The organism is Paraburkholderia sp. RL17-373-BIF-A, from assembly GCF_046030175.1.
Classification (GTDB): Bacteria; Pseudomonadota; Gammaproteobacteria; order Burkholderiales; family Burkholderiaceae; genus Paraburkholderia.
This window is the reverse complement of the sequence record NZ_JARESO010000051.1, coordinates 1-56,591: the sequence shown is the minus strand read 5'-3', so window position 1 is coordinate 56,591 and position 56,591 is coordinate 1. Positions and strand designations below refer to the sequence as shown.

Sequence of the window (56,591 nt, the reverse complement as noted above, 5' to 3'; positions counted from 1 at the left end):
GCGCCCGCCGCTTCGTACACCGCGGTGCCCTGCTTGTATGCGTGCTCGCGCATCGCTTCGTCGTTCGGATGATCGTCGAAGTGCACGTTGGCAACCGGTTGGCCGTATTGATCCTTCACGTCCGTATTCAAGGTCACGCGATTGCTCTCGCGCGGCATATCCTCACCGACGATCCACATGCCGGCCGTGTACGCGTATTGATCCATCGCCTGGGCAAATGTCGGACCCCACGCGCCCGGATTGAGAAAGGCCGCGTAAAACGGCAGGCCGAGCGAAACGGTCTCCATGTGGTAACCGCCCGCGAAGCCGCGCTGCGGATTGAACACCGCTTCGTCCTCGATGATGCCGGCCATCGTGGTGCCCTTGAACATATCCACCTTGTCGTTGAACACCGCATACACCGAGCCCGTGGTGTGACGCATGTAGTTGCGGCCCACCTGCCCCGAGCCGTTCGCTAGCCCCTGCGGGAATTTGCTCGAATGTGAGTTCAACAGAAGCCGCGGGGTCTCGATCGAATTGCCGGCCACCGCGACGATACGCGCCTTCTGTCGCTGCAATTTGCCCTTATCATCGTAGTAGAGCACCTCCTTCGCCTTGCCACGCGCATCGGTTTCGATGCGCACCACGTGGGCCTGCGTGCGCAACTCCAGATGCCCAGTCGCCTGCCCGCGCGGCAACTCGGTATAGAGCGTCGACCACTTCGCGCCCGTGCGGCAGCCCTGAAAACAGAAGCCACGCTGGAAGCAATGCGCGCGGTCGTCGCGCACCACGCTATTGATCGCCATGTGGCCGGTATTGCATTCCTTGTAGCCGACCTTCATCGCGCCGGCCGACATCACCTTGAAGTTGTTGTTGCCCGGCAGGCCCGGCAGACCGTTGGTACGCGTCACGCCCATTTTCTGCGACGCGCGGTCGTAGTACGGATCGAGTTCTTCGCGCGTGAGCGGCCAGTCGAGCAGGTTGGCGTCCTTGATATTGCCGTAGGTCGTCTTCACCTTGAACTCGTACGGCTGGATGCGCAGGCTCGCGCCGGCCCAGTGCGCGGTGGTGCCGCCCACAGTCTTGCAGATCCACGCGGGCAGATTCGGAAAGTCCTTGGCGATGCGCCAGGAGCCCGACGTGGTGCGTTTGTCGAGCCATGACAGCATCTGGAACGCGCCCCATTCGTCAGTCGTGAAATCGGCCTGCGTATGCAGCTTGCCCGCTTCCAACACCACGACGTTGATGCCCTTCAGTGCCAGTTCGTTGGCGAGCGTGCCGCCGCCCGCGCCCGAACCGATGATCACGACGACCTTGTCGTCGTTGTGCGAAAAACGCACCTTGTTGTTGTCCTGATTCATGTCTTGTCTCCGCTGTCGACCAGAGTTGGCGCTTTAGCGCCTTACTCTGGTCCCATGCACAATGTTTGCCGTCGTGGCGATTAGCTATCCGTCGGGATCGGGCCGCTGGCGGCGGCCGGCGGATTGGGCAGCCACGAGAGACTGTTGAATCCTTTGTTCAGATAGCCGCCGTCGCCTTCCGATGCGCCGTAGCCGAAGTGCGCATACGCCATGGTGTTGGCATACAGCGAGACCACCGCGGTGCTGCGTATCGTGTTGAAGAAGGGTGTGCCCGCGAGCGACGCGACGTCTTTCGCCTGGTCGGAAGGCGTGCGCTTGAGCCAGTCCGAGCCGGCTTGCGCGTCGAGCTGTTTGACGCCGTCCGCGAGTTGCTGGCGCACCGCCGGATCGGCTTTCGCTTTCGCGTCGAGGTCCTTGACCACGAGCGCATAGACCGCGTTGTCGAGCGTGGGGTGCGGATAGAGCTGCCGCGTGAAGGCCAGAATCACTTCGCCCTGGTGCGTGTCCAGCCCTTGCAGCTCGAGCGCCCAGGTGCGGCTCGGTGCGAGCGTCGACAACACCGACGAGAACGCCAGCGTGCCCATCAGCACACCCGTGCCTCTCAATAGCTCGCGCCGCGTGAGCGGAATCCGCAACGCGGCCGCGGCCGCCTTCGCCGCGCGATGTTCGTCGCCGGTTTCATGGGAAGGTTCATGGGGATGCGCATGCTCATGACCAAACGCATGACGTGCGTGATCGGACGTGACGATCGGGATGATCGTTGTCTTCATGTCTGTCTCCTTTGTCGACCCGAGTTGGCGCTTTAGTGCCTACTCGGGTCCCATGCAAGGTTGCTTGTGGGGTATTGCAACTATGCGCGGCGGCCGCCTAGATTGCTTTTACTATTGATAGTGGCCGTAGCGTTCCAGCACTTCGATCTTGTAACCGTCCGGGTCCTGAATGAAAAAGTAACGCGCCAGCAACTCGCCGTTGTCGTTGTGAAACTCGCGCAGATCGTTGGGCGCCATGCCGAGATCGAGCAGACGCTGCCGTTCGCTTTTCGCATCGTCCACGCAAAACGCGACGTGACCGTAGCCGTCGCCATGCGAATACGGTTCCTCGCGGCCTTTGTTCCAGGTGAGTTCTATTTCGGCGTCCGCTTCCGCGTTGCGCAAATAGACGAGCGCGAAGTCCGGAAAGTCGAGCCGGTGCGATACGTCGAAATTGAAAGCCTTTTGATAGAACTGCAGCGAGCGCGGCAGATCGTGTACACGGATCATCGTGTGAATGAGTTTGGCCATCGGTGTCTCCTCCTGTTTGAATCAAGTTTAGGAGGCCGCCCACGCGAGTGGTAATGCACGGCTAAATCGCGCCAGGGACTTGCCCTATGTTGCGGGAGCGTCGTTTGCGGGGTTTTCGTTCGCGCGTCGACGGCGCAAACAGCGATGGACAGGGCGCCGCGTCAGGTTGCATTGCAGCACACCTAGCGGTTCAAGCGAGCATGCGCCGAATGGCATTAGGCAAAACCCGACCTCGACGTTTTGCTGACGCGTATCCGGTGAAGCCCATTCGTTTTTGCCTCGTGGCCATGCACACGCGCCTCGAGTTTCCCTAAGATTCGGTTGGTGTCTTCTTGATTGCCGTGGAGCGTAGTGCGTTATGGAATTCGATACGAAAGTCGCGATCATCGTGCTGGACGATCTCGCTGTCTGGCAAAAGCTCAATGTGACCGCGTTTCTCGCGACGGGGATCGCCGGCGCCGCACCGGAGGCGATGGGCGAGCCGTACGAGGACGCAGCGGGCCGCCGGCACGCGCGTCTGCTCGGCCAGCCGATGATGGTGTATCAGGCGGATAACGCGGGTTTGCTGCGCGCGTTTCGCCAGGGCATCGAATGCGAATTGACGCGCGCCGTGTATGTGCGCGCGATGTTTGCGACCGGCCACGATCAGGCGAACCGCGAGGTGTTCCGTGCCGAAGCCGCCGATGCGCCCGACCTCGTCGGCATTGCCGTGCGCGGGCCGAAGAAGGCGGTCGACAAAGCCGTAAAAGGTCTCTCACTGCATGCGTGACACGCCGTGCCGCTGTCGCGTTCAGAGTTCAGGACTCGGGCCGCGCTCCAGATAGGTGGTCAGCGCGATGTAGCTGCGCGTGCCGGTAAAGCCTTCGATCGCATGAATGCGCGCGAGCAGTTGTTCGAGCGATTGCGTATCGCGCGTGCGGACTTTGAGCAGCATGGCGCTCTCGCCTGTCACGGTGTGAATCTCCTCGACGTCCGATAGCTCCTGCAGTGCCAGCAGTTGCCGCGTCACCGCCCAGCTCGTGGTATCGACATGCACGAACGCGAGCAATGGACGGTTGAGCCTCGCGGCGTCGAGCGCGGCGACGGTGGCCTTGATCACGCCATCCTTCTTCAACCGCCGGGCGCGTTCGTGGACCGCGGGCGCCGACAGAAACAGCAGCTTGCCCAGTTCGGCGTAAGTCCGCGTGGCGTCTTCGGCGAGCAGCGCGAGCAGCTTGCGGTCGGTGTCGTCGAGCGAGGCCGGGCCCGGTTGGGTGCCCGGCGTCCGGAGCGCCTTGCCGCTGCGAGTCGAGGGTGGACGTGGGCCGGTGCTCATCGTTTTGCGGTGGGATTGTCCCCGTCTTCTCCGAGTCCCTCGCGCAACGCTTTGCGGATCACCTTGCCGGTCGCCGTCAACGGCAAGCTGTCGACAAAGCGGATCTCGCGCGGATATTCATGCGCGGCGAGACGCGTTTTGACATGCTGCTGGATCTCGCGCACGAGCGCCTCGTCGCCGACAAAGCCGGCGTTCAGCACCACGAACGCCATCACGATCTCCGTGCGTTCGCGATCCGGCGCGCCGATCACGGCCGCCATCGAAACAGCCGGATGACGCAGCAACGAGTCTTCGATCGAAGCCGGCCCGATTCGATAACCGGCGCTCGTGATCACGTCGTCGCCACGACCGACGAAGCGGATGAAGCCGTCCGCGTCGCGTGTGCCGAGGTCGCCGGTCACCAGAAACTTGCCACGGAATTTCTCGCGCGTCGCCGCCTCGTTGCCCCAGTAGCCGAGGAACATGACCGGATCGGGCGCGGCCACCGCGATATCGCCGATTGCGCCTGGCGGCAGTTCGTTGCCGTCCATATCGACGATCGCGACATGATGCCCCGGCACCGCGCGGCCAATCGCGCCGAAGCACGGCTCGAACAGCGCCGCGCACGACGACAGCACGACGTTGCATTCCGTCTGCCCATAGAACTCGTTGATCGTCACGCCCAGCGCCGTGCGGCCCCAGCCGATCAACTCTTCGCCGAGCGATTCGCCGCCGCTTGCCACCGAGCGCAACGCGAGGTTCCAGCGTTCGGGATGTTCGACTCCGCGCATCATCTTCAGCGCGGTCGGCGGCAAGAACGTGTGCGAGACCGCATGCCGCGCCATCAGATCGAACGCGGACTGACCGTCGAATTTCGCAAAGCGGCGCGCCAACACCGCGACGCCGTGATGCCATGAAGGCAGCAGCACGTCGAACAGGCCGCCGATCCACGCCCAGTCTGCCGGCGTCCACATCAGCGTGGCGTGCGCGGGAAAGCCCTGCTGCGACATCTCGACACCCGGCAGATGACCCAGCAACACGCGATGCCCGTGCAGCGCGCCCTTCGGTTTGCCGGTCGTACCCGATGTATAGATGATGACCGCCGGATCGTCGGCGCCGGTGTCGGCGGGCGTGAAGCTGGCCGTTGCGCTGTTCAGCGCCTGCCAGAATGAACGCACGGCCACTTGCGGATCGCCGCTGTCCTGATCGATATCCACGCTGAAGACACTGCGCAATGCCGGCAACGCCGCGCGGATTTCATCGACCTTCTGCACGCCGCCCCGATCCGTAATCAACGCGACCGCACCGCTATCGCCTAGCCGGTGTTCGATCGCGTCGACGCCGAATAGCGCGAAGAGTGGCACGGCCACCATGCCGGCCTTGTAGGCGGCGAGATGCGCGATCGCCGTTTCGATCGATTGCGAGAGGAAGATGCCGACGCGGTCGCCGCGTTGCGCGCCCGCTGCGAGCAACGCATTAGCGAAGCGGTCGGACAGCGCCTTCAACTGGTCGAACGTATAGCGTGTGGCGTTGCCCTCGGCGTCTTCGTAGATCAGCGCGAGGCGGCCCGAACCGTCGGCCCATTTGTCGCATACGTCGACGCCGATGTTGTAGCGCGCCGGGATGTGCCACGCGAAGTTTGCCGCGAGCGTTTCGTAGGTCTGGCCGTCGAGATTCATCGTGTCTGCTCCTGCAAGCCCGTCGGCGGTTGATAGCGGGGGAAGCCGTTATATTCGATCGTACGCTGCGCTTCAGCGAGCGGCCACGAATGGCGCGCGTTCGGCACACCGCCGTCGACACGGATCACCGTGCCGTTGATGAACGCGGACGCCTCAGATAACAGAAAGACCGCCGCGCTGGCGAGTTCGGATTCGGTGCCGAAGCGCTGCAGCGGAACCTTGTGTTTCAGCGTGCGCAGCAACGCCTGATACTCGTCGTTGTAGCTGTCCATGCCCGCGGACGCGATCCAGCCGGGTGCGACCGCGTTGACTCTGACGCCCGCGTGGCCCCATTCGCATGCGGCCGTTTCCGTGAAGTTCCATACGCCGGCGCGCGCCGCGCCTGAATGCCCCATGCCGGGCATGCCGCCCCAGATGTCGGCCAGCATGTTGACGATCGCGCCGCCGTGGTTTTGCATCCATTGGGTATAGCACTCGCGGGACATCAAAAACGTGCCGTGCAGATTGTTGCGCACGACCGCGTCCCAGCCGTTCAAGGAGATCTTTTCGAGCTTGGCGGGGAATTGGCCGCCCGCGCAATTGAAGAGTCCGTCCACGCGGCTTAAATCCGTGATGATCGAAGCGATCGTTTCACGGACCTGTTGCTCGTTGCGGATGTCGCAGGAGTAAAGCTTGTGGCCGTTGGCGAAGGACGGATGATCCTCGGCCAGTTCGGCTTGCACTGTTTTCAGCTTGTCTTCGCTTCGGCCGACCAGCGCCAGGGTCGCCCCTAAGGACGCGAGTTCGTGAGCCGTGCATCGGCCGAGTCCGCTGCCCGCGCCGGTGACGATGATCACCTTGCCGGCGAAAAGACCTTCGCGGAAAACTGAACGGTAGCCGTTTGACGGCGGTGAGGTACTCGACGAAGCTGCGGGCATTCGGGTGTCTCCTCCATGTGCTGCGCTTTCGATGTTTTCTGAGTTTAGCTCAAGTTTTATCCGCGTGTTGCGCACGCTTGCAATTTTTGTTTACTCTACCACGCCATTAGCATTGAAATAATCTTTGAGCCAGACTCAATTCGCACTCAATGGCCCGCCGATCCCTTTCGATGAACGTCTCCTCCGTCTCCCGTCGCGTGCCCGTGGAGGCGCACTCCGAACAACGACTCAAGGCGATTCTGGAGGCGGCCTGGCTCGTGTTTTCCGAAGTCGGCTTTGCATCGGCCACATGACGGAGATTGCCGGGCACGTCGGCGTGTCGCAGGCGACGATCTTCACGTACTTCGCCAGCAAGCGCGATCTCTGCGTTCGCGTGCTCGGCAATTGATACGACGAGATCATCAGTCAGGTTGAAAAACGAATTGCCGCTGATCGCGGGCACGCGCAACAGGTTCGCGCATTTGGTGCGACGCACCTCTACCGGCTGACTGTCGACGGCACCGGTTTATGCGCGCTCATTCTTTGCGAAGGGCGCGAGAAGCGCAGGAGGGCGCGAGAAGCGCAGGAGGCCGCGTTGCGGCAGTTGCGCAACGAGGTCATCGGGGCGGTGAAGCGGTTTGAGGCGGCGGGTTGGAAGTGAGCGGCCGGCGCTTACGAGTCGGCATGATGACTGCTCGAGCGGCTAGGACTGCAGAAACGGAAGGACGCGTTCGAGCAGCAACTCGGGCGCTTCCTCGGGAATGTAGTGACCGCACGGCAGCGCTGCGCCGCTCACATGGTCCGCCCATTGCCGCCATTCGGCGAGCGGCTCGAAGCATTGCTCGATCACGCCTTGCGCGCCCCACAACGCCAGGAATTCGCATTCTATCTTCCGCCCTTCAGCGAGCGACGCGCGGTCATGATCGAGGTCGATTGTGATGCTCGCGCGGTAGTCCTCGCAGATGCCATGCGCGGTGCCGGGGTCGCTCAGACAGCGCAGATACTCGGCGTAGGCCGCGTCGGTGAACGGCGCGAGGCCGGCGCTGCGCGCGCCGATGGTCTGCTTCAGATAGAGATCGGGGTCCGCGCGAATCAGGGTCTCGGGAAACGGCGCGGGACGCACGAGAAAGAACCAGTGCCAGTAAGCGCGCGCGAAGTCGAACGAGGTTTGTTCGTACATTGCGAGTGTCGGCGCGACGTCGAGCGTCACGAGTCGCGTTACCGTCTGCGGATGATCGAGCGCCATGCGAGCGGCCACGCGCCCTCCGCGATCGTGCCCGATCACGGCGAAACGGTCGAAACCTTGCGCGCGCATCAGCGCGACCTGATCGGCGGCCATGCGGCGCTTCGAATAGTTGCCGTGATCGTGCGTGCCCTGCGGTTTGCCGCTGTCGCCGTAGCCGCGCAAATCCGCGGCGATCACCGTGAAGGCCTGCGCCAGCGTCTGCGCGACCTTGTGCCAGATCGCGTGGGTCTGCGGATGGCCGTGTAACAGCAGCAAAGCCGGCCCGTTGCCGCCGCGAATCGCGTTGATGTGGATGCCGTCGACCTCCGCCGACGCGTCTGTGAAATCTGTAAACATCGTTGCCTCCCATGTTTGGATGAAGTCTAATTGATGCCTGCAGCGATATGGTTTCGCCTAAGGCAATCCGGAATTAACTTTTTGGAACGAATCGATGGACGGCTTTTCCGACCTGAATCTGTTCGCGCTGGTGGCTCGCCACCGCAACCTCGCCGCGGCCGCGCGCGAACTCGGCGTCACGCCGCCGTCCATCAGCAAGCGGCTCGCGCAGATCGAACAACGCCTCGGCGTGCGGCTCGTGAACCGCACCACGCGGCGCGTGAGTCTGACGGCGGAGGGTGAGATTTATCTGACGAATGGCTCGCGCATCCTCGACGACCTTGCCGAACTCGAACAACTGGTCACGCAAAGCCGCGCCGAACCGGCCGGTCTGTTGCGCGTGAATGCGTCGTTCGGCTTCGGACGCGCGCATATCGCCCCGGCGATTTCGCGTTTCAGCGAGCGTTTCCCGTCGATGAAGGTTCAATTGCATCTGACGGACCGGCCGATCAGTTTGCAGGAAGAAGGCTTCGATCTCGGGATTCGTTTCGGCGAAGTGCCGGATGCGCGCATCAACGCGCGCTTGCTGCTGAAGAATCAGCGTGTCGTGTGCGCGTCGCCGGTTTATGTGAAACGGCACGGCGCACCGCTGATGCCGCACGATCTCACGCGCCATGCCTGCCTCGTCTTACGCGAAAACGAATCGGCGTACGGCACGTGGCATCTTTCGCGCGGCAAGAAATCGGAGACGGTGAAGGTGGATGGTCCGTTGAGCAGCAACGACGGCAGCGCGGTGCTGAAGTGGGCGCTCGACGGCCGCGGCGTCGCCGTGCGTTCGGCGTGGGAAATCGCCGGACATCTACGGCGCGGCGAACTGGTACCGCTCTTGACCGAGTGGACGCTGCCGAACGCGGATATTCACGCCGTCTATCTGGAGCGGCACCGTCTGTCGGCCAAACTGAGAACGTTTATCGACTTTCTCGGTGACGAGTTGCGCGAGAGTGTTCAGGCCATGTAGCGTGACGTGGCTTGAAATGACACGTTCGACTCACCCTGCCCGTTTGCTCCGCTGTTGCGCCCGGCTGGCCCGCCAGCGCAAGAGAACGCTGATGAGTGCGGCAAAGGCGGCAGTCGCCGCGTAACCGGCGAGGCGAATCATGTCTTCACTCGGCAAGCGGGAGATCAACAGAACGACTACGGCGAGTGCCAGCACGGCTAGAAGTCCGATGATCCATTTCATCTCTTGTCTCCGCGACCACGGTTGTGAAGTGAAGCGCCGCTGTTTTGCGTAGCATACCTGCGCGAAACACAAGATGAACGTCGTCGTTTACGTGGGCAAACCTCTGCCCGTGCCGTGCGCCTGCTGCAAAATGAAATCGATGAATGTCGATGCTGCGCGCGTGTGATGCCGGTTCGGCATATACAGCATGTACATATGCGTGCCGAAGATGCTCAAGCGCCATTCATCGAGCGCGGTCACCACGTCGCCACGGCGCAGATCGTCCTGCACCACATAGTCCGGCACGAGGCCCACGCCGAGGCCGGCGAGCACCGCCTGGCGCAAGAACAGAAAGTTCTCGGAGATGAGGCTCGGCTCCAGCAGCACTTCATGCCGTTCGTCGCGCAAATAAGCGGCCACGCGTAGCTGCCTGCCGACCACCGCCGCTGTGATCAGCGGCGCCGTGCCGAGGTCGTCGAGGCGCTGCGGCATGCCGTGCCTTTGCGCAAAGTCCGGTGACGCGCACGCCACATACCGCACCGGACCCATGTCTCGCGCGACCAGGTTTTGCGGCGGCTCGGACATCACGCGCACGGCGATATCGACTTCATCGCGCATCAGGTCTTCGACGCGGTTCTCGAACATCACATCCAGCACGATGCCCGGATACAGCCGTTTGAACGCGATCAACCAGTCCGACATGACGAGTTGCCCGTAACCGCTCGGCACGCTCAGCCGCACGCGCCCTTGCAGGCTTTGCCCGAGCGTGGTGACGGACTCGCGCGCGGCAAGCAGCGCATTCTGGATCGTGCGGCCATGTTCGTAGAGCTGCAGGCCGATCTCGGTCGGTTCGACGCGGCGCGTGGTGCGCCTCACCAGTTGCAGCCCGATGGAGCGCTCCAGCTGGTTCAGGTGGTAGCTCACGTTCGCGCGGCTCATTTTCAGCCGGCGCGCGGCTTCGCTGAGATTGCCCGCGTCGAGAATGTCCACCAGCAAGGTCAGGGAATTGACGTCCATGGCGGCACCTTTGTCAAAGAAATTTTGACAGTCTGTCAACCGTCCATGTAATTGTCAATAAACCTTGACCGACCCACAATCGGGACATTCGCCAGACCCGGCATGCTTTGCCACGCAGCCGATCACAATCAGGAGACAACACATGACCCCCAACCCTTCGGCCGATGTTGTGACGCGCGAATTGCGCGGCAGGGTGCTGCTCGTAACGATCGACCACGCGCCGGTGAACGCGCTTTCAGCCGACGTGCGGCGCGGCCTGCTCGCCGCCGTCGAGGCCGCGGACGCCGACAAGGCCGTGGAAGCCGTGCTGATCGTCGGCGCGGGACGCAATTTCATCGCCGGCGCGGACATTCGCGAGTTCGGCAAGCCGCCGGTGCCACCCTCACTGCCGGACGTGTGCAATCGCATTGAAGCGTGCACGAAGCCGGTGGTCGCCGCGATTCACGGCGCGGCGCTCGGCGGCGGCCTAGAAGTGGCGCTCGCGGCGCATTACCGGATTGCCGTCGACGGCGCGAAGCTCGGCTTGCCCGAAGTGCAACTCGGCCTGTTGCCGGGCGCGGGCGGCACGCAGCGCACGCCGCGTTTGATCGGCGCGCAGGCCGCGCTCGATCTGATCCTGAGCGGCCGTCACGCTGGCGCGAAGGAAGCGCTGTCGCTCGGTCTGATCGACCGCGTCGGCAGCAGCGACGACATCCTCGCCGAAGGTCTCGCCTACGTGCACGAGTTGCTGGCCGCCCACGCGCCGGCGCGCCGCACACGCGATGCCGCGGCACTCGGCGATCACGCCGCGAGCCTCGCCGCCGTCGCCACGGCGCGTGCGGAAACCGCGAAGAAATCGCGCGGCCTATTCTCGCCGCTGAAAATCGTCAACGCTGTCGAGGCCGCCATCGAACAGCCTTTCGACGAGGGTCTGCGGCTTGAACGCAAGCTGTTCCTCGAATGCATCGACAGCCCGCAGCGCGCCGGTCTGATTCACGCGTTTTTTGCCGAGCGCGAAGTGCTCAAGGCGCCGGAAACGCGCGACGCCAAACCGCGCGCGCTGAACACGATCGGCGTGGTGGGCGGCGGCACGATGGGCGCGGGCATCGCCGTCGCGGCGCTCGACGCCGGCCTGCCGGTGACGATGATCGAACGCGACGACGTGTCGCTCGCGCGTGGCCGCGCGCACATCGAGAAAGTCTATGACGGGCTGATCGCCAAAGGCCGCATGAGCGCGGAGAAGAAGGCCGCGCTCATGGCGCGCTGGAGCGGCAGCACGTCGTACGATGCGCTCGCCGACGCCGACCTCGTAATCGAAGCCGTGTTCGAAGACCTCGGGGTCAAACAGGCTGTGTTCGCTGAACTCGATCGCGTCTCCAAAGCGGGCGCGGTGCTCGCGACCAACACGTCGTATCTCGACATCGACGCGATTGCGGCGAGCATTTCGCGTCCCGCCGACGTGATCGGCCTGCACTTCTTCTCGCCCGCCAACATCATGAAGCTGCTGGAAGTGGTGGTGCCGAAACAGGTCAGCGCCGACGTGGTCGCCACTGCGTTCGAGCTGGCCAAGAAGCTGCGCAAGACGCCGGTGCGCGCGGGCGTGTGCGACGGCTTCATCGGCAACCGTGTGCTGGCCGTGTATCGCAGCGCCGCGGACGCCATGATGGAAGACGGCGCCTCGCCCTATCAGATCGACGCGGCCGTGCGCGCCTTCGGCTTTCCGATGGGCCCGTTCCAGGTGGTGGATCTGGCAGGCGGCGACATCGGCTGGGCGGCACGCAAACGGCGCGCGGCCACGCGCAATCCCGCGGCACGTTATGTGCAAATCTCCGATCGTTTGTGCGAGCGCGGCTGGTTCGGCCAGAAGACCGGGCGCGGGTTCTATCTGTATCCCGAAGGATCGCGCAGCGGCACGCCCGATCCGGAAGTCGAGTCGATCATCGACGCCGAGCGCGCACGCGCCGGAATCACGCCGCGCAGCTTCACCGATGAAGAGATCATGCGCCGCTACATGGCCGCGATGATCAACGAGGGCGCCAACGTCGTGCATGAGCGCATCGCGCTGCGGCCGTTGGACGTCGACGTGACGTTCCTGTACGGCTACGGCTTTCCGCGCTATCGCGGCGGTCCGATGAAGTACGCGGACATGGTCGGCCTGCCGAAAATCCTCGCCGACATCCGTGAGTTCGCCAAGGAAGATCCGCTCTTCTGGCAGCCTTCGCCGCTGCTCGTCGAACTGGTGGAACGCGGCGCCGATTTCGCGAGCCTGAACCAGAGCGTCTGAAACGGCGCATCATCGTCGACGTGCGTCATGATGACCGGCCGCGCCCCGCGCGCCGGTCGCTCAACCCTATCCGGAAGAACCGCCATGGATCTGAACTTCACTCCTGAGGAAGAAGCCTTCCGCGCCGACGTGCAGGCCTTTCTGCGCGACAAACTCCCGCAGCGTCTCGCCGACAAGGTGCACGGCGGGCGCCGTCTCACGCGCGACGACATGGCCGAGTGGCACGCGATTCTCAACGCGCAAGGCTGGCTCGCCAATCACTGGCCAAAAGAGTACGGCGGCCCGGGTTGGAACTCGGTGCAGAAATTCATCTTCGAAAACGAATGCGCGCTGGCCGGCGCGCCGCGCGTGGTGCCGTTCGGCGTCAACATGCTCGGCCCGGTGCTGATCAAATACGGCAGCGAAGCGCAAAAGCGCCATTGGCTGCCGCGTATTCTCGATGGCTCGGACTGGTGGTGCCAGGGCTATTCGGAACCGGGCGCCGGCTCGGATCTCGCCTCGGTCAAAACCACCGCCATGCGCGGCATGGATGCGCAAGGCGAGCACTACATCGTCAATGGACAGAAGACCTGGACCACGCTCGGCCACTTCGCGAACATGATCTTCTGCCTCGTGCGCAGCGCCACGGACGTGCGCAAGCAGGAAGGCATCAGCTTCCTGCTGATCGACATGAAGACGCCGGGTGTCGAAGTGCGCCCGATCATCACGCTCGACGGCGAGCACGAAGTCAACGAAGTGTTCCTCACCGACGTGCGCGTGCCGGTCGAAAACCTGGTCGGTGAAGAGAACAAGGGCTGGACCTACGCCAAGTATCTGCTCACGTACGAGCGCACCAATATCGCGGGCGTCGGCTTCTCGGTGGCCGCGTTCAACCGCCTGCGCAAGATCGCCGCGAAACAGCGGCGCAACGGCCGGCCGCTCGCGGAAGATCCCGCGTTCGCGGCGCGCATGGCGCGTGTCGAGATCGATCTGGAGAACATGAAGACCACCAACCTGCGCGTGATCGCGGCGGTGGCGGGCGGCGGCGTGCCCGGCGCCGAGAGTTCGATGCTGAAGATTCGCGGCACCGAGATCCGTCAGGAAATCTCGTCGCTCACGCGTCGCGCGATGGGTCCGTACGCGCAGCCGTTCGTCGAGGAAGCCTTGCACGACGGCTTCGAAGGCACGCAGGTCGGCCCCGACGAAGCGGCGAGCGCCGCCTCGCTGTACTTCAACAATCGCAAGCTGTCGATCTTCGGTGGTTCGAACGAAATCCAGAAGAACATCATTTCCAAAATGATCCTTGGACTGTAAGAGGCGCACGTCATGAATTTCCAGCACACCGAAGACCGCCGCATGCTGGCGGATACGCTCAACCGTTTTGTCAGCGAGCAATACGGCTTCGCGACGCGCGACCGGATCGCGCAGTCGGCGGAAGGTTTCAGCCGCGAGTTGTGGAGCCGCTTTGCGGAGCTCGGCACTATCGGCGCACTGTTCGATGAAGCGGACGGCGGTTACGGTGGCGGCGGCTTCGATATCGCCGTGGTGTTCGAGAGCCTCGGACGCGGGCTCGTGGTCGAACCGTTTCTGGATACGCTGATTGTCGGCCGCGCCGTTGCGCGGAGCGGCAGCGAGGCGCAAAAGGCCGCGCTTGGGGAATTGATCGACGGCTCGCGCATCGTCGCACTCGCGCACGGCGAGCCGGACAGTCACTATGAACTGTCCCGCGTGACGACGCGCGCGCAGCGCAGCGGCGATACGTGGCAACTGAATGGCGCGAAAGCGGTGGTTCAGCACGGCGAACACGCTTCGCTCTTTCTGGTCTCGGCGCGCACGCGCGGTGACGACGATAGCGAAGCAGGCGTGACGCTCTTTCTCGTGCCGCGCGAGGCGGCCGGTGTCAGCGTGCGCGGCTATCGCAAGATCGACGGCGGACGCGCGGCCGAAGTGACATTCGACAACGTCACGCTCGGCGACGACGCGTTGCTCGGCACGGCAGACGCGGGCTTCGCGACGCTCGAATACGCGATTGGCTGCGGCGTATTGGCTCTGTGTTCCGAAGCCGTCGGCGCGATGGATGTCGCCAAGGACTACACGCTCGACTATCTGCGCACGCGCAAGCAGTTCGGCGTGCCGATCGGCAGCTTCCAGGCGTTGCAGCATCGCATGGCCGACTTGCTGCTGGAGATCGAGCAGGCCCGCTCGGCGGTGATCAACGCGGCGGCGGCGCTCGGCGCCGAACGCAAGGTGCGGGAGCGCGCCGTGTCGGCGGCCAAGTACAGCATCGGGCGGATCGGCGCGCTAGTGGCGGAGGAATGCATTCAGCTGCATGGCGGGATCGGCATGACGTGGGAACTGCCGCTCGCCCATTACGCGAAGCGCCTCGTGATGATCGATCATCAACTCGGCGACGAGGACCATCATCTCGAGCGGTTCGTCGCGCTGGGCCGCGAATGAGCGGGAGGCGCGAGGTAGTGAAACGCCATCAATGAATCGGGTAGATGTTTGCTGGAGTATGGCGATCGCGTCGGCCTGTTTCGGTGCAACCAGGCCTGCGATCGTCCGTGATCATCACGAGTACAGGGCGCGCACGCTCTGTTGCGCGTCGAGTAGGACGGCAGACATCGAACAACCCCTTTTGTATCGAACGTCTTACATACCAAACATTCGCATCTAAAACTCGATCGGCTTCTTCCCGCCACGAAATAAGGCGCATAGAGTGTCTACGGCGTTGACGGCGGCCCGAGAAGGCCGCGTTTGATGATTCTCAGGCGATCGCGGAAGTGGAAGTAACAACACGCAAACCTGGCCGATGCCGCCGGGCGCCCAATAATGGGCGCCTCACGCTCGGGCCAGCGCGCCGGCGTTCAGGTCATCCGTAGGCCGCTTGCTAAAGCGACCTCACTCCGGCGAATCCATTCCTGACTGCAGATAGTTCTGGATGCCGACCTTGTCGATCAACTCCAGATTGGTCTCGAGCCAATCGATATGTTCTTCGGTGTCGTCGAGGATATGGGTCAGTATCTCGCGCGAGATGAAGTCGCGAACCGATTCGCAATAAACGATAGCCTCCTTGCAGGTGGCCTGCGACATCTGTTCCAGCTTCAGATCGCACTCCATGATCTCTTTGGTTTCCTCGCCGATCAGCAGTTTGTGGAGGTCTTGCAGATTAGGCAGGCCGTTCAGCATGAAAATGCGCTCGATCAGCAGATCGGCGTGCTTCATCTCGCCGATGGATTCGTCATATTCATGCTTGCCGAGCTTGTCGAGCCCCCAGTGGCCGTACATGCGCGCGTGCAGGAAATACTGATTGATCGCGGTGAGTTCGTTTTTCAGTTGCGAGTTCAGGTATTCCAGGACCTTTGGGTCGCCTTGCATATTACCTCCCTGTTTCGTGTGCGAAGACCCCGGTGCCGGCGAAGGACGATTGGTCGGGCAGGTCCTTCGGTGGCGTTGCACCAACACGGAACCGGCCTCACGTCTTATGTTTGCTGCCGTCTATCCCAGCATAGCGCATCGAAACGGCAAGGCAAAAAATGAGAATCGTTATCAACGACTTAGGGTAAAGGTTACGTCAGCGCTGAGAACGCGCCGCCGGCTTGCTTCCGCAAGCGGCATGCCACCTGGGGCGCTGGCTTTAACAACAGCGACAGCAGTTGAGATTCGCGCACTGCGGAACCGACGCGCCGGCATCGTTCTACTTAGTACCGACGAGCCCAAATGAAAAGGCGGCACGACACTAGATAGCGTGCTTGGCTCCATTCGACAAATGACTAGTATGGTCTGGTGACCAATCGCCTCCGACGCTGTGGCGCACAACATGGATTGCGACTTACCTGTTGCTTAGGCGGCGGATGAAACGATGCCTGTCTGACGAAGGAGCGACAAAATGAACGCGAGTCTTCAGGCGATGCGACCGCGCTCTCCAGACACGGTCGTGATTGCTCGCACGAAAGAACTCAAAGACAGTCGCGTCAAGGCGGTGAACATCGACGGAATCGATTTGATCGTACTCAGGCACGCCAACGCCATTTCGATTTTTCAGGGTCGCTGTCCGCATGAAGGCACCCTCCTTTCCGAAGGAACGATAAAAGACGGCCTTTTAACTTGCCGGGCGCACGATTGGCAGTTCAATTGCTCGTCAGGCTGCAAACAAGGACTGGGTGTATCGGATCTGAAGAGATTCGACGCGATCATCGAAGACGGCGACGTGAAAGTCGATCGCAACGAAGTGCAGGCATGGAATGCAAAGCGCTCTGCCCCGGACCATAAGACGCCGCACCGCGCCTCTCCCGTAAGATCGCTTTCCCAGCTTCCTGGCCCAAAGCGAATTCCGTTTCGTGGCACTACATTGCATCTACAACCCGAGAGGCTGCATCTCGTACTCGAACAGTGGTCCCGCGAATTCGGCCCTGTGTACACGTTCAGGTTGATCGGCCGCCCCTTCGTCGCGATCGCCGATCCGATTCTCATCCATCAGGTCTTGCGCGATCGACCCGGCGCTTATCGCCGCTGGAACACGATCGAAACGGTCGCGCGGGAACTGGGTATCAACGGCGTCTTCTCCACGGAAGGCGACACCTGGCGAAGGCAGCGCCAACTCGTCGCAAAAGCACTGGATCCGCTGCATCTGCGGGCTCTCTTCCCGTCGCTGTGCGAGATGACAAGGCGATTGCTGCAGCGATGGGAGAGCGCGACTCTCGCTCAGCAAGCCATCGATATTCAGAACGACTTGATGCGTTATACGCTGGACGTCACGACGAATCTTGCCCTTGGATATGACATGGGCACCATCGACGGCCAAGGCAAGGGCGACGTGATCCAGCGGCATCTCGAAGTCATGTTCCCGGCGATCAACCGGCGAATCAGTGCGCCCTTCTCCGTTTGGCGTGACACCAGGCGACCGGCCGACAAAGCGCTGGATCGCGCCTTGATCGCCGTTCAGGCGCTCACGAAGGAACTCATCGCCGCCAACCGTGCGCGGCTCGCGCAACGCTCGGCGGCGAACGCGATTCCCGCGAACCTGCTCGAGGCACTGCTCATGGCGCAACAGGAGGGAGAGGCGCCGCTGACAGACGACGAAGTGCTGTCCAACGTGTTCACCATCCTGTTAGCCGGGCAGGACACAACGGCGAGCACCATCGCCTGGGTTGCGTATTTCATGGCCTCTCACCCAGAGGTTCAGCGCAAAATGCAGGAAGAAGTCGACGCGGTTATCGCGCCTGCGGCCATGCTCGAAGATTTCGACGCGGGCGACGCCCTCCCCTATCTGAACGCCGTAATCAACGAAGCCATGCGGCTCAAATCCGTTACGCCAGTTCTCGCAGTCGAGCCGAATTACGACGTCCAGGTCGGCGACATCGCGATTCCAAAGGGGGCAATACTGTCGTTATTGACGCGCGAGGCAGGACTGCAGCAAGGCGGCAACTCGGCGGTCGACGTATTCGATCCGGACCGCTGGCTCACTGGCGCGAGCGCCGCCAGTCATCATCGAGCGGGCTTCATGCCGTTCGGCTCAGGACCGCGCCTGTGCCCGGGACGCAGCCTCGCTTTGATGGAAGTGAGATCCGCAGTGGCCATGCTGTGCCGCAACTTCGACCTGTTGCAGGTCAAAGACGCGCCCGAGGTAGAGGAAGTGTTCGCGTTTTCGATGGTACCGCGGAACCTGCGCGTCGAACTGCGCCGACGCGGCTAGTCGATCCATCAACACAAGACGGGCTCCCTTCTGTGCGCGCCAATCGTGCCGACGCGAAGCTGAACGGCGCGCTCACGAAAGCGCGTCGAGCAACGCATACCATGCCACTCCCGCGCTGATATAAAACCGCTGCAACGCATGCAACGGTATCGGTTCGATCGAAGTCGGCGGAAACGGCAAGCCTCTCGTCGTCCCGGCGATAAATGCGGCCAGATGCTTTCCCAACGTAGTCGCCATTGCGATGCCACGTCCGTTGTAGCCGAGCGCGATCGTCACGCCTTCCGCCGGCACATGCACGTGCGGCAAGAAGTTGCGCGTAATGGCGATGCGGCCCGCCCAGCGGAATTCGTACTCGGTGCCCTTCAGCTGTGGAAACATCAACTGCGCGGCACGCTCGAGATGCGCCCAATCCCCTGCGTTGCGAGGTTCGCGAAATGGTCCTCGACCGCCCATCAGCAAGCGTCCATCCGCGTCCTTGCGAAAGTACAGCAGCAGGCGCCGCGAATCGGAAGCCACTTCGCCACCCGGCAGAATCGTTGCGCCGACGTCGCCCCGCAGCGGCTTCGTCGCGACAATGAAGCTGTTTGCCGCGATTACCGATTGCGCAAGACGTGGCCAAAGCCCGTCGGTATAGCCGTTGGTGGCGAGCAGCACCTGTTTCGCCTCGATGACCGGACCATGCGCCGTGCGAATCCGCCATCCGTTCACGCCGCGCTCGACACTCGCGGCTCGGGTTCCGCCGTGAATCGCCGCGCCCGCCGCTTGCGCCGCGCGCGCAAGGCCGCGCGCGTAGCTCAGCGGTTGCACGCTGCCCGCGCGCCGATCGACCCAGCCGCCGACGAACGCATCCGTGCCGAGCCGCTCCGATACTTGCGCGCGGTCGAGCAGTTCGACCGGCGCGCCGCGCGATTCCCATTGCCGCGCCCGCGCGTGCAGCGTGCCCAGCAGCTTGTGCGAATGGGTCGGCTGAATCCAGCCCGCGCGTGTGGCATTGCAGCGAATACCGTGGCGCGCGATCAGATCGAAGACCGTATCCGCGGCGCCGCCCGCCATTTGCACGAGCGCGTCGCCGTCGCGCGGACCGTAGCGCCGGATGAGCTCATTGGGATCGTATTTCAGGCCGGGAATGACCTGGCCGCCATTGCGGCCGGATGCTCCCCAACCGGGTTCGTTGGCGTCGATCACGCAGACGCGCACGCCCTGCTCCGCCAGATGCAACGCCGTCGACAAACCGGTATAGCCGGCGCCGACGATCGCCACGTCGACCGTAATCGAATCGTCGAGCGGAGGCGTCTCGATTGCGGGTTCCGCCGTCGCTGCCCAGAGAGACGGGGGCAACGGTTTTGCAACTTCAACCTGACTCATGATGGTATTCAAATCCGATGGGCTTCGGTCGGCGCCGGCATCTTGCCGAGAAACTCGCGCGTGCGCGCATGGCGCGGATGGTCGAACAACTCCCGCGCGCTGCCTTCTTCATGGATCGCACCGTCATGAAGAAAACACACACGGTCGGCCACTTCGCGCGCAAAGGCCATTTCGTGCGTGACGACGATCATCGTCATGCCGTCGTCGGCAAGCTGGCGCATCACACCGAGCACTTCGCCGACCAGTTCCGGATCGAGCGCCGAGGTGGGTTCGTCGAAGAGAATCGCTTTCGGCTCCATGGCCAGCGCGCGTGCAATCGCCACACGCTGCCGCTGACCGCCCGACATTTCCGCGGGATAAGCATTCATCCGATGCGCGAGACCGACCTTGTCGAGCAGATGCCGCGCCCGCTCGCGTGCCTGAGCGCGCACTTCTTTCTTGACGAACACCGGCCCCTCGGCCACGTTTTCCAGCGCCGTGCGATGGGGAAACAGATTGAAGCGCTGGAACACCATACCGACCTGCGCACGCAGCTCGTGAATCTGCTTCGATTTCGCATCGACGGCGCAACCTTCGACAGTAATCGCGCCGGCGTCATGCCGCTCCAGTCCGTTGATGCAGCGTAACAGCGTGGATTTGCCCGAGCCCGACGGACCGATCAGACACACGACCTGGCCGCGTTCGACACTCAGACTGACGCCCTTCAGCACGTGCTGATCATGAAAGCGCTTGTGAATCGAGTCGACCTTGATCATCGTTTTCCCTTCAGGCCAAGGCGGCGTTCGAGCCGCCGCAGTCCATAGACGAGCGGCAGGCTGAGTCCGAGATAAAGCAGCGCGACCAGCGTGAATACCGTCATGTTCTGAAACGTCGACGATGCAATGAGCTGCCCTGCACGCGTCATTTCGGCGACCGTGATCGTCGAGGCGAGCGACGAATCCTTGAGCATCATCACGAGCGTATTGCCGTATGGCGGCAGTGCGATCCTGAACGCCTGGGGAAGCACCACGCGCCGCATGATCATCGCGCCGCGCATGCCGATGGACTGCGCCGCTTCGATCTGCCCGTGATCGATCGCCTGAATGCCCGCGCGGAAGTTCTCCGCCTGATACACCGAGTACGCGATACCGAGCCCGATGAAGCCGGCCTGGAAGGCCGACAACTGCACGCCGAGATCGGGCAGCACGAAGTAGATATAAAAGAGCTGAACGATGATCGGCAGTCCGCGAATCACGTTGATAAACGTGGCGGCCGCGTTCGACACGATGCGGTTGTCGGACACGCGCATCAGCGCGAGCACCAGACCGAGCACGGTGCTCAGAATGAACGAGCAGAAGGTGATCTCGATCGTGACGACCGCGCCTTTCAGCAGGATCGGCAGGAATTCGACGGCGTTCTGGAAGAACATGGCGGGCAGTCCTTATTCTGAAGACGGCGTCATTCCACCTGCCACTTCTTGACGATCTGCGTCAGCGTGCCGTCAGCCTTGATCTTCTTGATGCCTGCGTTCAACTGCTCCAGCGTGGCCGTGTCGCCCTTGCGCACGACGAAACACAATTGACCTTTTACCGACGGCTGATATCCGCTGACGAGGCGCAGTTGCGGATTCGGATTGTGCTGAAGCTGATACGCAATGATCGGATGATCGCCGAAGCCCGCCTTGATGCGGCCCAACGCGACGTCGCGCATGATGTCGGCGACCGAATCGTAGGTGCGCACTTCCTTGAAGATGCCCTTCTTGTTCAAGGCGTCGACGAAAGCGGTGCCGACCTGCGCGCCGACGACCTCGCCCTTGAGATCGTCCATTGACGTGTACTGGCCTTTGTCGTCGGCGCGTACGATCAGGCCTTCGCCGTACGAATAGACCGTGTCGGAGAAATCGACGACCTGCTCGCGCGCCGGCGTCTTCAGCATGGCCGCCGAAATGATGTCGATCTTTTTGGTGGTCAGCGACGGAATCAGCGACGAAAACGTGGTCTGCTCGATCTTCACATCGAAGCCTGCCGCCTTGCCGGTCGCGGTGATCGCATCGACGAGCAGCCCCTGGATCGAATTGCTCTTCACGTCGAGAAAGGTAAAGGGCACCCCGGTGGCCGTCGAGCCGACCTCGTAGGTGGTGGCGGCCGCCGACCAGGCCGGCGCACCGGCGAGCAGCAATCCTGTTGCAAAGACACTAGCGAAGCGTTTGGCAAACTGGAACATGAGTCTCTCCACGGGGTTGGTGAGGGCCGATGGAAATATCGGCAGCCATCGGTTAGAGCATGATATTCGAATCAAAAATATCGACAATCGTAAATTGCGTATCGATATTCGATATGCTAGTCTCGATCACGCACCTAAACAATTGGGTAATTCCATGACACGCAAGACGCCCGACGCGCAGCGGCAAGCGCCTCCGGAGCCGGATGAGACGCCGGACGCACTGTTCAATCAGTCGCTGGAGAAGGGAATCGCGGTGCTGCGCGCGTTCAGTGCGCAGCGCAGGTCGATGACGCTGCCGGAAGTCGCGGAGGCGACGTCCATCACCAAGAGTTCTGCGCAGCGCATGATCTACACGCTGGAGAAGCTCGGCTATGTGAGAAAGCATCCGCGTACGAAGCGGTATCAGCTCGCGCCGCGCGTGATGCAAATCGGTTTCAACTATCTTGCGGCCGACACGCTGATCGACGTCGCCAACCCGTTTCTCTCCGAGCTCACCAACGTCACTGGGGAGACGACCAATCTGACCGAGCCGGACGGTGTCGACATGGTCTACGTCGCGCGCTTCGTCTGCATGAAGTTCGTGCCGATTCATATGCCGATCGGCAGCCGTATTCCGATGTACTGCACGGCGTCGGGGCGTGCGTATCTCGCTGCGCTGCCGGAAGACGAGTCACGCGCGCTGCTGGTGGCCAGCGATCGTGTAACGCACACGCAGTACACCGTCACGGATCTCGAGGAGATCGGGACGCGTCTCGCGCTTGGGCGGCGCAATGGCTACGCGTCGAACCGCGAGGAGTTGTTCATCGGCGATATGACGATTGCGGCGGCCGTGCTCGACGGAGAGCGCCGGCCTGTCGGTGCGGTTCATGTCGTCGCGCCGACGAGCCGCTGGACGCTCGCGGAAGCGGAAGCGCGGCTGGCGCCGGCGGTGATCGATAGCGCGCGTGGTATCAGCAGTTCGATCAGGACGCTGGTCTGAAATGGCGTTTCGTGCGGGCTCGTAGGACCGCGCAACAGACTGCTTACCGTCGTGTGACGGTCTTCGTCTCCGGGCTCGAAGTAGAAGAAGACGGAAACGCCATCCCGCCTTCGGCCTCGCTCCAGCGCGCGACCCATTCGGGCAGCGCCGGCGATGGTTGCGTCACGCCGGACAGTCGCAATAACTCGGCAGTCGTGACGACTCCGCCGCTTCGCTTCAGGAAGCGCGCTCGCACGACGGCCAACGCGACTTGCGCATCGTCGCGCATGAACCCTTGCTCGATGAAGATGTGCTTGTCATCCCAGCCGATCACACGGGTCCGGACGTCATAACGATTGCCGAGTTCGAGCGAGCGGTGAAAACGCATCGTTTCCAGCGTGACGACCGGATACCAGCGTTGCGCCTTCAATTGGCGCCACAAGCCGCTGCGCATCATCAGATCGACTCGCGCCAGATCGAGGATCGTGAAATAACGGCCGTTGTTCATGTGGAGCAAGACGTCGAGGTCATTCAACCAGACGCGAAAAGGCGTGACACACGTATCGAGCACATGCAGCCGGCTGCGGCGCCGGCTGGTGAGTATCAGAAGCAACAAACGAAGTAGCAGACTCATGCGGAAACCTGGTGGTAGCGACGCGCCGGACGCGGCGGCGAAACGTGCATGGTAGTCGCGTGGAGGTGATCCGGGATTGAGGTGACGGACAAATCCGTAGAGCGCTTGCTCGAAAACGAGTGACGTGGTCGATATTGGCAGGACTGTGCCGTTGAGGTTTGAATATTATTATGGATTCTTAAGCGCTTTTTTTCGAGGCGCATACATGTCCGGAAAAACGTGCGGAGAATCACGCCGCCGTTTGCTTCGCATTCGTTCTTTCACTGTCCGCCGCTGTCGAAAACAGTACGCGATCTTCGAGAATTGATAGGCGCTCGAGGTATTGATCGGGTTGTGTAGCCCGCCTTGCCGCCGAAGTTGGGTTGCCTTGAGCACGCGCCCAGCGCGGAGAGCGTCGGCGAATAGTTGAGCGGACTGACCAAATAGCCACCCGTTGTCGGCGACAGATTGAGGCGGACGATCCAGTAACCAGATGGTAATCAACGGCAGAATAGAAAAAGGCCTTACAAGCATTGCTTGTAAGGCCTTGATTTCTTTGGTCGGGGCGAGAGGATTTGAACCTCTGTGAACCCACGGTAGAATAAGGCTTTCCCGGAAGTGTGTCGTGGCAATTCGCTGCATTAATTGACACAGTGCAAGAAGTGTATCACGCGTAACTTTCCAAACGCCCGCTCTGGGGACCGTTTCGCTACCGGTTGCCGAGACTACTGAAGTCGGCCACGCCCTTCGCGCTCGTTATCAATGACAAAATCGCCTCTGCAGACACTTCGTTGTTCAAAAATCGCGAGAAAGCATGGAATAGATCAACGGATGATACCAACGCAACGCCGAATTGCTGGGCCCTCTCTATAACGTTACGTGGAAAAATGGGGCGGTCGTTCGTATCTCGCTCGCTCGGATGAAGGTCCCGCCAAGCGTTCCCGAACAAAATTCCCTTTCCTGCGGCATGCTCGTCTTCCTCATACTTGAGTACGTAGTCTTGAACCTGCCGAAGATGGGCCAGAGATATGCTTTTCGACACCCCTTTACACTCGGCCAAAAAAACAGCCCCCCTCCACTCCATCACAAACTCTTCCTGCGAGTATCGCGCTGGCTTGATAGCGGCACCTAACAGGTCAAGGCATTCTGCAACGAGGTCTTCTAGCTCAAAACTCGATACGTACAGCAACCGCTTGAAGCGCTCCAGTTTGGCTTTTTCGCTAAGTTGTTGTTCAACCTGTTCTTCGAGTTTGGCTATCTCTTCTCGCAATTCGGCAACGCGCAGATCAATCGGAAGGACTGACGGCATCGGGATAGAGGACAACCAATCTGGCACTCCTTCTGATTGCGGCTTACCTAAGAGATCGACCAACGTCGTAGCGACAACCGAATGCGGCTCTTCGTTACGGAAATGCGGCAGCACAGTAACCGAGCCGGGCCATTCGTGCCGCCCGCCGCCGCGCACCTCGCTGAAGTAGGTGAATTTTGCGGCCAACAGACCGCCAGCACGGTTGATCGCGTATGGATCAGCCTGAAACATCAAGGTGGCGAGGCCCTGTGACAGGACGGCAGATAAGGTTTGCGCGTGATTCTGCGGATGCAACTGATACACACAGTCCCACGACTTAAACTGACTTAGAAGGCTTGCAAATTCCCCATCGTGTATCTCGACAGTGTCCCCCTTCAAAGGCAACGACATAATGGGGACCGGACACCACAACCATTGACCATGATTACCATCAGGTAAGGGCGGGGCCCCAAGTACAAAAAGTGCGCCGTCTGATTTTAGAAACTGAGCAAAGACGTGCTGCAATCGAAAAAGTGCATCCGTGCCGATGTCCCGAATCGCGTCAATGTTTAGACTCGGCAAGAAAACAAGGACATTGTCAAAATCTAAGACGTTCACTGCCGACACATCCGACCATGACACCGCAGTAACGTGGTCATGCCGCAGCGAACCTACAACGAGCGTTTTTGTCTCTTGCATTGTGACGGTATTTGAAGAGTGGGAGACGCGAGCACTATCCTGTACGTAATTTTCTCGCCTAATCAGCTTTCTTGCCCAAGCTAGCATTGTCTACGTTTGACCAAAGACGTGTGTCGTAAAACGCCCCACCAACCTACGGAGTACGACTTTATGACTCCGCTCGGCTTTTCGACCGCTCAAGCAGTCGAACGCACGCGTGGATCGTGGCCAAGTAGTAATAGAAAGCCCAACTAAGCCATATTGACTGGTCATAGTCGGTCTTCTGATCCTTGTTGTGATGCCGGATGCCAAAGTTGTTGGCCAAATTAAACAAGTCCGCTTCATCCTTCGACTTCAGGACTGCCTTGGTCTCAGCCCTCAAGAATTCCAGTACGTCGGCCAAGTCGCGCACAGCGTCGCGTCTCTCTGAAAGGGCCCTTCTGCGGTACTTCAGCTTTGCAGCCGCCACCCTTTCGCGAACATTGGCCGCATCGGCATGCGGCAATTCCGCCGAAAGCATTGGCGCGAACTCATCGTCCGGGAGGACAAGGATTTCCCCGATCTGAGACAGTTCATAACCTTGCCCGTAGTCTCCCAATATGTCATTCATCTCTGTCCTAAAAACTTCCCGCCCAGAGCGAACATCGAAAGTGTTGTAATGCCATCCACAGTCTGCAAATTGGTGATAGTACCCCTCCACACCTTTGGAACAGTGATCGTAAAGAAACTCGATGACGTCGAACATGTCGTCTTCCGAGTATCCGGCGAGGTGCATCCGTACGGGCCATAATTCGTTTCGACGCAGTTTCCGAAACACGTACAAGGCGGTATCCGACCCGGCCTTACCATCAGCACCGTCGTGATCCACGCAACTGTAGCCGAACCACTCTTGGAATAGCCCGTCATTTTCCAGGCGATCGTATGCCGCCATAAAAAACCGTTTGAAGTCCTCTAGCGAGAATCCTTCGTCTGCGGGACGTTTCCCCGATCTCACGGAGTAGTAATGACGCCTAGGGGGAGATGGATCGCGAGATGACATGATGAAGGGGGCGCACTAAACGGTTGTTTTTGGAGAGGATACAACAATGATGGGCTCCCTCCCGAAACCTACAGTAACGTGAACCTCGCGTGCATCAAAGCTAACGCTACCATAGGTACTGACGGCAGGGCCTACACCGAGCCGGAGCGACTTACCTTGCCAACTGAATTGTCGTCAGGTCAAAGGCGCAAGCCACGGTGTACGCTTGACCATCCGTCAAACCCAGCAGGAGTGCCCCAACATCGAACCAGATGCCGCGATCCGGGTGGTCTTTCGGCAAACCTACTTTACGACATCGGATACACGCGGACTCATCATCGAACATCCATCCGGTTCCCGTATAGCCACCGTCCTTAAGGCGTTTATGTTCTGCGGCACGAATCTTAACCTTTGCGTAGATGTTCGCCAGGGGCACAAACAGGAATTGTCCAGCTATCCGGGGGCGCATGGCGGCAGCGTGGCGATACTTGGCGGCCTTGAGCGCTTTGGCCGCCCGCTCCTGTTCCTTGCTTTTTGCTTCCTCTTTGCAGACGCCAGCGTATGTTTCAGCGTCCATCATGCCTTGGCGGAACTCGAAGGTAGCCAGCGCTCCGCGTGATTGACCCTTAACAGGTAAAGGTGTTGATGTAGTCGTCATTTTTTCGTTGAGTGGTTTGTGCGCCGAGACATACCAATCTCGTCGCGGGTGGCGAATGGGCTTCTAGGAGACGCATTAGGACGCGTCAATCGGGCCGGTACTGGCTTTGCGACCGGGGTGTCGGTTCGAACCCACGGGCCACCAGGGGCCTCCTGACGCCACACGGATTCGCTCCAGTCCCCGATGGGGGCTTGGCCCAGCACTGCGCCTTCCGGGCCGAAGTACACCCAGCGGGTGTGTTCGACCGGGACGGGGAATGCTCTCCACAGGGTGGTCACTTTCAGGCTGCCGTATAGCCTCGCGCCTGAAGTTGCGCCCGAAGCGCTGCAGTCTCATCGGCGTTCGGAGCTTGAATGTGCGTCACATGCGGGTCCGAGCCGCGCCAGGTCGCATGCTTCTCTTGGGGACTCAGTTCGTCCGGGGAGCCGTAGGCGGCGCATCGGCCCGATGCATCACGCAAGGGGACGCCCTGGTGGTCGCATTCAACGTAATGGGCGTTGCCCGCCATACGGTCGGCTTCGGTCGCGGGCTCGCCCGTATGCGGGTTCAGGAAACGGATAATGGTGGACATATAGATTGTTCTCAGTTGGTTGATGGTGGGGACTGGGGTCAGTGCGAGCCATTACGGGAAGCGATGGCGGCGATGGGGTGCATGGCGTCCTCTCGGCGGCGCTCGTGGGCGATCCGCTGTTCCTCGTATCGCTGCATCGACTTGGTGTAGTCGTCCGGGCGGGCGGGCGCAGGGGGAATCACTGCTCCCGGCGTGGTCTCGGTGGGCGTCGAGTAGCTGCCCAGCATTCCCGCTGCTTCTGCCAGCCCGTCGATTACCAGCTTGACCATACGAATGGCGTCGAAGTCGAGCGGGTCTTTCTCTAGGCGGTAGGACGCCATGGTGAGCGATGCGGCTCGACCAACATCATGGCGTTCATAGAGCGTCGATGCGATTGCACGGAGGGCTTCGCCCTTCGCTGCTGGCTTCAAGTTCATGGCGTCGTGCAGCGCGGCAACACTCTCCTTCAGGGCTGCGGCTGTCGCCTTGTCGGCCGCCTCACGGGCTGCAATAGCGTCGAGGTCCGGCAGGTTTGCGGCAGCGCGTTGGGATGGGGTAAGTGTGTTCATGTTTAGTTGTTTAATTGGTTAGTTGGGGGATTGGTGAATTGCGAGGGCGCGGGCTTTCTCGCGGGCGCGTTTGGCGCGGCTGACGCGACGGGCGACGTCCACTGTCTTGCAGTAGTGATTCAGTCCGTCAGATCGGCTCCGGTCGCTGTAAAACTCGGTGACTGGATGCTCGCGGCCACAGGCGCGGCAGAATTTCAGCTTGACGCCATTGGGGACTGGGATGTCAGGCTTATCGTCCGCGTCGGCAATGAGGCGCTGCATTTCTGCCTCTTGAAGCGATACGACAACGTGACTGACCCAGAGAAAATCTTCGGGGATGGTGTGTTGCATAGGGGATAGGTTTGGTTGACGCGGGATGCGGCGACGCCCAGCGACCGAAGAGCCGCCGAGGCGTCTAGGGGAAAGCATTAGTTAGACTCAGGGAACAGCAATCGTGAGAGTCCGAAGTATTGGTTGAGGGGAATGAGTTGCTTGGCCTTCGACGCCACCTTGTCGGTGTCGCCTTGAACCGCAGAAGATACGAGGGAGCCCGCACTGTTCAGTGTGCCGCTCCACGGTCCCAGCAAATTTTCATACCAGGCATTTGCCGAGAACTTGGAGCCCTGACCGCCAAGCGTGAGGCCGAACTGCTGCTTCAGCTGAGGGTCGAGAAGTTTCACGCCAGCATCCAAGTAGGACCCGTACATGGCGGGCAGTCCTGAGCGTTGCAGGATGTTGTACGCGAACGTCGTAGGATTGCTCTGCATGTCTTCGACAGGATCACCGCCTTTCATATAGGTCTTGATGGCGTTGATTGCCACGCCCGTAGCGAGCGCCCAGCCCACAGCCATAGCGAACCGCATGTGATCCCCGGTGACTGCGCCGTACTGGATGCCCGCTCGGATGAAGTGATTTTCGAAAGCGTATGCCATGGTCTGGAACTGGAGGAACAGAGCACCGATGGGCTGACCCATCATGAGCGGCATATGCGCATAGCCACCAGTCAGCGAGGCGCGACGCTGCGTCTTGATGAGCGCAGTTTCCAACGTGGTGCGCAGATGCAGCGCGTCCCTGCCGGTACCCCACTTGCCCATGTTCGGGTAGAACAGACCGTTGCCTGCTGTCTCCCCGTGCTCGGTGAACAGCTTGGCGAGCCCGTTGGCCTCAGTGCGTCCGATGCCCAGCGCGGCGAGTTGCGCCTGCTGACCCTTGGAGAGCGCGTCGAACCCTTGGCCCACCCACTGCCGAATCTTCGCCATCTGGAAGACGCCCGCCGTGCGCCGGATATTGTCCGACCACGAAGAGAGTCCCGTGAGCTTGGAGACCGCAGTGATGCCCTGCTGCATACCGACTTCGAGAGCGGTCGTTGCCTTGCGCGTGAAGCCGGTGCCGAACCCAACGTACTCTCGGCCAGCACCGCGACCCAGGTGACGCTCGGACATGTTGCCCACCAGCCCGTGCTCGAAGGAGCCCATGAGCATAGCGAGTTCCTTTGCGCCCTCTGAGCCCTTGGCGACGTCCTTCAGGATCGCAGCGAACTGGCGGGTGCCAGTGCCGGTCAGCGCCTTCAGGGCCGAGCCAGGTGCAGCGAACGCAGCGGTCGCCAAGTCGTTGATGGCCGACATAACGAACCCGCCGACGAAGCGGAGAGTCGAGGCGTCGCGTACGCGGTCGAGGAAGTAGGTCACAGGGTCGTCCCCTCGCGGCTCGTAGACACCGAGGACTCGGTTCTTCAAACCCTCCAGGTCTTTCTGCACCATTGCCTTCTCGTGCTGTGCTGTCACCTTGGCCTTGCCTTCGAGGCCACCGATCTTCCGGTCGTATGCGTCGAGCACTGCTTCCATGCGCTTGTTGAACGGACCACCGAGGGCTTCGTGGAGCGCGATGCGTCCACCGAGGTCCTTGTGATACGCCTCCATCAAGTCGGCCACGTTGGATTTCAGGAAGCCCTTGTCCACCATCCGTTGATACTGCTCATCGGAGTAGGTGATCTTGCGCTCCTTCACGCGGCCCGAGTCAGGGAGTTCGTCCAGCAGGAGACCGCTCGGTGCCTTGTCGATCCCGGCGAAGTGATTCGCCATCTCATCGACAGCCTTCTGCACCGGGTGCGTCTCGTGTGCCAGGCGTCGCTGGTCGCGCAGGGACTTCTTCAGAGCATGAGCGGACTTGTTGGACTCAGCCTCGGCTTCGGTCGCGGCCATGCCCAGTTGCTTGCGCAACTCGAATGCGTCCCGACGTGCAGCCGTTGCTTCCTCCAGCTTCTCCCGCAGATGGCGAGCGGCATCAATGTGCCCATCCATCTCGTGCTCCAGCCCAGGCTTCAGCAGGGCCTCCTTCTCGTTGTCCATAATCTTCTTCACTTCCGCCGCTGCCGCGTCGTGCCATCGCTGGCTGTTCGCGTAGTCCTTGGCGACTGAGTCGAAGTCAGCGTTCGCGCGGCGCAGGGACTCTTGCGCCTCCCGGCGTTCTTGCAGTGCCTCGCGGATAGTGGCCTTCGCCTCATTTATTTCCGCCTGAGTCGCCTTGCGCTGCGTGTTGAGCGCATCGCGTTGCTGACGCAGCGGAGTCTGGGCACGGGCACGCTCGGTGCCGCCCAGGTTCTCGGAGACGTCCTTCAGTTCCCCGAGGACATCTGCCTTCTCTGCACGGGTAGACGCTTGCTGGCCCTTCAGGTCCTCCACCTTGCCCTTGAGGGACTCGGTGAGGCTTTGGGCTTCAGACGTTGCGGCGAGACGCTCACGCGCCTTCTGGATGGCTGCGCCTGCCTCATCGACACGCATGCCCTGTTCTTGCAGGGTGTTCGCGATGTCGGTGTATGCCGACTCGTCGCCGCCCAGCTTGTCCAGCGCGATGCTTACCTTGGCGTCTGCCTTCTGAGCCGCGTAGGTAGCCGAGGCCACCTTGCGCAGCACGGCGTTCCGTTCGAGGCTTCGACCGCGCGTTTGCATCTCATCGAGCTTCGCACGCTTCCACTCGCGCTCTGCGCCAGCGTGAAGTTGCAGGATGTCCGCAGCGTCGTGCTGTGCGCCCGCTTGCCGCCGCGTGGCCTCATCGACTCGCGCCTGGAGCATCGAGTTCGTCCAGTCGTTCTCTTCGCCGCGCCATGCCCGCAGGACGTCATTCAGTTCCGTGGGCGTGGCCTTCTCCTTCATCTCGTCCCAGGACGCGTACTGCGGTCCTTCGACGCCCTCGGGTAGCGCGGCTGCGTTGGGGTCCTTGATGTGCCCTTCCTCACGCAGCCACCACTCGGTGGGGTTTGAGCCGAACACTTCGTGGAGGTCGTTCTTGAACTCCTGCATGTTCCGCGCGATCTGGGCGCGGTCGTAGACCTGGGGAGCGCCATAGCGCCCCTCGCCCTTCGCGTCAGGCTCGATTGCGCCTACCTTGACGCCACGCTCCCACAGAGCCTCCATGGAGTCGTGTGCTGCCTTCTCTGCCTTGTATACCAGCGGGTGAACCACCCTGGCCTGAGCCTCGGTGAGTCCCGAGTCTCGCAGGGCCTTCATGACGTTCTCGGAGATTTGAGTGCTGGGCGTGGCCGTGTTCGAGCCGCGCATGATCGTGAAGACCGCCTGGTTGAATGAGTCGCGCGGAAGAGTGTTCCTATCGACCGCGCCTTGGGACGCAGAGGTCAGCTTGTCCTTCACGGACGTCTCGAACTGCGACTGACCGAGCGCTTGGTTCGCTTCGTTCCAGACGTTGTCGATCTGGCCCATGTCGAACTTGAACTTCTGACCGTTCAGCAGAGCGAGGTCTTCCGCCGAGGGGCCGTGAGACACGCCCTCCAGGTTGGCCTTGGTCAGCATGCCACCCGTATCAGCGAGACCCAGGAACAGTTCGCGGGCCTCGGGAATCGAGTAGTTGCTGAAGCGTTGCATAGGCGTCGCGCCCATGAACGTCGTGGTCTTGTCGAGTGCCTGCGCGAGCCGGCCGCCTTGGGCCAGTTCAGTGCCAGCCTCGTAGTCGGACGCTGCGTGTGCATCAGCGCGAGCCGCGCCCACAGAGTCAGCCGTACCGAACGTGGGCTCCTTGCGGCCATAAGGGTCGAGCGTGAAGCCTTCCTCGGGCGTCTGCCCCAGTTGCATCTCGACCACCGGCTGTGGCTTGTCCACGTTATCGGGATGCAGCGGGTTGTCGGGGTGCGTCGGGTTGAGAACACTGTCAGGCTTCGCGTGCTTGAAGATGCCACCCACGACACCGCCGAGCGAAGCAGCGATGCCGATGTTCATGAAGAGGTCTTTGGGGTCCGCGTCTCGCGTGGAGTCCGTGAGTTGCAGAGCGCCTTCCTGTGCCGCCGCGTCGAGCGCGAAGACACCGGCACTCTTCAGGACGCTACCGACAGTCGAGGCGGCCTTGATGCCACCGAGAGCCACACCGCCAAGCGAGAATGCCGAGGTGATGTCAAACAGGGAGGCACCCATGCCGAGCAAGTGGCCCCACACGTCTCCCCGCGCGGCCATCTCGTGGTCGGCAAGGTTGAGGCGTTGGCCGTCAAGGTATTTGCGAAGTCCACCCTCAGATTGAATCGTATTTATTCTTGAGTTCGACAGTACATACGGGAGGATGTCTCGGTATTGCGATTCGTTTGTCTTGAGATAAGTCCACGGGTTGAAGGAAGGGTCCCTCGGCTCGGTAATGTCGGAGTGCGTGAATTCCCGATAGCCCTGCGCAATACGGGTATTCACGCGCCATTCAGCGGCGGCCACCTCGATAGCATTTGGCTTACCAAGGTCAGGAACTTCGGTGTCCTGCTTGACGTGGATGCCGACGTTGTTCGGCTGGGCGTCCATGCCGACACCAGGGACCGCGTCGATGACGGGTGCTGGGGTCGTATTGTCTGAGACGGACGGGGAGAGTGGATTGGTAGTCATGTCGTCGTGTGCTGTTGAAATGCGGACGCCTGACGCTCTAAGAATAGTCCCCCCACAAAAAAACGGGTCACCTGAATAAACAGGGACCCGCTATGAAGGACACAGACCACGAACGACAGACCGAAGAGGCCCCAAGCGACCGACTGCTGTATAGGGTCCTCTACCCTATGCGGAGTTACTCGTCCCCCCGTCGCTTATTGAATTCGCGGAGCTTCTCCAAACGCTCCCAGGGACTCAGGGACTCATCTCGCAGCAAGGCGGCCTGACTATCACCGCTCGGCGGTGCATCTTCGACACCTCGCTCGCCATCGCGTCGAGCGACGCTTCTCGCCAGCTTCTGGCGGTACCAATCCTGAATTTTTCGTTGCACCCAAGTTGGTCCTTCGCGTCGCGGGGCGCTCGCGCGGAATGCACGGATGTTCAGGCTGCGCTCGCGGGCTTCCTTGGCGCGGGTCTTCTGAGCGTCGCGACGCTTGACGGCGTCCGCTGCGGTCATCTGGAAGTGCTGGAGACAGTAGGCGTCGCTCGCGAGGTCCCTACGCTTCACATAGCCGCGTCGATTGGCGTCCCATGACTTCCTTGGATTCCGTGCGCGGGCTTCGCGGGCCTTCCGCTGGAAACAGTCCCTGCAATCGAGCGAATAGGCGGATTTTGTCCACAGTGGGTATTTCACATTGCGGTAGAAGGCGGATACGGGTCTCTCCGTGCGGCATGTGCGACATACGAGTGTCGCCGGGGGCTTCCAGCCCTTCGGAATTCTGGTCAACATTTCACGATATGGAATAAAGGATTGACGGGGAAGGCGTGCGAATGCGCGGTGATGTGCTCGACAGAAACCCGAGGGCCGATCCGGGCTTGCTGGCCGTTGAACGCGCTGCATTCCTCCTGCGGGCCTGCTGAGGCCATGTCCCGCCACGAGCAGGCTGCGCCCCAAGCGCACACGCGTTCCGCTGAGGCATACCTGTACGAAACACTACAGCCGCCTGAAATAACGTTCCAATAGGGTTGACAGTATTTTCGGAACATCTATAATTCGGAACACCAACTCAACGGAACAGGGGTGAAGCGCAGCATGAGACGCATCTACTACGGGCGTGTATCGACGCTCGACGGGCAGACCGCCGCGAGCCAATACGCGGACGCCGCAGAGCGCGGCATAGAGAGGGACGATGTTTTCATTGACGAAGGGGTGAGCGGGTATCACGTACCACCGCTTGATCGAAAACAGTGGCAGCACGTAGAGCGTGATTTGCGCAAGGGCGGCGTGCTGGTTGTACGGTGGCTCGACCGAATCTCGCGCCGCTACGATGAACTGCACGACACGATGCAGCGCCTCATGAAGAAGGGTGTGCGCGTCGAATGCACGCTCAATGGAATGGTGTTCGATGGGCAGGAGACGGACCCACTACGTAAGGCTGTGCGCGAGGCTCTACTGGCATTCATGGCAGCGCAGGGCGAAGCGGATTATAGGAACCGGCGCGATATGCAGGCGCGAGGCATAGCGATAGCGAAGGATGAGGGGAAGTACAAGGGCCGCAAGCCCGCCGTGGACTACGCAGAGGTCCGGGCGTATCACGCGGAACACGGAGGCTCTGTGCGCTCCCTTGCGGAACATTTTGGCGTGGGCGTGGCGACTATCTCCCGCGCCCTGAATGCAGCGACGACTACCCAGTAAAGGACCAATCATGAACGCAACCAACACGAACGAACTTCCCGCCCATGTGGTCGCTGCGATCTCCAGCGCCGCCAGTGTCGCTTCGCGCGTCCTCAAGCGCGACTACGGTGTCTCGGTAACCAAGGATCGCCTGGAGGCCCAGGGCGTCGCTATCGCCCGCCACGAGAGCGCATTGTCTGGGCGTCACCCGCATCCCGACCACGCCGCGTTCCTGAAGGACGCGATGGTCGAAGCGCTCACGGAGCATTACGTGGATGCCGCGAGGTCTGCGCCAACATCAGTGCGACTGCTCGCCAGGGCTGAAGAGCGGACTTTGCTGGACCGCGTAAGGCACTGAGACCGCGCGAGCTTCACCCGGTTTCGAAGTGACCCAAGGCTCGCCGCAAGGCGGGCTTTTTTGCGCCTGACCACAGGTGAGAGATTCCCTTGACCGTCCCTAAACCGCTTGGGGAGGGCACGGGGGGAACCTGGCTCGCGCGGCGGCGAACACCCTGTCACGAATTTTCGTGAGTAAAATGAGTCCGACTATCCAGCGACTCAGGAGTGGCCCATGAACCTACAGCAACTTCACGCCGACATCGACAAGATTCACGCCGAAACGATGAGAATCCACGAGCGCAATAGACATCCCTGGGGCCTCTTGCGAGACCTCGGGGCGTTCTTCGCCGGGGCCGTCACCTTCGCGGGCATGGTCGCGGGGCTCTACGCGCTGTACGGTCACTTCCACCCAAAATGACTGCGTGGCATCGACCAGGTATAGCGTCGCACTTTCCCTAAAGGGTTCTGTGCGTTTTCTTCATGAGCCTTAATGGTCCCCTTGCTCGGTTTGAGACTCAAGTTGCGAGTCTATTTTGGTTATTACCTCGCCCGCCGAATTGTAGTATTCCGTGAAGATGTCTAGGCAACCCATCAACGGCGCGAGTCCAATCACCAGATGTGGCGGGTTCAACGTTTTGCCCAAGTGCAGCGTCCAGCTTCGTTTGTCAACTGTGGCGTAGGACCCCAATACGCCGGCAAAATTAGGATGCGTGTACTCACACAACCTCGCGTACATTGCTTCGATGCCGCTGAACTTTTTCTCGCAGTGTCTAATGATCGTCAGAATATTCTGTGACTCTTCTTCGGTGGAGCCGTCACGGCTGCCTAGCAATCCCTTTTTTATGAACGCCTCATAGGCGTCTACGTCGCCGCTGTTCAAAAATGCCTCTGACTTTTGACGGAACTGGAACATTACAGCAGTGGTTTCCAGTACTGCACGAACGACTACAAACGCGGGAACCATCGTTCGCGATGCAAGGAGTTGCAGAGCTACGTCCGCGAGGTCACTAAACCTGTGGATCAATACCTCCCGATAGCATCCTGCTCGAAACAACATTTCTGCGTTTGATCTGTAATCGCTGCGGCGAAGTGCGACCGTAAGTGCATTACGGACATTGTCTGCATATTTACCTGCAAGTTCGAATCGCTGTTCATCTGACATTTTCTCAACATCAATCTCTTCCATTTACGATTCTCCTGGTTGGTCCCAAAATGATAGTCGAAGGGAACATGCGACGCCTGGAGCGGCAGCGCTCGATAAGCGTTCAGTGTCAGTCAATTGCAACGCGCATATTCAGAGGGGTGCACGGCAAACGCGGGCAATTGAACGCGCCTCCCGACGCCTTACGGCACAACTGTTCTCCATCGTGTCATCGTTCAAAACAACGCTTTACTAAAGTGCCATTCCCAATTTGCGGCTGGTCATGCAGTCTGCTGTGGGCTGATTGCCCAAGCGGGCTCAGAGGCTATATGGATGCCTGTGAGCCAAGCCGCATCGCTGCGAAGCGTAGAGATGCCAGAGCTGCTTCCTGAGCGTGTACGGCAGACGTGTCGTTGATCTGCCAAAGCTTTCCCACTAATGAATCGCTTTCGAGAATCCTTGCGTCCTGTAGTCGTCGGATGTAGCGACGGACGTTATCAGGGCGCTTGTTCGCGTATTGGGCGTACCACTTAGCCAGCGCTTGGATTCCCGGCGTGACCCCTCGCCGTCTATTGCGAAACTGCAACACGAATAGGGCGAAAGCGCGCACTTCGGGTCGCAACTTGGACAGAACATACTCTCGTTGACGACACCGCTCTGAAACTCGCAACAGGTGTTGATATCTTGAATCTCTAAGGGCGTTAGCGTCGCTAAGAATTTCACCGGTACCCCGGTCGAGCCATTCAACGACAATAGGCGCGAGATACTTTTCAACCGGCTTGCCCGATTGGATCATCGGTAACTTCAAGCGCCGCCAATGATGCTCGACCACATATGGCACAAGAGGTGCGGTATTCACGCCATCATGTTCGTATTCTACGAGTGGCTCCCGTTCACGGTCAGGAGCGTTGGAGTCTTCAGTCATGTTTAAATCGTTGTTTATGGGTTGTTGTTCGATAGAGGCGCGGTGCCCATTTACGTCTCATTGCGTCACCGTGAATGTCACTAGGACGTCGCGGATCGGGCTTCAAAGTCGCACGGGGTCGCCGCGCCGTAACTAACCGGGAATGGTCGGGCGAGCAAAGCAATCCTTCGAGACACTGCTATAGATAAGTATTCTTAGAGGTCGCTGAATCCCTCGACCAGCAAGGCTTTCGCCTCTCCCAAAGTGAGTGAAATCCTCACTCCTCTTCCGACCGGCGGCGACGGGCACGCAATTTCTTCGGTTGTCGTCGTCATGGTTTCTGCCGTAAACGAAAGCAGCCCCCGAAGGGGCCGTTGTTGTGTAGGGTTCTACCCTGTGCGGAGTTAGTTGCGCATCTTTTCGAGCGCTTTAATTAGCGGGTCGATCACGGATCGCGCATCTTTGGGTGCCACGCCGACCTGCTGGATTAAATCCGCAACTTCACGCATGAGGTCTGCCGCACGCTGGAGGCATGTAGCCGCGTGCTGCATGAGACTTACTATTTGTGCGGTCTCTGGTAAAGCCGCAGATTCGCTCGGCGCTACCGCGACCGCCTTGAACGCTCCTGTGGCAGCCCTCTTCGGTCGGCGGGGCTGCAAAGTCGCGGTATCAACGATACGCGTTTGATACCACTCTTCGATCTCTGTAGGGAGCGTGTCATGCGTGGTATCCTGCTCCCGCATCTCCGCAATCTTCTCGGCCCCCGCACGGACGCGCGGCGGAAGGTCACGAAACCCGAAGCCTGTGCCCCAGCGGGTAATTTGTTCGTCGCTAGGATTCATCATTCGACCCACACGGATCGCAGCGCCCACCGCGATCCAGTCCTCAACACCCTTGGCCGGGGATCTTTTTATGGCAGCCCATGCCTCTCTGCCACGATTGACAATATCGTTCAAAGGGTTTGCGGGGGGGTGGCGTCTTGCGCGGGTCATGAGGCTTCGCAGAAGGTAATCGCGCGGTGAGTATCGGCGTGGGCAAGCATAGCGACGGCAAAAGGCCCTGCGTTCCACTCAAGATATCCGATATCCATATGGCTTGATCGCCCGTTGAGCGAGGACTAGCGACGTCAAGCCTTGTCGGTGGTGTGGAGTGAAAAACGCAACACACGCCATCTCATCACCCGCCGCTGCGCTGTTCGCCAATGCATTGATGGTCTGTGCGTTCGCCTGGAGATCATCCAAGTTGATTGCGGGCGTCGCGTCGGGCAGCGTGAGTTTCGGGGACGGCGCAGGGGCTTCGTCTGATGTCAGGCCATGTCACCCTATCCAATGCCGCCTTCATGGTCGGCAGCGACGCAGCAGCGGTGTAAACCTTGCGCCCGCTCGAACCCGTCGCAGAGTGCCCTGTGATCGCATCCATTGTGGCCTCGCCTATGTTCTGCTCCGCAAGCGCCGTGCGAATCCAATGCCGGAACCTGTGTGCTCCTTTCAGGTCACCTGGAGGCAATCCGGTAGCTGCTCGAAATTGGCGAAACCACTGCCCCGCCGTATCGCCTGGGCCTTTCGCGCGGCCAGCCATAGACGGCATGGCGGGGCCAGTGCCACTCATGACGCCCGAGAGCCAATTAGCGAACCACGGATCGTCAAGCAAGTGCGCGGCGAGTGGCACGACACGTTCCGATTCCTGCGTCTTCACTTTCCCCGCCTCGGCGGTAATGCGAATAGCCGTGACCCCATTGCGACTCAAAAAGTCTTCGCTGCGCAGTTGTGCAATTTCACCAATACGCGCCCCTGTGTGCAGCATTAGCAGGATCGTCGCTCTACCGTCTGAGGGCTCGACACCTTCCCAGCGCGGCGTGTCGTTCATACTGGCAGAGAATAACGAACTCGCGAACATCAAATCTAGTTCGCCATCAGTCCACGGCTCGCGCTTTTGCGCCCCGATGGTTTTATCAAACGACAGGTCGAACGGATTACGCTCTACCAAATCCACCTTTTCCGCGACATTCATCAGCGCGTTGATGGCTGCGGCGTGATTCCCCGCTGTCTTGTTTGCGAACTTGCGGGCCTCTGTGTCAAGGAGGAACTGTACAAAGGCGACGCCATGAGCTTTCTTTAGGTCTCGCAGTTCAACAATACCCACTGCCTGTTCGAACAATGCCAGCGCCTTCGCCGTTCGCCCTACAGCGTTATCCTTTGGCGCATTGAGCCTGCGCCAGAACGGCACGACGTCGCGGAGGGTCATGGAGGGCGCAGCCGGTTCCTCGGGCTTCGCAATGATCGACACGGGCTCTTTGGGCTCGCTGGGAGTCTCGATGGGCTCTCCCCTGTTACGCTCGCGGACACCCTTCCAAGCCCGCACCATCGCCCTCAGAACCTTTTGCAAAGCATTACGGCCTTCGTCTGTGGTCCAGTCCACACGAAGCGATTGAGCGAGCGCCCCGCATGCAAATTCCGCTTGTCGCTGCGCGGCGTCCAGGTTACCCATGCTCAAGTCCGTCTGCAACTCTACTGTCATTTCATTGTGAATTCGCTCGACGTCCTTGAGTTGGTCTGGCGTTAGCGAGCGTCCCGTCGTTTCCCACGTGGGATTGACGGTTCGACCGGTTAGAAAGCCTCGCCATTTGCGGGTGCCGTACCACTGCGCAAAATACTCGGGGTTGTGACGTAACACGTCATCCATCGCAAGAATCATTTGCTCGGTCTTCTGAACGATGTACGCAACTAGCTCGTCAGTGATCGGCGTAAAGGGCGCGGGCTGCGCGTCGGCCAGAAGCTTTGCAAACTGGCGTTGATACTCAGCGATGATGGCGTGCGCTTTGACAGCAGCTTCATTGCGATTCGAAGTCTTGAGACTTGCACGGTAGGCATCGACGGCGAGCTTGCCATTCTTTTGACGCGGCCAGACAGGCTGGACTTCTTTGGGCACACCGATGCGCAAGTGAAACACGGAGCCGCGAAGGCTCACTCCAGCAGGAAGGGTAACGGGCATGTCGGTCATTTCCGTAGTTTCGCACAGCGGATTGACACACTCCATAGACACAGCCGTAAACGAGAAAGCCCGGTGAGCCTTGTCAGCATTGGCTTCTCCAATACTGGCTTGACTTACCGGGCTATGTCTCTTGGTCGGGGCGAGAGGATTTGAACCTCCGACCACCTGCACCCCATGCAGGTACGCTACCAGGCTGCGCTACGCCCCGAACAGCACAAAATTATAACAGACACTTCATTCGATTAGAACCGCCTTCTGCTAACAAAGGCGACTAGTGCCCCAACAAATCGATCACGTGCAGCAATTCCTTGCGCAACTGCTCGACGTCCACCGTGACAGCGGCCGTGGTCGCAGCCGGCATTGCTGCGCCCTCGCCTTCCTCGACCATATCGCCCGCCGCACCGTGCGCCCCGCCGCCATGTGAATCGAGCCGGTTGCGCGCGCCGTTGATCGTGAAGCCCTGCTCATACAATAGTTCGCGAATCCGCCGGATCAACAGCACCTCGTGATGCTGGTAATACCGGCGATTGCCACGTCGCTTGACCGGCCTCAACTGCGTGAACTCCTGTTCCCAGTAGCGCAAGACATGCGGTTTCACGCCGCATAGTTCGCTGACCTCACCAATCGTGAAGTAGCGCTTCGCCGGAATCGGAGGCAAGACGACTTTTTCGATCGTCGCTGTCATCGTCAGTTAGCCGTCGTGGTGGGTTGCGCAGGAACGCGCCAGTCGATCAGCGCGTGAAGCTCGCTTCAGCGCCGTTCTCGACCAGCGCCTTCAGCTTTTGACTCGCATGGAACGTCACAACGCGGCGCGCGGCGATCGGAATCGCCTCGCCCGTCTTTGGGTTTCTGCCGGGACGCTGGGGTTTGTCGCGCAACTGGAAGTTGCCGAACCCCGACAGCTTCACGCTGTCGCCACTCTCCAGCGCGTCGCGGATCACCTCGAAAAACGCTTCGACCATGTCTTTCGCTTCCCGCTTGTTGAGCCCGACATTGTCGAACAGCAACTCAGCAAGTTCCGCCTTGGTAAGCGTCGGCGTTTCAGTGGAAACGACGGCGGGTGATGTCGGAATTTCGCGAATCATGGCGCTGCGTTGCGCCGTAAGAAGGGCTTCGAAATCACTCGAGTTCATTTCATTCATATCTATCAAATGGCGCGCCAAGCAGAAAACAATGGATGCGGAAACAGCCGTGCAATTGTTAAATGCGGGTTATCCGCGCAACCGTGCGCCATATACTCGAGCCAGACGTTCCACCAGAGTTTGAATGGCCAGATCGACCGTTTCATCCTGAAGGGTTCCGCCAGTATCTTGCAAGGTCACACGGAACGCAAGGCTTTTCTCGTGAGCGGCCAGACCACCGGAAGTGTTTGATTTTGGACGGAATTCGTCGAAAAGCGCAACCTTCTGAACAGTCTTGCAGGCGGGTTCGGACTGGGCCTTCTGAAGCTCGTCCAGCAGTGCCTGAACCTCGATTTTCTGATCGACGACCACGGCAATATCACGACGCACCGGCTGGAATTTAGACACTTCCGACGGAGTGGGCAATACGCGCTGCATTAATGCTTCCGCTTCGATTTCAAACAGAATCGGCGCATGCGGTAAATCATATTTTTGCATCCAGCGCGGATGCAATTCGCCAATCCAGCCGACTGCGCGGCCATTCAGTTCGATACGCGCGCTGCGTCCCGGATGCAGCGCCGGATGTTCCGCTTTCACGAAGCGCGCGACCGCCGGTGCCAGCACGGCTTCCAGATCGCCCTTCACGTCGAAGTAGTCGACCGTGCGCGTCGCCGCGCCCCACTGCTCTTCGAGCGCGGGACCGTACGCGAGGCCGCCGATCATCTTCGGCTGCGCGAATCCTTCGACCGTCAGTTCACCGGCCTTGATCGACGGATCGTGCAGGAACACGCGGCCGGCTTCGAACACGCGTACGCGATCCGCCGCGCGGCGGTTCAGATTCGTACGCAGCACGTGGATCAGGCTGCCGAACAGCGTGGTGCGCATCACCGACAGCTGGCTTGCAATCGGATTCAGCAGACGTACCGGCTTGTCGTTGCCGGCGAAGTCCTGTTCCCACTCGGCATCGACGAAACTGAAGTTCACCGTTTCCGCGAAGTCGCGCGCCGCGAGCGCGTGACGGATCACGTGGATCGAACGCTGCGTTTCGTTGGTCGCTCGCATCTCGCTGGTCGCGACCGGCGGACGTGCGGGAATTTTCTCGAAGCCGTAAATACGCGCGACTTCTTCGATCAGGTCTTCTTCGATTTCGATATCGAAGCGATACGACGGCGGTATCACCGAGAACGTATCTTCATCACGCTCGAACGACAGGCCGAGGCGCGTGAAAATCTGCGCGATTTCCTCCGCGTCGATCTTGATGCCGATGATGCGATTCGCGCGCGAGACACGCATCTTCACGGGCTCGCGCTTCGGCACGTTGACGACCTGATCGTCGACCGGGCCGGCTTCGCCGCCGCAGACGTCGAGGATCAGTTGCGTGATGCGTTCGATATGATCGACGGTGGTCGCGTAGTCGACGCCGCGCTCGAAGCGATGGCCGGCGTCGGTCGAGAAGTTGTATTTGCGCGAGCGGCCGCGAATGCTGTCGGGCCACCAGAACGCGGCTTCGAGATAGATGTTGGTGGTGTCGAGCGTGACCGCTGTGCTGTCGCCGCCCATGATGCCCGCGAGGCTTTCGATGTGCTGCTCGTCGGCGATCACGCCAACGGTTTCATCGAGCTCGACCGTGTTGCCGTTCAGCAGCTTGAGCGTCTCGCCCTTGCGGCCCCAGCGCACGTCCATGCCGCCATGGATCTTGTCGAGATCGAACACGTGCGACGGACGACCCAATTCGAGCATCACATAGTTCGAGATATCGACGAGCGCGGAGATACTGCGCTGGCCCGAACGCTCCAGACGCTCGACCATCCAGTGCGGCGACTTGGCGCGCGCATTCACGCCGCGAATCACACGGCCCGAGAAACGGCCGCACAAATCAGGCGCCGAGATTTTGACGGGCAGCGTCTCGTTGAGCTTCACTTCGACCGGCTTGATCTCGAGCGGGCGCAGCGGCGCGCCGGTGATCGCCGAAGTCTCGCGCGCCACGCCGAACACCGACAGGCAGTCCGCCTTGTTCGGCGTCAGCTTGATCTCGAAAACGGTGTCGTCGAGATTGAGCGTTTCGCGGATGTCCTGGCCGATCGGTGTATCGTCCGGCAGGATCATCAGGCCGCTATGATCTTCGGAGAGCTTCAGTTCACGTGCCGAGCACAGCATGCCCTGGCTTTCCACGCCGCGCAGCTTGGAGAGCTTGATCGCGAACGGCGTACCGCCTTCTTCGGCCGGCGGCAGTTGCGCGCCAACCAGCGCGACCGGCACCTTGATGCCGGGCGCCACGTTCGGCGCACCGCACACGATGTTCAGCGTCGCGCCCGTGCCGGCGTCGACCTGACACACGTTGAGCTTGTCCGCGTCCGGGTGCTTGACGACTTCCAGCACCTGGCCGACGACGATCTTCGAAGTCGGCGGCGCGGCCGGCCGCAGGTCTTCGACTTCGAGACCCGCCATCGTCAACGCGTGCGACAGTTCATCGGTCGTCAGTTGCGGATCGACAAAAGTTCTCAGCCAAGATTCCGGGAATTGCATGGTTCTGTGTACGTTCTGATCAGGTTAGGTCCACGTCCGGCAGTGCCTGGCGTGACTCGGTGTTCGTGAGAATCGCCGGTCACTGCCGGGGACGCTGTGGCGGCATGCACTGCGTGCCTTGCCGCGCTCAATGCTTGACGCGTTCGTACGCGCCGGTTCAGGCGAATTGACGCAGGAACCGCAGGTCGTTTTCGAAGAACAGACGCAGGTCTTGCACGCCGTAACGCAACATGGTGAGCCGCTCGAGGCCGCTGCCGAAAGCAAAACCGATGTAACGCTCCGGGTCGAGGCCCATGTTGCGGATCACCGTGGGGTGAACTTGGCCCGAGCCCGAAATTTCGAGCCACTTGCCGGCGTTCTTGCCCGTTTCGAACAGCATGTCGATCTCGGCCGACGGTTCGGTGAACGGAAAATACGACGGACGGAAGCGCACGAGAATGTCGTCGCGCTCGAAGAATTTCTTGAGGAAGTCGGTGTAGACGCCCTTCAGATCCGCGAAGCTGATGTTCTCGTCGATCCACAGGCCTTCGACCTGGTTGAACATCGGCGAATGCGTCGCGTCGCTGTCCACACGGTAGGTGCGGCCCGGCACGATTACCTTGATAGGCGGCGTATTGGTGCGCGCGTAGCGAACCTGCATCGGGCTGGTATGCGTGCGCAGCAGCAGTTGGCGGCCGTCGGCATCTTTGCCGTCGACGTAGAAGGTGTCCTGCATGGAACGCGCCGGATGATTTTCCGGGCTGTTCAGCGAGGTGAAGTTGTACCAGTCGGTTTCGATTTCGGGGCCGTCGGCCACGTCGAATCCGATCGTGCGGAAAATTTGTTCGACGCGCTCCCACGTACGCATTACCGGGTGCAGACTGCCTGCGCCGGTGCCGCGGCCCGGCAGCGTGACGTCGATGGCTTCAGCGGCGAGGCGTTGATTCAGCAGCGCGTCGGCGAGCGCCTGACGGCGGGCCGTCAATGCGGCTTCCACTTGTTGCTTGACGAGGTTGATCCGTGCGCCTTCGGTCTTGCGCGTTTCGGGATCGAGTTTGCCAAGGCCCTTCAATAGCTCGGTCAGCGCACCCGATTTGCCGAGAAAGCGTGCTTTCTCGTTCTCGAGGGTGGTGACGTCGGAGGCTTCTGCGAAGGCTTTTTGCGCGTCGGCGACAATCTGGTCCAGATCCATTGATCCCATCATTTCAACGTCAGTGTTCAATCGAAGCAAAACTGGTTCCACCAACAAAAACGGGGCTCGGTGAGGAGCCCCGTTTTTGCTGCAACGTCACCGAGACTACCGGATCTTCGCTGCAACGAACCACGCAGTGTTAATTGCCAAAAGCGCAATCAGGCTGCAACGGCGGCTTTCACCTGCTGAACGATCGCAGCAAAAGCAGCCTTGTCGAACACAGCCATGTCGGCCAGCACCTTGCGGTCGAGTTCGATCGAAGCCTTCTTCAGGCCGTTGATGAACACGCTGTACGTCATGTCGTGCTGACGCACCGCCGCGTTGATACGCGTGATCCACAATGCACGGAACACACGCTTCTTGTTGCGGCGATCGCGGTAGGCGTATTGGCCTGCGCGCATGACCGCCTGCTTGGCGATGCGATAGACGTTATTGCGACGGCCGCGGTAACCCTTGGCCAGCTTGATGATCTTCTTGTGACGGGCCCGTGCGGTAACCCCACGTTTTACTCGAGGCATGTTTCGCTCCTATGAGTTTCGGTTAAGGGTTAAGCGAACGGCAGCATTGCGCGCACGGAGTTCATATCTGCTTCATGAACTGCCGTCGAACCGCGCAAATGGCGTTTGTTCTTGGTGGTCTTCTTGGTAAGAATGTGGCGCTTGAAGGCTTGACCGCGCTTGACGGTACCGCCCGGACGCACCACGAAGCGCTTTGCAGCACTCTTCTTGGTCTTCATCTTCGGCATGACAACTCCATTATTTGATGGATATGGGTGTGCGGTCGGCCATTTGGCCATTACCCGCCCTTCGAAACCCACTCCACTTGGTATGCAGACCGCCTGAACCGCCGGCAGCCGCTTTTCGGGAAACGACGCGCATTGTACACACGTCGTTCCGAAACCTGCTGACACCGCACCGGACACCCGGCGCCGCATCATTTCAATCTTTCACAACCGGAGCGCGCACCACATGGCGCGCCACCGCTCCAGCCGGTTACTTCTTTTTCTTCGGAGCGAGCACCATGATCATCTGGCGCCCTTCCATTTTCGGCATCTGCTCGACCTGACCAACTTCGTCGAGATCCGTGCGCAGGCGCTCGAGCATGCGCATACCGATTTCCTGGTGAGCCATTTCGCGGCCGCGGAAACGCAACGTGATTTTCGTCTTGTCGCCGTCGTCGAGGAAGCGGATGAGGTTGCGCAGCTTGACGTTGTAGTCGCCGTCGTCCGTGCCCGGGCGGAATTTGACTTCCTTGACCTGAACGATCTTCTGCTTCAGCTTGGCCTCGTGTTGCTTCTTCGCTTCCGAGTACTTGAACTTGCCGTAGTCCATCAAGCGGCAAACCGGCGGAACCGCTTGCGGAGCGATTTCGACCAGATCCACGTCTTGCTGTTCCGACATGCGGAACGCATCAGCGAGTTTCACGATGCCGAGTGGTTCGTTCTCGACGCCGACCAGACGCACCTCGGGTGCCGTAATTTCACCGTTGATGCGGTGCGCAGACTTATCAGTAGCGATGTTACGTTTCCTCTAAAAATTAAAAAACGAGCCGGGCTGCCAAGTGGCTCAATTGAACGACTGCACGTCCTGGCGCAGACGCTCAATGAAAGTGTCGGGAGGCATTACACCCAGATCGACACCACCACGGGCACGCACGGCTACCGTTTGGGCTTCACGCTCTTTGTCGCCGACCACAAGCAGGTACGGCACCTTTTCCAGCGTGTGCTCGCGTATTTTATAGCTAATCTTCTCGTTGCGCAAATCGGCCTCTACTCTAACCCCTTGTTTTTGCAACGATTGGGCTAAAGATTTCGCATATTCGGCCTGACTTTCCGCGATATTCATCACGACGACCTGCATCGGCGCAAGCCATGCGGGCATTGCACCGGCGTGGTGCTCGATCAGAATGCCGAGGAATCGCTCCATTGATCCGACGATTGCCCGATGCAGCATGATCGGACGGCGGCGGCTGTTGTCTTCGGCGACGTATTCGGCGCCCAGACGCTCCGGCAGCACCATATCAAGCTGCAACGTGCCGCATTGCCACGAGCGGCCAAGCGCGTCCTTGATGTGGTATTCGACCTTCGGGCCATAGAATGCCCCCTCGCCCGCCAACTCTTCCCACGTCACGCCGCAGGCCGTCAGCGCCTCGCGCAGACCCTGCTCCGCGCGATCCCACGTCTCGTCCGTACCGGCGCGCGCGTCCGGGCGCAGCGACAGCTTGATCTCGACATTGTCGAAGCCGAAGTCCTTGTAGACGCTCATCGCCAGCGTATTGAACGCGATCGATTCGCTGATGAACTGGTCTTCGGTACAGAAAATGTGCGCGTCGTCCTGCACGAAACCGCGCACGCGCATCAGCCCATGCAACGCACCCGACGATTCATTGCGGTGGCACGAGCCGAATTCAGCGTAGCGCAGCGGCAGATCGCGATACGAGCGCAGACCGTGGTTGAACACCTGCACGTGACCCGGGCAGTTCATCGGCTTGATCGCGTAGTCGCGCTTTTCCGATTCCGTCGTGAACATGTTTTCACGATAGTTCTGCCAGTGGCCCGACGCTTCCCAGAGCGAACGGTCCATGATCATCGGCGTCTTGATTTCGAGGTAGCCCGCGTCGTTCACGCGACGGCGCATGTATTGCTCGACCTGCTGCCACAGCGTCCAGCCGCGCGGATGCCAGAACACCATGCCCGGCGACTCGTCCTGCATGTGGAACAGATCGAGTTGCTTGCCGAGCTTGCGGTGGTCGCGCTTCTCCGCCTCTTCGAGCATGTGCAGATACGCTTCCTGGTCTTCTTTCTTCGTCCAGGCCGTACCGTAGATGCGCTGCAATTGTTCGTTCTTCGAATCGCCGCGCCAGTACGCGCCCGCGACCTTCATCAGCTTGAAGACCTTCAGCTTGCCGGTGGACGGCACGTGCGGGCCGCGGCACAGATCCGTGAAGCCGCCGTGCGAGTACAGCTTGATTTCGTCGGTGGCGGGAATCGATTCGATGATCTCGGCCTTGTACTTTTCGCCGATGCTCTTGAAGTAGTCCACCGCTTCGTCGCGCGACACCACGCGGCGCGAAACCGGCTCGTCTTTCCTCGCGAGTTCCTGCATGCGCTTTTCGATCTTCTCGAGATCTTCCGGCGTGAAGGGACGGTTATACGCGAAGTCGTAGTAAAAGCCGTTGTCGATGACCGGGCCGATCGTGACCTGCGCTTCCGGATACAGATCCTTCACCGCGTACGCGAGCAAGTGAGCCGTGGAGTGGCGGATGATATCGAGGCCGTCTGCATCTTTCTCGGTGACGATGGCGAGCGCCACGTCGCGGTCGATCAGCGCGGACGTATCGACCAGCTCACCATCGATCTTGCCGCCGAGCGCGGCTTTCGCGAGGCCGGGGCCGATCGAGGCGGCCACTTCGGCGACCGTCACCGGATGCTCGTACTGTCGAACAGAACCGTCAGGCAGACGTATCGAAACCATTGCGTTCTCCGTGGTGCCGACCGGCGGCGGCACATACAACCATCAAATAAGCCAAAAAAAATGCGGCCCCACTTTCGAGGGGCCGCATTCACATTTCCTGCAAACTACATTGGCGAAAGTGGTCCTCGACTAGCGTCGCTCCGAAGTGGTTTCGGTCAACGTTCGCGGTGTCATAACCGTATTCGCCTTTTGCGCCAAAGGCGCTTGCTGCAGCTTGCGAAACCCCGGTAAAACCGGAATTTCTCTTTCGTTGGTAGGCTCGATTGGACTCGAACCAACGACCCCCACCATGTCAAGGTGGTGCTCTAACCAGCTGAGCTACGAGCCTGAAGAAACGAGATTATATGGAGCCCCACACTGCTTGGCAAGTACTTTTATGCACCGACTTTAAATTTCTACTCACGTCCAGCGGATACGTCGACGGGCCATGCGCGCGTCGCACACGCATCAACTCTTGCGTGAAGCGCGCACCACCCCTGTGACCTCGCCGAGCAACGTGCACGCGCGCTGAATCTGCGCCGCACTCGACACCTCGACGGTAAATTGCATGAACGCAGCGTTACGGCGCGTCTGCGTCTTCACGCCGATCACATTCATCTTTTCGCGCGCGAACACTTCGGAAATATCGCGCAGCAAACCCTGCCGATCCGTTGCGTCGATCGAAAGATCGACGGGATAAACCGACTGGCCGCGGCCGCTCATCACCTCCGCCGACCAAGCCGTTTGCAACACGCGCTCCGGCGCCCGGTCGGCCATGCGCAGGAACGTCGGGCAATCGCTGCGGTGAATCGACATGCCTTTACCGCGCGTGACAAAGCCGCAGATATCGTCGGGCGGCGCAGGCCGGCAACAGCGCGCGAGTTGCGTGAGCAACGCATCGACACCGACCACCAGCACACCCGTGGACGCGCCGCGCGCCACGCTCGCGCCGCTGCTACGCTTCTCGAATTGCTCCGGCGCTTCGACCACGGGTTCCGGCGGCGGCGCATCGTGCAGCGCCTGCTCGACGAGCCGCAAACTGAATTCTTCCTTGCCCACTACCGAGAAAAGATCGTCGGTAGTCTTGAAGCCGAGCTTGGCCGCAAGCTGATCGAGATTGACCGAGGTCTTGCCTTCGCGCTGCAAGGTCTTTTCGACCATCGCGCGGCCGCTCGCGATATGTTCCTGCACTTCGACCGCGTTGAACCACGCGCGCACCTTCTGCCGCGCGCGCGGACTTTGCAGATAGCCGAGTTGCGGGTTGAGCCAGTCGCGCGACGGCCCACCCTCCTTCACCGCGACGATCTCGACTGTCTGACCGTTTTGCAAAGGCGTGTTGAGCGGCACCATCGCACCGTCGACGCGCGCGCCACGGCAACGGTGTCCCAACTCGCTGTGCAAGTGATAAGCAAAATCCACGGGCGTCGCGCCATGCGGCAACGGAATCACCCGCGCCTGCGGCGTCAGCACATAGATGTGGTCGTCGTCGAGTGTGGCCTGGCGCAGTTGCTCCCACGGCTGCGCCGCGCGCTTCTCGCCATGCTCGCCCTCGGAGACTTCGTCTTTCCACGCGAGCAGTTGACGCAGCCACGCGATTTTCTCGTCGTACTTCTCGTTGGCGGCGAACTGGCCGCCGTAACCACGCGTGCCGGCTTCCTTGTAGCGCCAATGCGCAGCCACGCCGTATTCGGCGAACTGATGCATTTCCTGCGTACGGATCTGCACTTCGAACGCGCGGCCGTCGTCGCCGATCACCACCGTGTGCAGCGACTTGTAGCCATTCGGCTTCGGCCGCGAGATGTAATCGTCGAACTCTTTCGGCACCGGCTGCCACAGGTTGTGCACGATGCCAAGCACCGTGTAGCAATCCTTGATGTCCGGCACGATCACCCGAAATGCACGCACGTCATAGAGCTCGGCGAAGTCCAGCTCCTTGCCGCGCATCTTGCGCCAGATGCTGTAGATGTGTTTCGGCCGGCCGCTCACTTCAGCGCGAATATGCGCCGCGGCCAATTCCTTTTGCAAGCGTTCGATAGCCTGCGCGACATAGCTCTCGCGCTCGACGCGTTTCTCGTCGAGCAGCTTGGCAATGCGCTTATAAGTAACCGGCTCTTCGAAGCGCAGCGCGAGATCCTCGAGCTCCCACTTCAACTGCCAGATGCCCAGACGGTTGGCGAGCGGCGCATAGATATCGAGCGTCTCGCGCGCCACGTCCGGTGAAGGCGTGATTTTCGCCGCCGCGTAGTAACGCAGCGATTGCAGGCGCGACGCAAGCCGGATCAGCACCACCCGAATATCCTGAGCGAAGGCGAGCAGCATCTTGCGCAACGCCTCGACCTGCGCGCGGCGCGCAGCTTGCGCATCGCGGCCGGCTTCGGGCATGGCGTTCTGCGCGGCACGCAAGCTCACGGTGCCGAGACGCAACAACTTGCGCACGTCGCCGACCAGTTGCGCGACTTCTTCGCCGAAGTTGTCGGCGATCACGCGCTCCGGGTCCTGCAGATGCGGCGTCAACGCAAACAACGCCGCCGCCAGTACCGCCGGCGGATCGACGTTGAGCGTGCGCATGATCGACGCCGTACCCGCCGCGTGATCCGCCAGCATTTCGCCCGACGACAGCCGCACCTCGCCCGCATGTTCGCGCACGAACGCCATCGCTTCATCGAAAGAAGGAAGGGGGTTCGGCGTGCTCGTAACAGTTTCGGTATTCATGGTGCGACGGCCCACCGGGCCAGACGATTCAACGGAATTTCAACAACACGTGCCCGCTTAGCTGCGCTGTGCAGCGACCACGCAGATTTCGACCAGGCACTTCGGATTGGCGAGCTTCGCTTCGACGGTAGCGCGCGGCGGCGTGGCGCCTTGCGCGACCCACTCGTCCCACACGGCGTTCATGTCGGCGAAATGCACCATGTCCGCGATGTAGATCTGCACCGACAGCAAATGCGACTTGTCGCTGTTCACTTCGCCCAGCAGACGGTCGATGTGGCCGAGCACTTCGCGCGTCTGACCCGTGATGTCCTGATCCGCGTCTTCGGCGATCTGGCCCGCGAGGTACACGGTGCCGTTGTGCACGGCGATTTCCGAGAGGCGCTTGCCGACGTGGTGACGAATGACTGCCATGACGAATCCTGAGTTGGTTTGAAAATTGATCGGAGATGCGTTCCGCATCGGGCCCCGTCAAGGACGCGGCGCGGAACTGCATATTATGACGCGTCGGCGGCTGGTCCGATAAAGAACTGCCTAGCGATGTTGATCTGATCGGCCGACAAAAACGCCGGCGCATGCCCAACGCCTGGGATTTCCGCACTCGACACCGCGCGCCCGGTCTCGACCATCTTCGCGACGGTTTCACGCGAGAGCAGATCGGATAGCTCGCCGCGCACCACCAGCACCGGCCCCTGGAACGACGCCAGCGAATGCCACAGCGCGGCCTCGCCGAGTTTGGACGCTTCCTCGGTGGCCGCGGTAAAGGGCTGCGCGATACGCGGGTCGTAACGAAACAGCCACTTGCCGCCCTGCTCGTGCAGAAGCGGCGTGTTGATCTCGCGCCACTCGTCCGGCGTGAGCGGGCCGAAAGTCTGCGCGAGCAAGGCCGCGTAGTCGATGCCTTGCTGCAGTGTTTCAAACTGCACCGGCTTGCCGAGATAGTCGCCGATGCGCTGCACCGCGGCCGGCTCCAGATGCGGACCGACATCGTTCAACAACATCTTGCGGATCGGCGTTTCCGGCAGACCGGCGAGCCCAAGCCCAATCAGGCCGCCCATCGACGTGCCGAACCAGTCGACTGTTTCGACATTCAGCCGCGCGATCAGCGTGACCATGTCGGCGACGTATTGCGGCACCATGTACAAGTTGGGGTTGGCCAGCCACGATGACAAGCCCCGCCCCGCGACATCCGGACACACCACGCGGTAAGTGCCGGCAAATTCCTCCGCGAGGCGGTCGAAATCGCGCCCTGAGCGAGTCAAGCCGTGCACGCACAGCAGCACGCGCGGATTGGCCGGGTCGCCCCACTCGGTGTAGGCGATGCGGTGCAAGCCACCGGCGCTCGCGCACTGCACGTAGCGTTGACGCGGCGCGAGCCGCCCGGCGGTGGAAGCCGACGTGATTTCGGTCATCTGGGTTCCTTGCAAAAGCGCTGCGGATTTGGCTTGGACACAGCAGGGATCGATATGCGTCCAATCTTCAAACGATTGTAAACCGCTTTGCCGCGCGGCAAGAGTCGGCCGAAAGGCATAGGACGCATCTGAACGAAGTGCTCCGCAGAAAACAAAACGGGCGAGACTCACGCCTCGCCCGCCTCGGAACCGCCTTGCGGCCGCCTGCAGCTCACACCAGCCGGATCGGCCACACATCGGCCTCAACCAGCCTCAAACCGCTTCAGACGGCCTCACTGCACGCCATTTAACTCACTGCGCTCACATCGAGCGGCGCGCCCGTCTTCGCCTTGATTTCGTCGACGCTCACGCCCGGCGCCAATTCGGTCACCTTCAGCCCGTCGTCCGTGACGTCAATCACGCCGAGATCCGTAATGATCTGATCGACCACGCCCACGCCCGTAAGCGGCAGCGTGCATTCTTCGAGGATCTTGTGCTGGTCGCCCTTCGCGACGTGCTCCATCAGCACGACCACGCGCTTGACGCCCGCGACCAGATCCATCGCGCCGCCCATGCCCTTGATCATCTTGCCCGGGATCATCCAGTTGGCCAGATCGCCCTTCTTGCTGATCTGCATCGCGCCGAGAATCGCCAGATTGATGTGGCCGCCGCGAATCATCGCGAACGAATCCGCCGACGAAAAAATCGACGAGCCCGGCAGCGTGGTCACCGTCTGCTTGCCGGCGTTGATGAGGTCGGCGTCCACTTCCTCTTCGGTCGGCGACGGGCCGATGCCGAGCAAGCCGTTTTCCGACTGGAGCCACACTTCGACGCCCGGCGGCACGTGATTGGCCACCAGCGTCGGCAGGCCGATGCCGAGGTTCACATAAAAGCCGTCCTGCAATTCCTTCGCCGCGCGCGCGGCCATTTCGTCACGAGTCCATGCCATGATCAGTCTCCTTTCGCGCGGACGACGCGTTGTTCGATGCGTTTTTCCGGATGCGCATTCAACACGATGCGCTGCACGAAGATGCCAGGCGTATGGATCGCGTCCGGATCGAGTTCGCCCACTTCGACAATTTCCTCGACCTCGGCCACGGTGATCTTGCCGGCCATCGCGCACATCGGATTGAAGTTGCGCGCGGTGCGGCGATAGATCAGGTTGCCCGATTTGTCGGCCTTCCACGCCTTCACCAACGCGACGTCGGCCGTCAGCGAGTGTTCGAGCACGTAGTGGTTTTCGCCGAACTGGCGGGTTTCCTTACCTTCGGCAATCAGCGTGCCGTAGCCGGTATTGGTGAAGAACGCCGGAATGCCCGAACCGCCCGCGCGCAGCTTCTCGGCGAGCGTGCCTTGCGGCGTGAATTCGAGTTCGAGTTCGCCGGCCAGATACTGGCGCTCGAACTCCTTGTTCTCGCCGACATACGACGAGATCATCTTCTTGACCTGGCGTGTTTCGAGCAGCAGACCAAGGCCGAAGCCGTCGACGCCGGCATTGTTGCTGATGCAGGTGATGCCCTGCACCTTCGAATCGCGCAGTGCGCCGATCAGCGCCTCCGGAATGCCGCACAGCCCGAAGCCGCCGACGGCAAACGTCTGCCCGTCCTTGACGATGTCTTTCAGCGCCTCGGCGGCGCCTGGATAGACCTTGTTCATCAGTATGTCCCTTCCTTTATGGAAACCCGAATTCGGATCGTTGCGGCTGGTATGACGTTGCGCGAGCCTGAGCCCGACACGTCATTCTAGTCATCCCCGGCGGGCTGTGCGCCCAGGTTTCCCTGCGCATCGTGCAAATGCCCGCCGCGGACAGCTTCGCCGCGTTGTCATGTGCTCGAAAGAGTACGCTGGGCGCGCCATGCGGCACAATACGCAAAAATACATAAGTACTTGCCGCCAGCCCATGCCCGCACTGGATTACCAAACCGCGTTCCACCTCGCTCCGATCGGACTCGTGCTGTCGCGCGAAAGGATTATCGAAGACTGTAATGACGAGCTCGCGTCGATTTTCGGCTGCACGCGCGAATCGCTGCTCGGCCAGTCGTTCCAGGTGCTGTATCCGTCGACGGACGAATTCGAGCGGATCGGCGCGCGGATTCCGCCGATCATGACGGCGCAAGGCAGCTACGCGGACGACCGCATCATGAAGCGGGCCAACGGGGAATTGTTCTGGTGCCACGTGACGGGCCGCGCGCAGGAACGCGCCGACCCGCACGCCGCGGGCGTCTGGACCTTCGAGGACTTGAGCGCGACGCGCCGCGTGGCGGTCGAACTGACGCCGCGCGAACGCGAAATCGCCGCGCAACTGGTGACGGGGAAAACCAGCAAGCAGATTGGCCGCGTGCTGGATATCAGCCCGCGTACGGTCGATGTCTACCGGGCGCGGCTGATGCGCAAATACGATACGGGGAACGCGACGGAGCTATTGCAGCGCCTGCTCGGGCATTGAAGCCGCCGCCAGGCAAGCACGCGGGACTCGCCTATCTATCGCCGCTCAGGCCGCCTTGACCAGCGCGGCACGCTCGATGGTTTCGCGCAGCATGTCCGGCACGGGGACCGACTTGCCGGCCGCGTAATCGATCCATACGCAGCGCGCGGCGCCGCGCGCATAGACGGTGTTGGGATCGTCGGCGCGCACCAGCTCGAAACCCGTGTCGAAGCTGCTGCGGCCGGGCGTGGCCACCGTCATCCGGCCGATCACGTCGCCGGGATAATGCAGTTGCTTGAGAAACTCCATCGACGCATTGACGATCACCGGCCCTTGGCCGTCGGCGTTGCTGCCGGCCAGCCCCAGCTGTTCGAACCAGGAAATCCGCACCTGCTCCATGTAGCGGAAATAGACCGTGTTGTTCACATGGCCGAAGGCGTCCATGTCGCCCCAGCGGATCGGCATCGACATCTCGAAAACTGCGTGAAAATCGCTCATCGTACTTCTTTATCGGATTGAAACCAGGTTGAAGCCGGCGCGTGACCCGGCGTAGAGACAAACATCAACATAGCGCGCGCCTTCAGGCGCAGGAAAGGCCGGAGCGCGTAAAACAGTTTCTTCGAACGGACGCTAATCCGGCGGGCACGACCTAAAACCGCGAGCGCCGGCTGCGCCGTCTTGCGCTCAGGAGAGCCCGAATCCGTCGTCGGCGGCAATCACCGAGCCGTTGATGAACTGCGATTCGTCGGCGGCCAGCAGCAGCAGGAGTCCGTCCAGATCCTCCGGTTTGCCGACGCGGTGACGCGGCAGCATCGACACGAGCTTCTGCCCTTGCTCCGTCGACCAGTGATGGTGGTTGATCTCCGTGTCGATATAGCCCGGGCAGATCGCGTTCACGTTGATGCCGTGTTTGCCCCACTCCAGCGCCATGGCTTTCGTCATATGCACGACAGCCGCCTTGCTGATCGAATACAGGCCGATCTGCGGCAGCACGCGCAAGCCGGCCATCGACGCGATATTGATGATCCGGTACGACGGTTTCTGCGCGTTGTTGCCGCGCATGATCATGCGTTTAGCGACTTCCTGGGCGACGAAGAACGCGCCGCGCGTGTTGGTATCGAACACGTATTCGAAGTCGGCGGGGGTGACCTCCGAGAGCTTCTGCGTGGTCGACACGCCCGAATTGTTCACAAGGATGTCGATCGTGCCGGCCTCGGTTTCCGCATGGGCGACGGCCGACTTGATGCTCTGGTAGTCGGTCACGTCGAGCGAAACGACGTGCGCCGCGCCGCCGGACGCCTCGATCTCGGCGCGCAATTCCTTCAGACGCTCGGTCCGCCGGCTCGCCAGCACGACCTTGGCGCCCGCCTGCGACAACACTTGAGCAAAGCGCTTTCCCAACCCGCTCGAGGCGCCGGTGATCAGCGCGACCTTGCCTTCCAGATTGATCGAACGGCCCATTGTCGTTCCTTGTTCGGTTGTTGTTACAGATGCGGTTGACGGGTGCGGTAAGACCGTCACTACGGGTCATACCGTATCATAACAATAGAACGATCGTGCTAATCTGTGCTCATCTGGTTGCAGTGCGGGTGTGCATCGCCCACAATACGAACCCGAAAAAAGCATTCTAACGGTAAGAGGAGCATCAATGACCCCCGCAAGTCTCATTGAGCAATACGGTCCACGCGAGTCGATGGAATACGACGTCGTGATCGTCGGCGGCGGCCCGGCTGGCCTGTCCGCGGCGATCCGCCTGAAGCAGCTGGCGGCGGAAAAAGGCGTCGAGCTTGGCGTG

Annotated in this window: 55 protein-coding genes and 2 tRNA genes (1 of these 57 running past the window's edge); 12 read left to right on the top strand and 45 right to left on the bottom strand. The window is 60.8% G+C overall.

The window, feature by feature from the left end; all coding sequences use genetic code 11:
• From P0D80_RS38135 to P0D80_RS38125, 3 genes are all read right to left on the bottom strand, one after another.
• A protein-coding gene (locus P0D80_RS38135; protein WP_408291544.1) for a GMC family oxidoreductase crosses the window boundary here: on the bottom strand, positions 1-1,340 show its 5' portion. It extends 247 nt beyond the left edge of the window; only the first 1,340 of its 1,587 coding nucleotides appear in the window; it begins with the start codon at positions 1,338-1,340; the stop codon falls past the left edge of the window.
• A gap of 80 nt (positions 1,341-1,420) precedes the next feature.
• Positions 1,421-2,110, bottom strand: coding sequence for a tat (twin-arginine translocation) pathway signal sequence (locus P0D80_RS38130; RefSeq protein WP_408291542.1), 690 nt, complete (start codon positions 2,108-2,110; stop codon positions 1,421-1,423).
• Between the two features lie 111 nt (positions 2,111-2,221).
• On the bottom strand, positions 2,222-2,620 hold the full coding sequence (locus P0D80_RS38125) for a VOC family protein (protein WP_408180070.1): 399 nt from the start codon (positions 2,618-2,620) through the stop codon (positions 2,222-2,224).
• Positions 2,621-2,978: 358 nt separating this feature from the next.
• On the opposite strand from P0D80_RS38125, the gene P0D80_RS38120 reads away from it, so the two are divergent.
• Positions 2,979-3,389 carry a DUF2000 family protein gene (locus P0D80_RS38120; RefSeq protein ID WP_408291540.1) on the top strand — a complete coding sequence of 137 codons (411 nt, stop codon included), beginning with the start codon at positions 2,979-2,981 and terminating at the stop codon, positions 3,387-3,389.
• Positions 3,390-3,410: 21 nt separating this feature from the next.
• Here P0D80_RS38120 and P0D80_RS38115 read toward each other — a convergent pair whose 3' ends face one another.
• The 5 genes from P0D80_RS38115 to P0D80_RS38095 all read right to left on the bottom strand — a co-directional run bounded on the left by P0D80_RS38115 (position 3,411) and on the right by P0D80_RS38095 (position 8,071).
• The gene (locus tag P0D80_RS38115) at positions 3,411-3,935 is read right to left on the bottom strand and encodes an Lrp/AsnC family transcriptional regulator (RefSeq protein ID WP_132373717.1); all 525 of its coding nucleotides are present in this window, start codon (positions 3,933-3,935) and stop codon (positions 3,411-3,413) included.
• Positions 3,932-5,593, bottom strand: a complete 1,662-nt coding sequence (locus P0D80_RS38110; protein ID WP_408291537.1) for an acyl-CoA synthetase — start codon at positions 5,591-5,593, stop codon at positions 3,932-3,934. Before P0D80_RS38110 ends, P0D80_RS38115 begins: the two co-directional genes overlap by 4 nt.
• Positions 5,590-6,510 carry an SDR family oxidoreductase gene (locus tag P0D80_RS38105; protein ID WP_408291534.1) on the bottom strand — a complete coding sequence of 307 codons (921 nt, stop codon included), beginning with the start codon at positions 6,508-6,510 and terminating at the stop codon, positions 5,590-5,592. The genes P0D80_RS38110 and P0D80_RS38105 overlap by 4 nt, the downstream gene beginning before the upstream one ends.
• A gap of 106 nt (positions 6,511-6,616) precedes the next feature.
• Positions 6,617-6,985 (bottom strand): hypothetical protein, encoded by a 369-nt coding sequence (locus P0D80_RS51940; protein WP_459252768.1) that lies wholly within the window; start codon positions 6,983-6,985, stop codon positions 6,617-6,619.
• 207 nt (positions 6,986-7,192) lie between these two features.
• Positions 7,193-8,071, bottom strand: a complete 879-nt coding sequence (locus P0D80_RS38095; RefSeq protein ID WP_408291530.1) for an alpha/beta fold hydrolase — start codon at positions 8,069-8,071, stop codon at positions 7,193-7,195.
• 94 nt (positions 8,072-8,165) lie between these two features.
• On the opposite strand from P0D80_RS38095, the gene P0D80_RS38090 reads away from it, so the two are divergent.
• The gene (locus P0D80_RS38090) at positions 8,166-9,068 is read left to right on the top strand and encodes a LysR family transcriptional regulator (RefSeq protein ID WP_408180064.1); all 903 of its coding nucleotides are present in this window, start codon (positions 8,166-8,168) and stop codon (positions 9,066-9,068) included.
• A 30-nt stretch (positions 9,069-9,098) separates the two neighbouring features.
• Here P0D80_RS38090 and P0D80_RS38085 read toward each other — a convergent pair whose 3' ends face one another.
• A complete protein-coding gene (locus P0D80_RS38085) occupies positions 9,099-9,290 on the bottom strand; it encodes a hypothetical protein (RefSeq protein ID WP_408180063.1) in 192 nt (63 codons plus the stop codon).
• Positions 9,291-9,377: 87 nt separating this feature from the next.
• Positions 9,378-10,286, bottom strand: coding sequence for a LysR family transcriptional regulator (locus tag P0D80_RS38080; protein ID WP_408180062.1), 909 nt, complete (start codon positions 10,284-10,286; stop codon positions 9,378-9,380).
• Positions 10,287-10,428: 142 nt separating this feature from the next.
• On the opposite strand from P0D80_RS38080, the gene P0D80_RS38075 reads away from it, so the two are divergent.
• From P0D80_RS38075 to P0D80_RS38065, 3 genes are all read left to right on the top strand, one after another.
• Complete coding sequence (locus tag P0D80_RS38075; protein WP_408291527.1) at positions 10,429-12,549, top strand: 3-hydroxyacyl-CoA dehydrogenase NAD-binding domain-containing protein; 2,121 nt, start codon at positions 10,429-10,431, stop codon at positions 12,547-12,549.
• Positions 12,550-12,633: 84 nt separating this feature from the next.
• Positions 12,634-13,842 carry an acyl-CoA dehydrogenase family protein gene (locus P0D80_RS38070; RefSeq protein WP_408291525.1) on the top strand — a complete coding sequence of 403 codons (1,209 nt, stop codon included), beginning with the start codon at positions 12,634-12,636 and terminating at the stop codon, positions 13,840-13,842.
• 12 nt (positions 13,843-13,854) lie between these two features.
• Positions 13,855-14,985: an acyl-CoA dehydrogenase family protein gene (locus tag P0D80_RS38065; protein WP_408291523.1), complete on the top strand. Its 1,131-nt coding sequence runs from the start codon at positions 13,855-13,857 to the stop codon at positions 14,983-14,985.
• 444 nt (positions 14,986-15,429) lie between these two features.
• Here P0D80_RS38065 and bfr read toward each other — a convergent pair whose 3' ends face one another.
• Positions 15,430-15,906 (bottom strand): bacterioferritin, encoded by a 477-nt coding sequence (gene bfr, locus P0D80_RS38060; RefSeq protein ID WP_132373708.1) that lies wholly within the window; start codon positions 15,904-15,906, stop codon positions 15,430-15,432.
• Positions 15,907-16,417: 511 nt separating this feature from the next.
• Between bfr and P0D80_RS38055 the strand changes: the two genes are divergently transcribed.
• A complete protein-coding gene (locus P0D80_RS38055; protein ID WP_408291520.1) occupies positions 16,418-18,223 on the top strand; it encodes a cytochrome P450 in 1,806 nt (601 codons plus the stop codon).
• Positions 18,224-18,295: 72 nt separating this feature from the next.
• Here the strand turns inward: P0D80_RS38055 and P0D80_RS38050 are convergent, their stop codons facing one another.
• From P0D80_RS38050 to P0D80_RS38035, 4 genes are read right to left on the bottom strand one after another with little or no spacing between them, the layout of a single operon-like run.
• Entirely contained in the window at positions 18,296-19,588 is a 1,293-nt protein-coding gene (locus P0D80_RS38050; protein WP_408291518.1) for an NAD(P)/FAD-dependent oxidoreductase, read from the bottom strand.
• 8 nt (positions 19,589-19,596) lie between these two features.
• Positions 19,597-20,343 carry an amino acid ABC transporter ATP-binding protein gene (locus P0D80_RS38045; RefSeq protein ID WP_408291516.1) on the bottom strand — a complete coding sequence of 249 codons (747 nt, stop codon included), beginning with the start codon at positions 20,341-20,343 and terminating at the stop codon, positions 19,597-19,599.
• On the bottom strand, positions 20,340-20,996 hold the full coding sequence (locus P0D80_RS38040; RefSeq protein WP_132373704.1) for an amino acid ABC transporter permease: 657 nt from the start codon (positions 20,994-20,996) through the stop codon (positions 20,340-20,342). The genes P0D80_RS38045 and P0D80_RS38040 overlap by 4 nt, the downstream gene beginning before the upstream one ends.
• 29 nt (positions 20,997-21,025) lie before the next feature.
• A complete protein-coding gene (locus P0D80_RS38035; protein ID WP_408291514.1) occupies positions 21,026-21,790 on the bottom strand; it encodes a substrate-binding periplasmic protein in 765 nt (254 codons plus the stop codon).
• Positions 21,791-21,944: 154 nt separating this feature from the next.
• Here P0D80_RS38035 and P0D80_RS38030 point away from each other — a divergent pair, with 154 nt between their 5' ends.
• The gene (locus P0D80_RS38030) at positions 21,945-22,769 is read left to right on the top strand and encodes an IclR family transcriptional regulator (protein WP_408180054.1); all 825 of its coding nucleotides are present in this window, start codon (positions 21,945-21,947) and stop codon (positions 22,767-22,769) included.
• Positions 22,770-22,812: 43 nt separating this feature from the next.
• On the opposite strand, the gene P0D80_RS38025 is transcribed toward P0D80_RS38030, so the two are convergent.
• From P0D80_RS38025 to P0D80_RS37985, 9 genes are all read right to left on the bottom strand, one after another.
• The gene (locus tag P0D80_RS38025) at positions 22,813-23,382 is read right to left on the bottom strand and encodes a thioesterase family protein (RefSeq protein ID WP_408291511.1); all 570 of its coding nucleotides are present in this window, start codon (positions 23,380-23,382) and stop codon (positions 22,813-22,815) included.
• A 688-nt stretch (positions 23,383-24,070) separates the two neighbouring features.
• Positions 24,071-25,348 (bottom strand): hypothetical protein, encoded by a 1,278-nt coding sequence (locus tag P0D80_RS38020; protein WP_408291509.1) that lies wholly within the window; start codon positions 25,346-25,348, stop codon positions 24,071-24,073.
• Between the two features lie 148 nt (positions 25,349-25,496).
• Positions 25,497-26,072 carry a hypothetical protein gene (locus tag P0D80_RS38015; RefSeq protein ID WP_408291507.1) on the bottom strand — a complete coding sequence of 192 codons (576 nt, stop codon included), beginning with the start codon at positions 26,070-26,072 and terminating at the stop codon, positions 25,497-25,499.
• Positions 26,073-26,517: 445 nt separating this feature from the next.
• Positions 26,518-27,003 (bottom strand): hypothetical protein, encoded by a 486-nt coding sequence (locus P0D80_RS38010; protein ID WP_408291505.1) that lies wholly within the window; start codon positions 27,001-27,003, stop codon positions 26,518-26,520.
• A gap of 280 nt (positions 27,004-27,283) precedes the next feature.
• Positions 27,284-27,574: a hypothetical protein gene (locus P0D80_RS38005; protein ID WP_408291503.1), complete on the bottom strand. Its 291-nt coding sequence runs from the start codon at positions 27,572-27,574 to the stop codon at positions 27,284-27,286.
• A 38-nt stretch (positions 27,575-27,612) separates the two neighbouring features.
• Positions 27,613-28,122 carry a hypothetical protein gene (locus tag P0D80_RS38000; RefSeq protein WP_408291501.1) on the bottom strand — a complete coding sequence of 170 codons (510 nt, stop codon included), beginning with the start codon at positions 28,120-28,122 and terminating at the stop codon, positions 27,613-27,615.
• 18 nt (positions 28,123-28,140) lie between these two features.
• Entirely contained in the window at positions 28,141-28,452 is a 312-nt protein-coding gene (locus P0D80_RS37995) for a hypothetical protein (RefSeq protein ID WP_408291499.1), read from the bottom strand.
• A 77-nt stretch (positions 28,453-28,529) separates the two neighbouring features.
• Positions 28,530-32,891 (bottom strand): hypothetical protein, encoded by a 4,362-nt coding sequence (locus P0D80_RS37990; protein ID WP_408291497.1) that lies wholly within the window; start codon positions 32,889-32,891, stop codon positions 28,530-28,532.
• A 256-nt stretch (positions 32,892-33,147) separates the two neighbouring features.
• Positions 33,148-33,468, bottom strand: coding sequence for a hypothetical protein (locus tag P0D80_RS37985; RefSeq protein WP_408291495.1), 321 nt, complete (start codon positions 33,466-33,468; stop codon positions 33,148-33,150).
• A gap of 576 nt (positions 33,469-34,044) precedes the next feature.
• Here P0D80_RS37985 and P0D80_RS37980 point away from each other — a divergent pair.
• The 3 genes from P0D80_RS37980 to P0D80_RS37970 all read left to right on the top strand — a co-directional run bounded on the left by P0D80_RS37980 (position 34,045) and on the right by P0D80_RS37970 (position 35,383).
• The gene (locus P0D80_RS37980) at positions 34,045-34,647 is read left to right on the top strand and encodes a recombinase family protein (RefSeq protein WP_408291493.1); all 603 of its coding nucleotides are present in this window, start codon (positions 34,045-34,047) and stop codon (positions 34,645-34,647) included.
• A gap of 10 nt (positions 34,648-34,657) precedes the next feature.
• Positions 34,658-34,984 carry a hypothetical protein gene (locus tag P0D80_RS37975; RefSeq protein WP_408291491.1) on the top strand — a complete coding sequence of 109 codons (327 nt, stop codon included), beginning with the start codon at positions 34,658-34,660 and terminating at the stop codon, positions 34,982-34,984.
• A gap of 213 nt (positions 34,985-35,197) precedes the next feature.
• Positions 35,198-35,383 carry a hypothetical protein gene (locus P0D80_RS37970; RefSeq protein ID WP_408291489.1) on the top strand — a complete coding sequence of 62 codons (186 nt, stop codon included), beginning with the start codon at positions 35,198-35,200 and terminating at the stop codon, positions 35,381-35,383.
• A 69-nt stretch (positions 35,384-35,452) separates the two neighbouring features.
• On the opposite strand, the gene P0D80_RS37965 is transcribed toward P0D80_RS37970, so the two are convergent.
• The 19 genes from P0D80_RS37965 to P0D80_RS37875 all read right to left on the bottom strand — a co-directional run bounded on the left by P0D80_RS37965 (position 35,453) and on the right by P0D80_RS37875 (position 54,027).
• On the bottom strand, positions 35,453-36,151 hold the full coding sequence (locus P0D80_RS37965; protein ID WP_408291487.1) for a hypothetical protein: 699 nt from the start codon (positions 36,149-36,151) through the stop codon (positions 35,453-35,455).
• A 280-nt stretch (positions 36,152-36,431) separates the two neighbouring features.
• A complete protein-coding gene (locus P0D80_RS37960) occupies positions 36,432-37,031 on the bottom strand; it encodes a hypothetical protein (RefSeq protein WP_408291485.1) in 600 nt (199 codons plus the stop codon).
• 383 nt (positions 37,032-37,414) lie between these two features.
• Complete coding sequence (locus tag P0D80_RS37955; protein ID WP_408291483.1) at positions 37,415-37,966, bottom strand: hypothetical protein; 552 nt, start codon at positions 37,964-37,966, stop codon at positions 37,415-37,417.
• A gap of 277 nt (positions 37,967-38,243) precedes the next feature.
• A complete protein-coding gene (locus P0D80_RS37950) occupies positions 38,244-40,010 on the bottom strand; it encodes a DUF6538 domain-containing protein (RefSeq protein WP_408291481.1) in 1,767 nt (588 codons plus the stop codon).
• Between the two features lie 122 nt (positions 40,011-40,132).
• Positions 40,133-40,209, bottom strand: a tRNA-Pro gene (locus P0D80_RS37945).
• Between the two features lie 63 nt (positions 40,210-40,272).
• A complete protein-coding gene (locus P0D80_RS37940) occupies positions 40,273-40,686 on the bottom strand; it encodes a MerR family transcriptional regulator (RefSeq protein WP_408291479.1) in 414 nt (137 codons plus the stop codon).
• Positions 40,687-40,732: 46 nt separating this feature from the next.
• Entirely contained in the window at positions 40,733-41,143 is a 411-nt protein-coding gene (locus P0D80_RS37935; protein ID WP_012433735.1) for an integration host factor subunit alpha, read from the bottom strand.
• A gap of 69 nt (positions 41,144-41,212) precedes the next feature.
• Positions 41,213-43,648 carry a phenylalanine--tRNA ligase subunit beta gene (gene pheT / locus P0D80_RS37930; protein ID WP_408291477.1) on the bottom strand — a complete coding sequence of 812 codons (2,436 nt, stop codon included), beginning with the start codon at positions 43,646-43,648 and terminating at the stop codon, positions 41,213-41,215.
• Between the two features lie 157 nt (positions 43,649-43,805).
• Positions 43,806-44,819 (bottom strand): phenylalanine--tRNA ligase subunit alpha, encoded by a 1,014-nt coding sequence (gene pheS / locus P0D80_RS37925; RefSeq protein ID WP_007181117.1) that lies wholly within the window; start codon positions 44,817-44,819, stop codon positions 43,806-43,808.
• Between the two features lie 158 nt (positions 44,820-44,977).
• A complete protein-coding gene (rplT, locus tag P0D80_RS37920; RefSeq protein ID WP_006052502.1) occupies positions 44,978-45,337 on the bottom strand; it encodes a 50S ribosomal protein L20 in 360 nt (119 codons plus the stop codon).
• A 29-nt stretch (positions 45,338-45,366) separates the two neighbouring features.
• Complete coding sequence (gene rpmI / locus P0D80_RS37915) at positions 45,367-45,564, bottom strand: 50S ribosomal protein L35 (RefSeq protein WP_028200199.1); 198 nt, start codon at positions 45,562-45,564, stop codon at positions 45,367-45,369.
• A gap of 247 nt (positions 45,565-45,811) precedes the next feature.
• On the bottom strand, positions 45,812-46,336 hold the full coding sequence (gene infC, locus P0D80_RS37910; RefSeq protein ID WP_074263967.1) for a translation initiation factor IF-3: 525 nt from the start codon (positions 46,334-46,336) through the stop codon (positions 45,812-45,814).
• A 48-nt stretch (positions 46,337-46,384) separates the two neighbouring features.
• Positions 46,385-48,292, bottom strand: coding sequence for a threonine--tRNA ligase (gene thrS / locus P0D80_RS37905; protein WP_408291476.1), 1,908 nt, complete (start codon positions 48,290-48,292; stop codon positions 46,385-46,387).
• A 251-nt stretch (positions 48,293-48,543) separates the two neighbouring features.
• A tRNA-Val gene (locus P0D80_RS37900) sits at positions 48,544-48,620 on the bottom strand.
• A 119-nt stretch (positions 48,621-48,739) separates the two neighbouring features.
• The gene (locus P0D80_RS37895) at positions 48,740-50,983 is read right to left on the bottom strand and encodes a RelA/SpoT family protein (protein ID WP_408180050.1); all 2,244 of its coding nucleotides are present in this window, start codon (positions 50,981-50,983) and stop codon (positions 48,740-48,742) included.
• Between the two features lie 57 nt (positions 50,984-51,040).
• Positions 51,041-51,394, bottom strand: coding sequence for a RidA family protein (locus P0D80_RS37890; RefSeq protein ID WP_132373696.1), 354 nt, complete (start codon positions 51,392-51,394; stop codon positions 51,041-51,043).
• Positions 51,395-51,477: 83 nt separating this feature from the next.
• Positions 51,478-52,392 (bottom strand): alpha/beta fold hydrolase, encoded by a 915-nt coding sequence (locus tag P0D80_RS37885; protein WP_408180048.1) that lies wholly within the window; start codon positions 52,390-52,392, stop codon positions 51,478-51,480.
• Between the two features lie 286 nt (positions 52,393-52,678).
• Positions 52,679-53,320 carry a CoA transferase subunit B gene (locus P0D80_RS37880; protein WP_132373694.1) on the bottom strand — a complete coding sequence of 214 codons (642 nt, stop codon included), beginning with the start codon at positions 53,318-53,320 and terminating at the stop codon, positions 52,679-52,681.
• Between the two features lie 2 nt (positions 53,321-53,322).
• A complete protein-coding gene (locus P0D80_RS37875) occupies positions 53,323-54,027 on the bottom strand; it encodes a CoA transferase subunit A (protein WP_028200192.1) in 705 nt (234 codons plus the stop codon).
• Positions 54,028-54,271: 244 nt separating this feature from the next.
• On the opposite strand from P0D80_RS37875, the gene P0D80_RS37870 reads away from it, so the two are divergent.
• A complete protein-coding gene (locus P0D80_RS37870) occupies positions 54,272-54,817 on the top strand; it encodes a LuxR C-terminal-related transcriptional regulator (RefSeq protein WP_132373693.1) in 546 nt (181 codons plus the stop codon).
• Between the two features lie 45 nt (positions 54,818-54,862).
• Here P0D80_RS37870 and P0D80_RS37865 read toward each other — a convergent pair whose 3' ends face one another.
• Both P0D80_RS37865 and P0D80_RS37860 read right to left on the bottom strand, forming a co-directional pair.
• On the bottom strand, positions 54,863-55,294 hold the full coding sequence (locus P0D80_RS37865) for an acyl-CoA thioesterase (protein ID WP_132373692.1): 432 nt from the start codon (positions 55,292-55,294) through the stop codon (positions 54,863-54,865).
• Positions 55,295-55,480: 186 nt separating this feature from the next.
• Positions 55,481-56,257, bottom strand: a complete 777-nt coding sequence (locus tag P0D80_RS37860; protein WP_132373691.1) for an SDR family oxidoreductase — start codon at positions 56,255-56,257, stop codon at positions 55,481-55,483.
• 187 nt (positions 56,258-56,444) lie between these two features.
• Here P0D80_RS37860 and P0D80_RS37855 point away from each other — a divergent pair.
• Positions 56,445-56,591, top strand: a 147-nt coding sequence (locus tag P0D80_RS37855) for an FAD-dependent oxidoreductase (RefSeq protein WP_408157570.1), incomplete at its 3' end; no start/stop codon positions are given.

Bases quoted from the DNA above. Each gene is read 5' to 3' on its own strand.
- P0D80_RS38130 (WP_408291542.1), bottom strand. From the start codon at position 2,110: ATGAAGACAACGATCATCCCGATCGTCACGTCCGATCACGCACGTCAT.
- P0D80_RS38125 (WP_408180070.1), bottom strand. From the start codon at position 2,620: ATGGCCAAACTCATTCACACGATGATCCGTGTACACGATCTGCCGCGC.
- P0D80_RS38120 (WP_408291540.1), top strand. From the start codon at position 2,979: ATGGAATTCGATACGAAAGTCGCGATCATCGTGCTGGACGATCTCGCT.
- P0D80_RS38115 (WP_132373717.1), bottom strand. From the start codon at position 3,935: ATGAGCACCGGCCCACGTCCACCCTCGACTCGCAGCGGCAAGGCGCTC.
- P0D80_RS38110 (WP_408291537.1), bottom strand. From the start codon at position 5,593: ATGAATCTCGACGGCCAGACCTACGAAACGCTCGCGGCAAACTTCGCG.
- P0D80_RS38105 (WP_408291534.1), bottom strand. From the start codon at position 6,510: ATGCCCGCAGCTTCGTCGAGTACCTCACCGCCGTCAAACGGCTACCGT.
- P0D80_RS38095 (WP_408291530.1), bottom strand. From the start codon at position 8,071: ATGTTTACAGATTTCACAGACGCGTCGGCGGAGGTCGACGGCATCCAC.
- P0D80_RS38090 (WP_408180064.1), top strand. From the start codon at position 8,166: ATGGACGGCTTTTCCGACCTGAATCTGTTCGCGCTGGTGGCTCGCCAC.
- P0D80_RS38085 (WP_408180063.1), bottom strand. From the start codon at position 9,290: ATGAAATGGATCATCGGACTTCTAGCCGTGCTGGCACTCGCCGTAGTC.
- P0D80_RS38080 (WP_408180062.1), bottom strand. From the start codon at position 10,286: ATGGACGTCAATTCCCTGACCTTGCTGGTGGACATTCTCGACGCGGGC.
- P0D80_RS38075 (WP_408291527.1), top strand. From the start codon at position 10,429: ATGACCCCCAACCCTTCGGCCGATGTTGTGACGCGCGAATTGCGCGGC.
- P0D80_RS38070 (WP_408291525.1), top strand. From the start codon at position 12,634: ATGGATCTGAACTTCACTCCTGAGGAAGAAGCCTTCCGCGCCGACGTG.
- P0D80_RS38065 (WP_408291523.1), top strand. From the start codon at position 13,855: ATGAATTTCCAGCACACCGAAGACCGCCGCATGCTGGCGGATACGCTC.
- bfr (WP_132373708.1), bottom strand. From the start codon at position 15,906: ATGCAAGGCGACCCAAAGGTCCTGGAATACCTGAACTCGCAACTGAAA.
- P0D80_RS38055 (WP_408291520.1), top strand. From the start codon at position 16,418: ATGAACGCGAGTCTTCAGGCGATGCGACCGCGCTCTCCAGACACGGTC.
- P0D80_RS38050 (WP_408291518.1), bottom strand. From the start codon at position 19,588: ATGAGTCAGGTTGAAGTTGCAAAACCGTTGCCCCCGTCTCTCTGGGCA.
- P0D80_RS38045 (WP_408291516.1), bottom strand. From the start codon at position 20,343: ATGATCAAGGTCGACTCGATTCACAAGCGCTTTCATGATCAGCACGTG.
- P0D80_RS38040 (WP_132373704.1), bottom strand. From the start codon at position 20,996: ATGTTCTTCCAGAACGCCGTCGAATTCCTGCCGATCCTGCTGAAAGGC.
- P0D80_RS38035 (WP_408291514.1), bottom strand. From the start codon at position 21,790: ATGTTCCAGTTTGCCAAACGCTTCGCTAGTGTCTTTGCAACAGGATTG.
- P0D80_RS38030 (WP_408180054.1), top strand. From the start codon at position 21,945: ATGACACGCAAGACGCCCGACGCGCAGCGGCAAGCGCCTCCGGAGCCG.
- P0D80_RS38025 (WP_408291511.1), bottom strand. From the start codon at position 23,382: ATGAGTCTGCTACTTCGTTTGTTGCTTCTGATACTCACCAGCCGGCGC.
- P0D80_RS38020 (WP_408291509.1), bottom strand. From the start codon at position 25,348: ATGCAAGAGACAAAAACGCTCGTTGTAGGTTCGCTGCGGCATGACCAC.
- P0D80_RS38015 (WP_408291507.1), bottom strand. From the start codon at position 26,072: ATGTTCGACGTCATCGAGTTTCTTTACGATCACTGTTCCAAAGGTGTG.
- P0D80_RS38010 (WP_408291505.1), bottom strand. From the start codon at position 27,003: ATGACGACTACATCAACACCTTTACCTGTTAAGGGTCAATCACGCGGA.
- P0D80_RS38005 (WP_408291503.1), bottom strand. From the start codon at position 27,574: ATGTCCACCATTATCCGTTTCCTGAACCCGCATACGGGCGAGCCCGCG.
- P0D80_RS38000 (WP_408291501.1), bottom strand. From the start codon at position 28,122: ATGAACACACTTACCCCATCCCAACGCGCTGCCGCAAACCTGCCGGAC.
- P0D80_RS37995 (WP_408291499.1), bottom strand. From the start codon at position 28,452: ATGCAACACACCATCCCCGAAGATTTTCTCTGGGTCAGTCACGTTGTC.
- P0D80_RS37990 (WP_408291497.1), bottom strand. From the start codon at position 32,891: ATGGACGCCCAGCCGAACAACGTCGGCATCCACGTCAAGCAGGACACC.
- P0D80_RS37985 (WP_408291495.1), bottom strand. From the start codon at position 33,468: ATGACCGCAGCGGACGCCGTCAAGCGTCGCGACGCTCAGAAGACCCGC.
- P0D80_RS37980 (WP_408291493.1), top strand. From the start codon at position 34,045: ATGAGACGCATCTACTACGGGCGTGTATCGACGCTCGACGGGCAGACC.
- P0D80_RS37975 (WP_408291491.1), top strand. From the start codon at position 34,658: ATGAACGCAACCAACACGAACGAACTTCCCGCCCATGTGGTCGCTGCG.
- P0D80_RS37970 (WP_408291489.1), top strand. From the start codon at position 35,198: ATGAACCTACAGCAACTTCACGCCGACATCGACAAGATTCACGCCGAA.
- P0D80_RS37965 (WP_408291487.1), bottom strand. From the start codon at position 36,151: ATGGAAGAGATTGATGTTGAGAAAATGTCAGATGAACAGCGATTCGAA.
- P0D80_RS37960 (WP_408291485.1), bottom strand. From the start codon at position 37,031: ATGACTGAAGACTCCAACGCTCCTGACCGTGAACGGGAGCCACTCGTA.
- P0D80_RS37950 (WP_408291481.1), bottom strand. From the start codon at position 40,010: ATGACCGACATGCCCGTTACCCTTCCTGCTGGAGTGAGCCTTCGCGGC.
- P0D80_RS37940 (WP_408291479.1), bottom strand. From the start codon at position 40,686: ATGACAGCGACGATCGAAAAAGTCGTCTTGCCTCCGATTCCGGCGAAG.
- P0D80_RS37935 (WP_012433735.1), bottom strand. From the start codon at position 41,143: ATGAATGAAATGAACTCGAGTGATTTCGAAGCCCTTCTTACGGCGCAA.
- pheT (WP_408291477.1), bottom strand. From the start codon at position 43,648: ATGCAATTCCCGGAATCTTGGCTGAGAACTTTTGTCGATCCGCAACTG.
- pheS (WP_007181117.1), bottom strand. From the start codon at position 44,819: ATGGATCTGGACCAGATTGTCGCCGACGCGCAAAAAGCCTTCGCAGAA.
- rplT (WP_006052502.1), bottom strand. From the start codon at position 45,337: ATGCCTCGAGTAAAACGTGGGGTTACCGCACGGGCCCGTCACAAGAAG.
- rpmI (WP_028200199.1), bottom strand. From the start codon at position 45,564: ATGCCGAAGATGAAGACCAAGAAGAGTGCTGCAAAGCGCTTCGTGGTG.
- thrS (WP_408291476.1), bottom strand. From the start codon at position 48,292: ATGGTTTCGATACGTCTGCCTGACGGTTCTGTTCGACAGTACGAGCAT.
- P0D80_RS37895 (WP_408180050.1), bottom strand. From the start codon at position 50,983: ATGAATACCGAAACTGTTACGAGCACGCCGAACCCCCTTCCTTCTTTC.
- P0D80_RS37890 (WP_132373696.1), bottom strand. From the start codon at position 51,394: ATGGCAGTCATTCGTCACCACGTCGGCAAGCGCCTCTCGGAAATCGCC.
- P0D80_RS37885 (WP_408180048.1), bottom strand. From the start codon at position 52,392: ATGACCGAAATCACGTCGGCTTCCACCGCCGGGCGGCTCGCGCCGCGT.
- P0D80_RS37880 (WP_132373694.1), bottom strand. From the start codon at position 53,320: ATGGCATGGACTCGTGACGAAATGGCCGCGCGCGCGGCGAAGGAATTG.
- P0D80_RS37875 (WP_028200192.1), bottom strand. From the start codon at position 54,027: ATGAACAAGGTCTATCCAGGCGCCGCCGAGGCGCTGAAAGACATCGTC.
- P0D80_RS37870 (WP_132373693.1), top strand. From the start codon at position 54,272: ATGCCCGCACTGGATTACCAAACCGCGTTCCACCTCGCTCCGATCGGA.
- P0D80_RS37865 (WP_132373692.1), bottom strand. From the start codon at position 55,294: ATGAGCGATTTTCACGCAGTTTTCGAGATGTCGATGCCGATCCGCTGG.
- P0D80_RS37860 (WP_132373691.1), bottom strand. From the start codon at position 56,257: ATGGGCCGTTCGATCAATCTGGAAGGCAAGGTCGCGCTGATCACCGGC.